The organism is Paenibacillus sp. GCM10023250, from assembly GCF_042653205.1.
Taxonomy (GTDB): domain Bacteria; phylum Bacillota; class Bacilli; order Paenibacillales; family Paenibacillaceae; genus Paenibacillus_Z.
In genome coordinates, this window is record NZ_JBHSHY010000026.1 from 1 (window position 1) to 57,671 (window position 57,671).

Here is a 57,671-nt window from a genome sequence, read left to right on the forward strand (position 1 = left end):
GCCGGGGCGCGCGCGGGCGCGCAGGCGCGGGACGCGCGGGGCGCACGGGCGCGCGGGGCGCGCGATGGCCCGCGGCGCGCTTCCCGTGCAGGCACAGCTCTTGCGCAGGCCTGGAGCGGCTGGTTCCGCCGTAGCGCGGGCACGGCCCTTGCTCGGGGCCAAGCAGACGGTTCCGCGCATGGGCGACAGCCTTAGTTCGACAAGCGGCGAGATTCGCGAGCTTTTGAGCGACGGCGGCGGCGAGGGCGAGTACTGTGGCCAAACCGCGAACTTTCGCGGCCACCAGAGCCGTTATTTGTGCGAAAATGGGCTTTCCGCCACTTGAGCGGCCACACGTTCCGCTATTGAACCCTAACGCGGCATAATTGCTCGCCAAACAAGCCAATAAGCGCTCCTGTGGCCGCGAAACGAGAATTTTACGTCAATTCGCCAAAATAGCGGCTCCCCTGTCCGCATGGCAGCGTATGCTCCCCCCCTCCCAACCGCCTGAACACCTACCCGCCCGCCCCCTCTCCCCTCATACCCACCAAAAACGCGATCGTCCTGCTCGGCCCCCACGCTAACTAACTTTTTTGAGCGCGACGGCGCTTGCGATTGCCGCAGTCTGAGGCAGGCCGCTTGCGAAGCGTTCGGTTCACCCCCATCGCTGCCACGGACGTTTGCTAGCTATATAGTGCCCGCCACTTCCCGCCGCCTCCCTCGACACGCAGAAAACGTGCGCAACCTCGACTTTTGGCGGACACACATACCGCTATTTGGCCCATTTGCCGTGTTTCTGCGATTTCGCGGCCAGGAGAACCGCTATTTGGCCAAATCCGGGTCAATTAGCGGCATAGCTAACCAAATAGCGGCGCCTGTGGCCGCCAAAGTTCAGAAATCGCTGGATTCGCGCGAATAACGGATCTCCTGTCCGCTCATACGGCGTCCCGTTTCTGTGTGCGGTCTGCCGCCACGTTGACCGCACCACGTACCGGCAACCACACCACCCCAGCCAGCCACCACAAAAAAAGGCGCCCCGAGAGCCGGTTTTAACCGGCTTCCGGGACACCTATTTCACGCAAATGCTTCATCCGCTGCCTCGGCTGCCGCCTTGACCGCGTCTCGTCAGCCACGGCAGCCTCATCCGGCGCCCACGGGCTTCAAGCCACGCCAGCCTCAATCGGCACGCGACCCACGCCCGATCACGACCTTCAATCCGCACCAGCCTCAATCGGCACGACACCGGCGCCCGATCACGACCTTCAATACGCGCCAGCCTCAATCGGCACGCCACCGGCGCCCGATCACGACCTTCAATCCGCACCAGCCACAATCCGCACGCCGCCGGCGCCCGATCACGAGCTTCAATCCGCGCCGGCCAAATCGGCGCGCGCTGGCGCGCAACCAGCGCCCAATCGCGCCCAACCGCGCCTTACACCCGCTCGAACAGCCCCTGCTTCTGATCCTCGATCGCCATCGCGCGGACTTCGAAATGCTTCTTCTTCCCCGTCGCCGTGTACGGCAGCTCGTCGATGAACCGGTAGAACCGCGGCCGCTTGTATGTGGCCAGCATGAGGTGCTCGCTGCAGTACTTGCCGAGCTCCTTCGCCGTCAGCGACGGATCCGACTTGATGATGTACGCGACGACGGATTCGCCGCGCAGCTCGTCCGGCACGCCGACGACGACCGCCTCCTGCACCTTCGGATGCTGGTTCAGGATTTCCTCAACCTGGACCGGGTGGATATTTTCGCCCGAGGAGAGGATCATGTCGTTCTTGCGGCCGACGACGGTGACGAATTCGTTCTCGTCCCACGTGCCCATGTCGCCGATGTAGATCCAGCCCTTATAGAACACTTTGCGGCTCTCGGCTTCCTTGTTGACGTACGTATAGGCCGTCTTGCCGACCGACCGCACGATGATCTCGCCGACCTCCTTGCCGTCCCGCGCGACGACGTCGTCCGGCTCCGCTTTGCGGTCGGGGTAAATCTTCACCACCGCCACGTCGTCGTCCGTGCAGGAGCGGCCCGCCGATCCGGCCATGTCCGGCAGGTCGAACGGGCGCAGGAACGTGTTCCAGAACGCCTCCGTCGTGCCGTAGCCATTGAAAATATTCGGCGTCAGCGTCTCCTGGTACTTGATGCAGTCTTCCTTCTCGAGCGGCGCGCCCATCGTCACGATGCCCTTCAGCCCGCTCAGGTCGGACGGATGCTTCAGCTGCTGCTGATACAGCATCTTCAGCATCGGCGGCGCGCCGATCACGAACGTCAGTCCGTATTCCGGGATGTACTCCAGCACGGTCTTCGGGTTGAAGTGGCGCAGAATCACGACCTCGCCGCCGACGAACAGCGTCGGGTTCGGACCGCCGGCATGCAGGCCGCCGCGGTGGAACCACGGGCTCATGTTCATCGTCCGGTCCATCGGCGTCAGCGGAAAATGCATCGCGACGTCGTGGGCCGACAGCACGTCGTTCACGTTGTTCAGCGGCACGCCCTTCGGCTGTCCCGTCGTGCCGGACGTGTACAGCCGCGTGTTTTCCTCATAGATGTGCTTCGGCGCGAGCGGCGGGTTGTCCTCGGAACGGTCCCGGACATAGTCCGCGTACGTCACGTGGCCCTCCGGCGCCTCGTTCTGCCCGGTAAAATCGACCATGATGATCCGCTTCGGCCGATGCTCCGCCATGGCGAGCGCCTGCAGCGCCGTCTCGCGAAACTCGCCGTCGTACACGAACGCCGCCGGCTTGCTGTCGTCGAGGATGAACGCCGTCTCCCCCGGCGAGAGGCGGAAATTGATCGGATTGTTGATCGCGCCGATCTTCTGCGGCGCCAGGAAGCTGAAGACGAACTCGGCCGAGTTCGGCAGCTGGTACGTGACGACCTCGCCGTGTCCGATTCCGTCCGCCGCGAGCGCGTGGGCGAACCGGTTCGCCTCGCGGTTCAGCTCCGCGTATGTCCACCGAAGCCCGCGCAGCGGGTCCGTCAGCGCGGGACGATTCGCAAACCGGTGGGTATTGCGCAGAAATCCGTTCAGATACGTGAACGAATGCTCGAACGTCTCCTTGAACATGCCAACGTCGTAAGTTAAATTGTGCTCCATTTCCATGCGGTCCATGTCTTCCTCCACCCTTTCGGTCATATGCGATCGTCCCTGCCTATCGTCCGTCGTACGCCCCGACGATCAAGGAGGCGTTTTGCCCGCCGAAGCCGAAGGAATTGGACATCGCGCGCCGTACGGTCGCCTGCCGTGCCACGTTCGGCACGCAGTCCAAATCGCATTCCGGATCGGGGGTCTCGTAGTTCAGCGTCGGCGGCAGCACGCCCTCGCGGATCGCCTGGATGCAGGTGATCAGCTCCGTCACGCCGCCGGCGCCCATCAGATGCCCGGTCGCACCCTTGATCGAGCTGACGGGCACGCCCCCGGCGCGCTCGCCGAACACGGTGTTGAGCGCCCGTGTCTCGATGCGGTCGCCGAGCGGCGTGGACGTGCCGTGCGCGTTCACGTAATCGATGTCCGCCGGCGTCAGCCCGGCGCGCTCGAGCGCGAGCCGCATGCAGTCGATCTCGCCGCGGCCGTTCGGCTCGGACGACGTGACGTGGTACGCGTCCGTCGTATTCGCGTAGCCGAGCAGCTCGGCATAGACGTGCGCGCCTCGGCGCTCCGCGGCATCCACCGTCTCCAGCACGACCGCGCCGCCGCCCTCGCCCATGACGAAGCCGTCGCGGTTCAGGTCGAACGGCCGGCTCGCCCGCGCGGGATCCGCGTTGCGCGTCGACAGCGCGCGGCTGGCCGCGAGGCCCGCGTCCATGAGCGCGCACAGGATCGACTCCGCGCCGACGGCCACGACGGCGTCGGCCTGGCCCGACTGCAGCAGCATGGCGCCGAGGCCGACGGCGTCCGCGCCCGAGGAGCAGGCCGTGTTCAGCGTGTAGCCCGGCCCGCGAAAATCATGCGCGATCCCGATATGCGCTGCCGCGATGTTGCCGAGCATCTTGGTCACGAGATGCGGGCTCACCCGGTAGCTGCCGCTCCGGGTAGCCGCCTCCTGCGCCTGCGTCGCCGTGAAGATGCCCGCGAGCGCGGTGCCTAGCACGACGGCGACCCGTTCCGGCCGCGCCTGGATGCGGCTCTGCGCCAGCGCCTCCTCGGCGGCGATCAACGCGAACTGCATGAAAATATCGGTTTGCTGCGCGAGCTTGCGCGGCATGTAGTCAGCCGGATCGAACGGCTTCACCTCGGCCGCGATCCGCACCGGCAGCTGTTCCGCGTCGAAGCGCTCGATGGCGCCGATGCCGCTGCGGCCTGCCTTCAGGCCGCTCCAATACGCCTCGACGCCGATGCCGAGCGGCGTGACGGCCCCCATGCCCGTCACGGCAATGCGTGCTTGATTGCTTGTCATCTTACTTCACTGTCCTTTCTCCGCCCGGGCGTCCGCTTCGCCCAAGGCCGGCCAATTGGCCGTCAGTCGATCCCACAGCCGCGGATGCCGCCGCTTCAGGTTGAACGGGGCGCCGTCGTCGCCGACGTACGCGTGCGCCGTAGCGCCTTCGGCCGCCAGCGTGCCGTCCTGCTTGAAGACCCGGTAGCCGAACGCGAGCCGGGAACGCGTCAACTCCGTCAAGGACGTATGCACCGCGATCCGCTCCTCGGGCTTCAGCATCTTTTTGTAGCTGCAGTCCGCCTTCAAGCAGACGAGCGAGATGCCCGCCCGATGAAAATCATCCATATATGGAAACCCCTGCTCCGCCATCAGACCCATGCGCGCATTCGTGAACCAGTCGAACGTCTTGGCGTAATAGGAGATTCCGGCTGCGTCGCAATCCCCCCACGTCACCGTCATGTCGTACACGTAATCGGGACGGAATTCGGTCATGCCATGCCCTCCGTTCTAAGATGTAATCTTTACCAGCTTTCCCGTCCGATCGGCCGTTCAAGCGCTTCGCGCCGGCCAATTCGTCCGGGAGGACGACAAAAAAGCGCAACAATGCGCTTTTTGCCCGTCCCTATTTATCTAATTCGCAGGCGGATCGCAGAATCCTGCCAGCATCCTAAATTTTTTATAGCTTCTTACTTTTTGTGCATCTTAAACTCTAGAAACAGCTCGTTGTAGTGCGACAGCATCTTCTTCCCTAGATTCCGGTATACCTCCAGCTTCGAGGTCAGCTCCGGATCCGGGTAAAACTGCTTGTCCCCCGAGATGTCCTCCGGCAAATACCGCATGGCGCCTTTGTTCGGCGTGGCGTAGCCGACGTATTCGGCATTCTGCGCGGCATGCTTCGGATCGAGCATGAAGTTGATGAACGCGTGCGCGCCCTCGACGTTCTTGGCCGTCTTGGGGATGACCATGTTGTCGAACCACAGGTTGGAGCCTTCCTCCGGTACGACGTAGTCGAGCTTGTCGTTGGCGTCCATGATCTCCGAGGCGTCGCCGGACCAGACGACCCCGACCGCCGCTTCCTCGTTCGCGAGCAGCATCTTGATCTCGTCGCCGACGATCGCCTTCACGTTCGGCGTCAGCTCGCCCAGCTTCGCCTTCACCTGCTGGAGATGGTCTTCGTTGGTGTCGTTCAGCGAGTAATGCAGGCTGTTCAGCCCGAAGCCAATGACCTCGCGCGCGCCGTCCACGAGCAGGATCTGATTGCGCAAGGCCGGGTCCCACAGGTCGTTCCAGCTCTTGAACGTCCGCCCGCCGAGCAGGTCCGCGTTGTAGACGATGCCGACCGTGCCCCAGAAGTACGGGATGGAATATTCGTTGTCCGGGTCGAACGACAGGTTCATGAACCGCGGGTCGACGTATTTCAGATTGGGCAGCTTCGCCTTGTCGATCGGCAGCAGCAGATGTTCTTGCTTCATCTTGTCGATCGCGTATTCGGAAGGGACGCTGATGTCGAAGGTCGTGCCGCCCTGCTCGATCTTGGTCATCATCGCCTCGTTGGAATCGAACGTCTGGTAGATGACCTTGAGGCCGGATTCCTTCTCGAATTCGGCGATCAGCTCGGGGTCGATGTAATCGCCCCAGTTGTAGATCGTCAGCGTGTTCGCGCCGGAGAGGCCCTGGGACGAATTGAGCGCCGAGGCGCCATACTGGAGGGCGAAGCCGAGCGCGATTACGGCGATCAGCATGCGCAGCAGCTGGTTCATTTGTTCGGCAGCCCCCATTCCGCGGCGCGGCCGCGACGGCCGGCCGGTCCCGCTTGCCCGCGGCGGCTGATGACGTAGTAGCCGGCGACGAGCGCCAGCGTGAACAGGAAGATGAGCGTCGACAGTGCGTTGATCGACAGCGACACGCCCTGTCTAGCGCGCGAGTAGATCTCGACCGACAGCGTCGTGAAGCCGTTGCCCGTGACGAAGAACGTCACCGCGAAATCGTCGAGCGAATAGGTCAGCGCCATGAAGAAGCCGGCGAAGATGCCGGACTTGATGAACGGCAGCACGACCTTGGTCAGCACGTCCCATTCCGTCGCGCCGAGGTCGCGCGCGGCGTCGAGCAGTGACGGGCTCATTTCCTTCAGCCGCGGCAGCACCATGATGACGACGATCGGCACGCTGAACGCGATGTGCGAGATGAGCACGGACGCGAAGCCGAGCTTGATGCCGAGCATCGTGAAGAAGATCAGGAACGACGCCCCGATGATGACGTCCGGGCTGACGATCAGCACGTTATTCAGCGACAGCAGCGCGTTCTGCCGCCGCATCCGGCGCGTCCGGTGAATCGCGATCGCGCCGATGACGCCGAGGATCGTCGAGATCGCCGACGAGAACAGCGCGATGACGACCGTGTTCAGCACGATGACGAGCAGCCGCGTGTCCGCGAACACTTCCCGGTACCAGTGCCAGGTGAAGCCTTCGAAGCCGTGCATCGTTTCCCCGCTGTTGAAGGAGTAATAGCCCAGGTACAGGATCGGCGCGTACAGAATCAGGAACACGAGCCACAGATACAGGTTGGACGGATTGAATCTGAATGAGGTTCGCTCTCGCATGACCCGTTACCTCCTCGCCCGGACGCGGTTGCCGGTCAATGCCATGATGATGACCATCGCCAGGATGAGAAAGACCGCGATGGTCGCCCCCATGCCCCAGTCCTGCGTCACGAGAAAATGCTGCTCGATCGCCGTGCCGAGCGTGATGACCCGGCTGCCCGCGATGAGGCGCGTGATCATGAAGAGCGACAGCGCCGGGATGAACACCGCCTGGCAGCCGGACTTCACGCCGCTTAGCGTGAGCGGGAACACGACGCGCCGGAACGTCGTCCACGTCGAAGCGCCGAGGTCGCGCGAGGCGTCGAGCAGCGACGGGTTCAGCTCCTCCAGCGCGTTGAACACGGGCAGAATCATGAACGGGATGAAGATGTAGACCGACACGAACACGAAGCTGAAGTCCGTGAACAAAATTTGCTGCCGCCCGATGCCGAGCGTCTCCAATATCGCATTCGCCGCGCCGTACGTGCCGAACAGGCCGATGAACGCATACGTCTTAAGCAGCAGGTTGATCCAGCTCGGCAGAATGAGCAGCAGCAGCCACAGCTGCTTATGCTTCGTCCGGGTAAGCAGGTACGCCGCCGGATAGCCGACGAGCAGCGAGAACGCCGTGATGAGGAAGGCGTACCAGAACGAGCTGAACGTCATCCGCATGTAGACGGGCGTGAAGAAATGGGCGTAGTTCGACAACGTGAAGGCGCCCTCCACGTCGAACAGCGAATCGTAGACGATCAGCGCGATCGGCGCGAAGACGAACAGCAGCATCCAGAGCAAGTACGGCACGAGGTAGACGTTGCGCGCGCGGGACGGCGCGGCGCCCTGCGCCCGCGTTTCCGCCGCCGCCCTCACGAGTACGCCTCCAGCCGCTTGTCGAATTCCTCTTCCGTCTCGTTATAGCGCATGACGTGGATCGCTTCGGGGTCGAACGTCAGGCCGATCGCCTCGCCGACCTCCGCCTTGCGGGTGGAATGCACGAGCCAGCGGTTGCCGGAATCGTCGGCGCATTGGATCTCGTAATGCACGCCGCGGAACAGCTGCGTCTCGACGCGCACCTCCAGCTTGCCTTCGCCGGAACGCGTAATCTCCAGATCCTCCGGGCGGATGACGATGTCGACCGGCTCGTTCGGCTGCAGCCCCCTGTCGACGCAGGCGAACGATTTGCCCGCGAACTCCACGAGGCAGTCCTTCGTCATCCGGCCGGCTACGATGTTGGATTCCCCGATGAAATCGGCCACGAACCGGTTGATCGGCTCGTCGTAGATGTCCGTCGGCGTGCCGCTCTGCTGGATGATGCCGTTGTTCAGGACGAAGATCTCGTCCGACATCGCGAGCGCTTCCTCCTGGTCATGCGTGACGAAGATGAACGTGATGCCGAGGCGGCGCTGCAGCTCGCGCAGCTCGACCTGCATTTCGGTCCGGAGCTTCAGGTCGAGCGCCGACAGCGGCTCGTCGAGCAGGATGATCTCCGGCCGGTTGACGATGGCCCGGGCGATGGCGACGCGCTGCCGCTGCCCGCCGGACATCTCGTGAATCTCGCGGTTCTCGTAGCCGGCCAGGTTGACGAAGCGCAGCGCCTCCAGCACCTTCTCCTTGATCTCGGCTTGCTTCAGCTTCTTGATGCGCAGGCCGAACGCTACATTCTCGAACACGTTCAGATGCGGGAACAGCGCGTAATCCTGAAACACCGTGTTCACCTGCCGCTTGTTGGCGGGCACGCGGTTGATCACCTTACCGTGAAAATAAATGTCGCCCCGCGTCGGCTCCGTAAAGCCGGCGATCAGCCGCAGGATCGTCGTCTTGCCGCAGCCCGACGGGCCCAGCAGCGTGTAAAACTTGCCGCGCTCCATGTCGAAGCTGACGTTCTTGAGGACGGCTTCGTCGCCCTCGTACTGCTTTGTGACGCCCCGGAACGATATGATCGTCCCCGGGCTGCCCGGTCCGTTCATCCTCGCGATCCCTCCTCTATGCTCATAATGATGCCAAATCATGCCGTTAACGCTTTCTTGGATAGTATAACCAACGCCCCGCGGGCATGAAGCGTTTTCTATGCTATGGCCTCAAGCCCCCGCCAAAATCTTCCCGTTCGCGTCCGCCGCCCGCACGACGAAGCTGCCGACGTCCTTCCCGCCCAGTTCCTTCGCCGCGATGGCGTACTTCCCGCCGACCTCCAGCTCGACATAGACCGTCGACGCGCCCTTCACGTCCGCGGCATTGGCGGGATGCTCGAGCGTATCGTTGCTGATGATGACGGTCTTGACCGCCGGGTCGAGCGACTCCGCGGCGAAGACGACGCCGATCTTGCCGTCCGCCTCGCCCGCGCCGGCCGAGAACCAGGCGTAGCGCACCGACTCCCGCCCCGGCAGCGCGGCCATCTCGACCGACGTGCCGTGCTCGTACAGCAGCCCCCACTTGCGGTGCACGATCTGCGCCTTGCTGCGGCTGCCGTTCGATAGAATGGCGACTCTGTCGCTGCCGAGCGCGCGCTCGTATACGACGCTCTTGCCAGCGTACGCGGAATGCGCGAAAGCGCTCTTCGCGCTGAGGTAGCCCCCGGACTGGTTGTAGACAAAATAAAGTACCGCAGCCGCGATCAGCGCGACCGCTAGCATCGTGTTGCGTCTTCTCATTCGACGATCATCCTCTCGTAGCGCAGCTGCACGAATTCCTCGCCCCGGGTGACGACGCGGCGCGCCCCGTCGGCCAGGAAGCCCTGCCGTTCGTAGAAACGTCTCGCGCCCTCGTTGCGCTCGAGGACCCACAGGCCGGCCAGCGCGCAGCCCTTCTCCCGCAGCCGCTCGAGCCCCCAAGCCATCAGCCGCTGACCGAGCCCGCGTCCCCAATATTCCCGCAGCAGATAGAGGGCCGTCACTTCCCCGTCCATCTGCCGCGCGTCCGCCGGATAGCGCAGGCTGATGTAGCCGACGGCCCGATGGCCGACCAGCAGCAGGCCGGTATGCTCGGGCTCCCGAAGCCGCTCGCGGCATTCGGACTGCCGGCTTTCCGCGGTCACGCGGTTCAGAAACTCGTGCGGCAGCAGCTTCCGGTAGGCATCGTGGTAGCTTCTCGCCTGCAGCTCGCCGAGCTTGTCCCAATCTTCCGGCACCGCCCACCGGATCACAGCGGCTTTCAACACGTTGTACGCAGCTCCTTCGGCGCAGAATGTTCGTATGCGCATGTGAAAATATTATACCAACGGACCGTCCCTTTGAGAATGAGTCAATTGCTTTCGCTGACATAGCGAAGATAAATTCGTCATTCACCTTTCGTTTCGTAGACCAATATGCTACGATGGTTTCAAAATGCCAGCAAGGAGTGGAAATGTGGCCGCCAAACCGCCGCAAGATTTCGCGCTGCCCGCCGTCGACCTCGACGAAACCGACCGCAAAATCCTGACTTCGCTGCATGAGAACGCGCGCATCTCCTATACGGAGCTCGGCAAGCTCGTCGGCCTGTCCCGCGTCGCGGTGCAGACGCGCATCGCCGCGCTCATGGACGAAGGCGTCATTGAACGGTTCACGGCCGTCATCAACCCGGCCCGGATCGGCATCGACATCTCGGCCTTCTTCAACGTCGAGGTCGAGCCGCAGTTTCTGGAGGACGTCTCCGTCAAGCTCGCGGAAGAACCGGAGGTAACCAGCCTCTACCATATGAGCGGGCCGAGCAAGCTGCACATGCACGGGATCTTCGAATCGATCCGGGAGATGGAGCGGTTTCTCGTCGAGAAGGTGTACGCCATGCCCGGCATCGTCAGCGTCGACAGCCAGCTGCTCCTGAAGCGCTACAAGAGCCGCATGGGCATGAAGCTGTAAGCCGGCCGGGAAGCCGGCACCAGCGCAGATAACTGAAGGATACGAGAGGACGGAGAGCCATGTGGACAGAATTATGGAAGCTGTTTATTTCATTCGGACGCGCGACGATGCTCGGCTACGGGGGCGGACCCTCGATCATCCCGCTGTACGAGAACGAGGTCGTGAACCGGATGTCGTGGATGACGACGGAGGACTTCGGGCATGCGCTCGCGTTCGGCAATTCGCTGCCCGGGCCGATCGCGACAAAGCTGGCCGCGTATATCGGCTTCAAGGTCGCCGGCTGGGCGGGCGCCTGCGTCGCGCTGGCCGCCGTCGTCCTGCCGACCGCCCTGCTTATGATCGTGCTCGTCGGCGTCATGTCGAAGTTGCAGAACAATACATACATTAAGGGCATGATCCGCGGCATTCAGCCCGTCATCTTCGTCATGATGGCGATGCTCGCCTACGACTTCGCCAAGTACGCGATGAAGACGTCGCCCGGCTTCATCACGTTCATCCCGTTCCTCCTCGCGGCGGCTTTTTTCGTCTCCGTGTATTACCTGAACCTGAGCGCGGTCTGGGGCATCGTCGGATCGCTCGTCATCGGCGCGCTGTTCCTGCGGGGATAGGGACGGATCGGATAGCCGGACTCGGCGGATTGGGGACCCGGTAGACGGCGCTTTGCCGTCCGGCGGGTTCTTTGTCATGCTTCGGCGTCCGCCTGCCGGCTCGATTCTCCGTCCCTTCGATCCTCGCCCCTCCGATCCGCGCCCTTCCGATCCTCGACCGTGCCCTCGCCTTCCTCTTCCCGCCGCATTCCCTTCCTGCCCGCTGCGTCTTCCGGCCATACACCAGACGCCCGGCGAGCGCATAATTTAAGGTAGCCTTGTTGACCCGGGCAGCGGCCGCATCGCCTCGCCGGCGGCAGCCGTTCCCGCATGATCGTCGCTCGCATGCTAGGCGGAGAGGAGGCCAGCCGATTGAAGAAGCGGAATTCAAGCACAGCCGGCAGCACGGCCGCAAGCGCCGCCGACAACAGCCCGAATACCGACCAGACAGAGAAGCTCTCCGCCAAGCTCGCGATCATCGGCGGCGCCTTCGCGACGCTCGGCGACTTCCTCGCGACCATCTCGGCCGCCCTCGCGCTAGAGGAGATCGTCGAGCAGGACCGGCAGGCCGAGCAGGAGAAGAACGAGCAGCAGGAGAAGATCGCCCACCTGCAGCGGCAAATCGACGCCCTGAAGCAGCAGCTCGAACGTTTGACCAAGCCCTGAACGTCCGGGAACGGACCGGCATCGGCATTAACAATCGTTCACGCGCGCCCTGGACCTCTCCCGGCATCCGCCATAAGAAAAAAGGAACCGCCGACGCATCGGCAGTTCCTTTTCTTATGATTCCGCTATGTCTCGCGGGCGAGTTATGCAAGCTCCAGGATGCGGCTGATGATGACCGCCGCTTGGGCGCGATTCGCGACGCCCTTCGGAGAGAACGCATCCGGCGACGTGCCGGTGATGATGCCAGCTCCCGTCAGCTGCGCGATTGCGTCCTTCGCGTAGGCAGCGATGCTGCCTTGGTCCTTGAACTTGGACAGCTGAGCCGGATCCGCGGCAGGAAGCTCCTTGACGAGCTTCAGCAGATTCGCGGCCATGACCGCCATTTCTTCGCGCGTGATCGGACGGTTCGGGTCGAACTTGCCGTTGCCGACGCCTTGGGCAATGCCCGCGCCGACGGCTGCCGCCACCGCGTCGTAATACCAGGAACCTGGCTTCACGTCTCCGAAGACGATCGTTGGTCCGTCCGCCTTCAGGTCGAAGGCCCGGACGAGCATGGTCAGGAATTCCGCCCGCGTCACTTGCTTGAGCGGCGCGAAGTTTCCTTTGTCGTCCACGCCCTTGACAATGCCTTTGGCTGCCAGGGACTCGATGGCCTCCTGTGCCCAGCCGGCAACAGGGCCAAGGTCAACGAACTGCGGAACGTTACCCGGTTCGGATGGATTGCTCGGTCCGTTCGGATCAGCCGGTCCGGTCGTACCACCGCCATTGCCGCCACCGTTGCCGCCGCCATTGCCGCCGCCGTTGCCGCCGTCACCCGGCGCCGTCGGCGGTACCTCGCCGTTGCCGTCGTCCGGCGTCGGATCGTCGGCCGTGCGCTCCGGCGAGGCCGCATAGATCGCGTTCGCCAGCAGGCGGAATTGGAACTGCGGATGTGCGCGGTTCGTCAATTCGTTGGCGAATACGGTCACGTTGACCGCGTCCGTCTTATACGTGAACGCGATCGTGCTGCCTTTCGCGCGGTCGTGGTTCGGCCACCAGCCGGCGAGATAGAAATCGTCGTCCGTGCTGGCCGTCGCGATGACGTTCGCGCCTTCCGGAACGGCCGTGATGTAGGAGCCGGATACCGTGTACAGATACTCGGTTTCCTTATACGGCGCCGTAATCAGGCTGTCCTGCGACAGATTCGTCTTGAACAGGCCTTCGTGCGCGTTGCCCGTCGTTGCAAAATTGAAGCCCGGCAGCAAATTCGAGCTCTTGAGCGAGTTCATCACGCTCCGGCCGAAGCCGATGTACGGTTTGCCCTCGCCGATGTAAGTATTGCTGTTGCCTGTGTTAACGAGCACGTCGCTCGTCGCCGGATCGGCCGCGACGTCGAAGCCGAGACCTTTCAGGACGAAGGCCGGCACGCCCGTTGCGGCGACCTTGATCGGTTTCAGCAGCTTGCCTTCCTTGCTGCCGCTCTCGTCGAACGGCACGATGTCCAGCAGGTAGTTGTCCATGACGGTCTTCAGGTTGGCGTACGAGACGAGGAAATCGCCCTTCTCGTAGCCATTGCCGCCCTCGTTCAGCAGGGTGACCGCTTTGCCCGCCTTCACCAGCTCGTTGACCGCCTTCAGCGCGTCGTTATTCGTGCTGCGAATGACGTAATGCACGGAGGATCCCGTAAGCGTGGTCGTAGGGATCTCTACCGATGTGACCGGCGTCGTCTTGCCCGTGAAAGCGCCGGCTTCACGCACGATGTACCGGTCGAAGCCCCTCATATAGGAGAAGCTTTGGACAATGTCGGCGTACATCTCGCTGAAATCGGAGACGTCGATGCCATCGTACAGCACCAGGTTCGCGTAGCCGCGCTTGGCTTGATGCATGTTGACAATGTAGCTGCCCGCCGGATAGACCGTCTCGCCGACGGTGACCGGAACGGTCGATTTCTCGATTTTCACGCTGTTGCGGAGCAGGTACTGCACCATGTTGTACGCTTCGAGCTCGTTCTCCTGCACGGACGGATCGACCGGCAGCACGTAGTACTCAGGGAAGAAGTTATCTGCGCCGTGGCGCGGTCTGCCGATGACTTCGTTGTTCGCGTTGATCAGATACTTGTCGACCGTGCGGCTGTCCACGTTCTCGACCCCGCGCTTGTACACTTCGAGTTGATTCAGGAATAATTGATCTTTATGGTCCATGACGTATTTGGTCGATGCCATGGCGGTATAGAAGAGCGCATTTACCGAATCCTCGTTCAGTTCCGGAATCTCGACGGTATGGCCGAGCGCGCCCTGATGCATGGCGAAGACGGCCGTGTATGCCGGGGAGGCGTCGTCCCAGCCCGTCGCGTTGGCGATCGGTTTATAGTTCGGGTCCTCCGCCTTCTTGCGGGCTTCTTCGTACGGAATATGGTAGACGTCGTACTTCGTGTTCGCGACGCCCGCGCGGCCCATCGCATTCGCTTGATCGACCATGTTGTCGATGAGCAGGTCGTATTCGAAGTTCGGATCGTGCGGGGGCGTGCACGGCTCGATCAGGAACTGCTTAACGAAGCCGTGGAAATCCAGGAACGACAGCGGCGACCACTTCGTAATTTCGCTCGCGACGATTTGCGTTTCCGGCTGCGTTTGGTACGAGTTGTCGCGATTCAGGTCGAAGCTGTTGGCATTGGCGCGCGTGTTCAGATAGCGGCCGTCCGGGTTCTCCGTGTAGTTCATGAGGAAGATGACATTGTCGAGCGCCTTGTCGACGTCGATGGTCACCTTCTGCGGATTGCCTGCGGCGTCGGTCGTATCGTACGTGACCGCGTCTTGGCTCGACATCTCGTCGAACACGTTCAGAATCGCGTCGATGCCCGGTGCCTCGTCCGGATGGATGTTGTTCAGCCAGATCGGCACCTTGTAGTCCGTCAGCTCGCCGTTCTTGATCTTCGCCTGCAAGCCTGCCGGGTCGTTGATCATCGCAGGGAGCGTCTCGTTCACGTATTGATCGACGGACGCCTTGTCCTTCGCCAAAATCGTGAAGTAGATGTTGCGCCCTTGCACCGATTGGCCGAGGACGCGCGTCTCGATGTAACGGCCTTCCTTCGCTTTCGCCGTGATGGCGTCGATCGCCGGCTTAAGCTCGTCGTACGTGTGATAGGAATCGTACGGGTTCAGCTTGACGGCGGCGAAAGCGATGACGTTGCCCGATTTGCCGCTAACGGCCAGGTCGCTCGTGCCGATCATCTCCGGATACCGCGAACGGAAGGAGCCGGACAGATCGCTCGTGCCGTAAATCAAATCGAACGTGACTTTCGCCTTGACCTTCGTGCCGTCGAGCACCGGCGGCTCCGCCAGGTAAATGAACGGCTCGCCGTTGTAGCCGGCCGGGCTCTCCGTGCTCCATTTCTTCCATTCGGTCAGCGGCTTGCCGCCGTACGTCCACTGCAGATCGTCCAGCGTCGAAGTCGACGGCAGCTCGAACTCGACGTCGATCGTACGCTTCTCCGTCATGGACGCCTTGTCGTCGCTTAAGGTCAGCGCCTGCGGCTCCGGCGCCTTCAGCTCCAGCAGCAGCGTCGACAGCACCTTCGTGAATGCCGTCAGATGCTCTTCGATCCGGCCTGGGTAATTCTCCGTGATATACTCGAGCTTGTCCTTGCCCGTATGCCAGATTTCCCCGTCCTTGACCGTCTGCGTATAGCCGTCCAGGTCGCCGAGCGCCCAGTTCGTCGCTTCCAGATAGCCGTACGGGATGCCGGCCTTCCGGAATGCCGCGTGGTCGCTCCAGTCGCCCGTCGTGCCGGCCGGGTAGTCCGGATTTAAGCCCGGGTTCGTCTTCAGGTCGATGCCGAGACGCTGCGCGATCGCCAAGCCCTGGTCGCGCACGAAGCCTTGACTGCCTGCGTTGCCGTAAATATTAATGTCGTCGCCGACGGCGAGGCTGTCCAGGTTGATCATGGCGACCGTGTTCTTGATATCTTCAGGCGTCATTTGGGAGACGTAGTACTGCGAACCGCGCGTACCCGCTTCCTCCGCGCCGAACGCGATGAACTTGATCGTGTACGGCGTCGTCTGCTTGGATACCGTCAATGCGGCTTCCATCATGACCGCGACGCCGGAGGCGTTGTCGTCCGCGCCCATGCTGCCGCCGCTGCTGACGGAGTCGTAGTGCGCGCCGACGATGATAGTCTTGTCGGACGTGCCTGGTTTGGTCGTCGCAATGATGTTATTTGTCGAGACCGTTTTGCCGGACCGTGTATAGGTGAACGGCTGTTTCTCGACGGTCAGGCCCATTTTCTTGAATTCGTCCATGATGTAGTCGCCGGCAGCGGCATCTTGATCGCTTCCCGCGGTCCGCGTGCCGATGTTCGACGCCAGGTAGGTCAGATACTGCGAAGCGGCGTAGCCGACATCGCCTTCCTTCAGGCTCAGCAGCGGCGCGTCGAGCGCGGACGCCGCAGTTCCTTGGTCAGCCGGCGTGACGGCTTCCGGTTCCGCTGCAGGCGGTTCTACTGCTGGCGGTTCCGCTGCCTGCGAATCAACGACCGGCGGCACTGCTCCGGCGGACGCGTCTTCCGCGTATGCGGCCGGCACGACGGCCGCGATGGCCATCATGAAGACGAGCAGAAGCGAAAGCAACCTTCGGGCTATCTTTGTTTTCAATAGATTCTCCTCCTCGTGAACACAATGAATGAATAATAGATTCATAGCTTCCAAACAGGCACAGCGAATAACAGCTTCCCGATAGCGGCGATAGGCGTGATCCGTTCCCTCGTCCGCTCGGGAGAGCCCCCCCGAACAACGGCTTCCTTCCTCAATCCGCTAAGCATCACTCCGTTCCGTGCTGTCTTGCTCTTCGCTATCGACCGGCAGGAAATCCGGCTTGGCCGGACATTCGCGCCGGTTCGTAATTGCGGCCGCGCGCCGGTGGGCGCGGGACGCAAGATGCGATACCGTTTGAAGTTTCGGCGGCGGCTTGCTGCTCGGACGCTAACGCACCCCCGCCTATAAGATGCGCTAGCATGGTCAACAAGTCTCCTAGTAATGACCATTTGTTGATTTGTATACAAAATACAATATACGTCTCCGATGTGATGGATTATAACATCGGGATATTCTTCCTTCAATACAAAACTTTAAAAATATCAGTGCCAACCGTCGAAAATATCATTTTTTAGCGAAATATGTAACTTTCAATGTAAATAATATGTCGGATTCCTGCCCTTTCTCGCATATGACAGCTTGTCTCTTTTACTTGCTCAATGTTAAAATTAACTATTATACCTAGCGCCGCAGCACTCGCGATAACGGAAGTCTTCCATCCTCGGCCGAAAGGAGAACGATTCTTGCAAATGCCCAAATATCGGTCTCTGAAGGACCATGTCTATGACTACATCGCGCAGAAGATTCAAGACGGCACGCTGCTTCCGAACGATAAAATCAACGAAGCGGAAATTTGCAAGCAATTGGAGATCAGCCGGACGCCCACGCGGGAAGCGCTGTTTCAGCTCACGTCGGACAACCTGCTGGACTATTTGCCGCGGAGGGGCTTCACCGTCAAGGTCTTCGACGCCAAGGAGAAGAACGACTACTCCCGCATTATCGGCACGCTGGACGCGCTCGCTGCCGTATTGGCGGTCGACTACCTCGACGCGCACGATCTCGCGGCGCTAGACGCGCTCGTCGATCGCATGGACCGCGACATCGACACGATGAATTTCAAAGGCTATCATGCCAATCAATACGAATTCCACGCCCTGTATATCCGCAAGTCGGACAATCCGGTCCTGATCGACATGATCGCCTCGCTCAAAAACAGCTTCGTCCGCCAATCGTATTCCAGCGAGGACAAACAAAAGCTGACGGCGGTTCTTCGCGAGGTCAACGCCGAGCACCGCAACATCGTGGAGCTGCTGCGGCTGAAAGACAAGCCGAAGCTTGAATGCGCCTTGAGGCATCACTGGCGCATCATCGATACCGAGATGCTGTGACCGGTACGGCGCCCCGCCCTGAACGGAGGGCTTGGCCGCCCCGGACTCGTAGCGAAGGCCCCTGAAGTGCACATCACTTTCACCCCTCAGGGGGTTTTTTATTTTCCGGGCACGCGCGAACAGCCGTCCCCCGGACGGAGCGACGGCGAACCGGGGATGAACGCCCCGATGATCCCGATTTCGGGCGCTTGTACCAGAACGGCCTTCCTCGCAGCCTCATAATCTATTAAGAGAGAGAATACGAGGCGAAGGAGCCGTGAAGGCATGCAAGCAAGAAGCGCAAGCAACGTGAACGTCATCGATGTCTCGCATCATCAAGGCATCGTGGACTGGGACAAGGTACGAGCTGCCGGCGTGGCCGGCGCATTCATAAAAGCAACGGAAGGCACGAGCTTCAAAGATTCGGCGATGGCGACCAACGCGGCGAACGCGGCCGCGGCGGGGCTGAAGATCGGATTCTATCATTACGCCCATCCGGAGAAGAACGACGCCGAGGCGGAAGCGCAGTTTTTCGTCTCGCGGATCTCCGGCTTCAAGGCCGACTTCCCGCACGTCCTCGACGTCGAGGGCGAAGCGTCCAAGGTGCCGTCCGCCCAGCTGACGGACTGGTGCGCCGCATGGCTGCTGGAAGTCCAGCGGCTGACGGGGCACGATGCGATGATCTACACCGGCGCGAACTTCGCCAAGTCGTACCTGGGCAAAAAGCTCGGTGCCTGGCCGCTCTGGATCGCCCATTACGGCGTGAACAAGCCGATGGATAACGCGACGTGGGACGAATGGGCGGTCTTCCAGTACACGTCGAAGGGCTCCGTCAACGGCATCTCCGGCAACGTCGACCTGGACGTCATGGAAGAAGCGTTCTACCTGAAGTATTCCGGCGCGGTCACGGTAAAGCCGTACAGCGGCGAAGATACGATCAAGGTGGTCGTGAACGACAAGCTGGCCGCCTACGGCCGCAACCGGAACGGCACGGTGTACGCGCCGCTGCGGCAGATCGGGGAGTCGCTCGGCGCCGTCGTCACATGGAACGCGGCGACCCGGATGCCGTACATCAACGGCGTGCCGATCGCCCAGTTCACGCTGATCGACGGTTCGGCCTACGTCAGCGTCCGCGCCGTGGGCAGCTTCCTCGGCGGCACGGTGTCGTGGGACGGCAAGAACCAGAAGGTCTATATCTATTATTGACGGCGGCGGCGGCCGGTCCACGTCCGCGGCCCGGCCGCGCGCCCGCGCCGCATGAGCAAAGCCTCCGTACCGCACCCTTCGGGGTGCCGGTGCGGAGGCTTTGTTTGGCGTGTATCTTCGGCGCGCCTGTCGCCGAAAGCGTCACTCCGGCTGCGGCTCAACGGCCTCGGCCAGCAGCCGGTCCATGTCTGCGGCGTACGCCTCCCGCTGCCCGGCGGTCCAGCCGAGCCGGTCCGCCATCGCGGCGACGACGGCCGCCTTCCGCGCCCGCACCTCCGCGATGCGGAAGAACAGGCTGCCGCTCCGGCGGACGAGGAAGTCCGCGGGCGTCGCCGCCATCTCGTCGTCCATCGCGTAGCGGAGCTGCACGGCCAGGACGAGCGGCAGGCCGTGCTTCGCCGCCCACGGCTTCGCCGCCTCCGCGAGCTCGAACAGCCGCGGCGCGTTGGCGCCGTAGCGCCGGGCGAGGAACGCGGCTTCGTCCGCGGAGAAGCCGCGGCGCATCCCCTCGCCCGTCTTCGTGCGGACGTACGCCTCGAAGTTCGCGGAGCCGCCGAGATCGCCGCCCGAGATCGGAATCGTCTTGGTGCCGCTCGCCGGCAGCTTCCGCCCGCCTTCCGCCAGCATCAGCTCCGCGACCTTATCGACGACCGTCTCCGCCATCTTGCGGTAGCCCGTCAGCTTGCCGCCGGCGATGGAGACGAGCCCGGACGGCGAGACGAAGATTTCGTCCCGGCGCGAGATCTCCGACGGCGACTTGCCCTCCTGCTGGATGAGCGGACGCAGGCCCGCCCAGCTCGACTCCACGTCGGCCGCCGTCAGCGCGAGCTCCGGGAACATGAAATTCGCCGCTTCGAGCAAATACGTCCGGTCCGCTTCCGTCATCGCAGGATGCGCGGCATCGCCGGCGTAGTTCGTGTCCGTCGTGCCGAAATACGTCTTGCCCTCGCGCGGAATCGCGAACACCATCCGCCCGTCCGGCGTATCGAAGTACACGGCCTGCCGCAGCGGGAAGCGGACGCCGTCGAACACGAGATGCACGCCCTTCGTCAGCCGCAGCGTCTTGCCCTGCTTCGAGCCGTCCAGCTCGCGCACCCGGTCGACCCACGGACCGGCCGCGTTCACGATGCGCCCGGCCGCGACCGTATACGTCCCGCCGCCGATCCCGTCGCGGACGACCGCGCCGGTCAGCTTGCCGCCGGCGTCGTACGTCAGCTCCTCGACCTTGGCGTAATTGACGGCCCGGGCGCCGCGCTCGACCGCCTTCTTCATCACTTCGATCGTGAGGCGCGCGTCGTCGGTCCGGTATTCGACATAGTAGCCGCCGCCCTTCAGCCCGTCGCGCTTCAGCAGCGGCTCCTTGGCCAGCGTCTGCCGCGCGCTCAGCATGACGCGCCGCTCGCCCCGCTTGACGCCGGCCAGGAAATCGTAGACGCGCAGGCCGATGCTCGTCGAGAGCTTCCCGAACGTGCCGCCGGCATACAGCGGCAGCAGCATCCATTCCGGCGTCGTCACATGCGGCCCGTTCTCGTAGACGACGGCCCGCTCCTTGCCGACCTCGGCCACGACGCCGATCTCCAGCTGCTTCAAATACCGCAGGCCGCCGTGGACGAGCTTGGTCGAGCGGCTCGACGTGCCCGCCGCAAAATCCTGCATCTCCACGACCGCCGTCCGCAGCCCACGCGACGCCGCGTCCAGGGCGATCCCCGCTCCCGTGATGCCGCCGCCGATGACGAGCAGCTCCGGCGGCTTCTCCTGCAGCTCGCGCAATACGGCCGCGCGGTCCTCCGCCGCGAACCGGCCGGTCTTCGTAGTCCTAGTCATGATGAGTACGCCTGCCTTTCCCCTGTTCAGTGTACGCCGAAAACCCGCTGCCCGCGCGCAGCCGGTCGAACCCGCCCTATGGCAGGATTCCCCCAAAAGCCGCCGGCCGCATGCAAAAAACCACGAAAAATCGCCGCCCGCGCGCTGCAAAAAGCGCCGGCCGCAATCTTCGTGGTTTCTCCGTGTCTCCAACCGTGATTAACTTACCGCTACTATACCATGCCTACTCGCAAAATGCCATGGCCGCTTTCACCGCGCGCAGCCAGCCGGCGTACAATGCCGCCCGCTGCTCCTCGCCCATGGACGGCACGAACGTCCGCTCGATCCGCCGCAGGGCGCGAATCTCGCCGCGGCCGCTCCAATAGCCGACGGCCAGGCCGGCCAGGAACGCCGCGCCGAGCGCCGTCGATTCATTCGCCGCCGGCCGTTCGATCGGCACGCCGAGCAGATCGCTCTGGAACTGCATGAGCGGATCGTTCGCGACCGCGCCGCCGTCGACGGCGAGCGCGCGGAGGGCGATGCCCGACTCCGCCTCCATGACCCGCAGCACGTCCTTCGTCTGGTAGGCGAGCGATTCCAGCACCGCCCGGACGAGATGCGCCTTGGTCGTGCCGCGCGTCAGGCCGAACATCGCCCCGCGCACGTCGCTGTTCCAATACGGCGTGCCCAGCCCGACGAACGCGGGCACCACGTAGACGCCTTCCGCCGACAGCGCGGCAACCTCGGCGGTCTCCGCGGCCGAGGCGATGAGGCCGAGCCCGTCGCGCAGCCATTGCACCGCGGCGCCGGCGACAAAGACGCTGCCTTCGAGCGCGTATTCGACGCGCCCGTCCGCCTGCCAGGCGATCGTCGTCAGCAGCCCGCTGCCGCTCTTGACCGGCCGCTCGCCGGTGTTCATCAGCATGAAGCAGCCGGTGCCGTACGTGTTCTTCACGCTGCCCGTATCGTAGCAGGCCTGCCCGAACAAAGCCGCCTGCTGGTCGCCGGCCGCGCCTGCGATCGGAATCGCATGCCCGCCGAACAGCGACGGCTCCGTATGGCCGTACACCTCCGACGAGGAACGCACCTCCGGCAGCATCGCCTTCGGCACCCCCAGCAGCGCCAGCAGCTCGCCATCCCAAGCGAGCTCATAGATGTTGTACATCAGCGTCCGCGAGGCGTTCGTCGCGTCCGTCACGTGCGCCGCCCCGCCGGTCAGCTTCCAGATGAGCCAGGCGTCGACGGTGCCGAACAGCAGCTCGCCCGCCTCCGCCCGCTCGCGCGCGCCGTCGACGTGCGCCAGGATCCACGCGACCTTCGTGCCGGAGAAATACGGGTCGATCAGCAGTCCCGTCCGCTCCCTGACCGCGTCCCCATGGCCGTCCGCCGCGAGCCGCGCGCATAGCTCCGCGGACTGGCGGGACTGCCAGACGATCGCCGGATAGACCGGCTCTCCCGTCGCGCGGTCCCAGACGATCGTCGTTTCCCGCTGGTTCGTGATGCCGAGTCCGGCGATCCGCTCCGCCGGCACGCCGCTCTCCGCGAGCACTCGCCGCATGACGCGGTGCGCGGAAGCCCAGATGAATCCGGCGTCCGCCTCGACCCAGCCCGGGTGCGGATAGCGAAGCGGCAGCTCCTCCCTCGCCATGCCTGCGATCGCGCCAGACCGGTCCACGAGCAGCGCGCGCGTGCTCGTCGTGCCCTGGTCGAGCGCCAGCATGTAAGCGTCCTCGAATTTCGTTGCGCCGTTGATGTCGGCCATTCGTTACTCCTCTCCCTTCAATCCGTCCTTGGCCGCCGCGGCCCCATGCCCCGCCGGCCCGTTACGCTTCCCACAGCTCGCGGCGCGACGTCGTCACCGCGGCGGCGCCGGCCTCCAGCGCCTGCCGGACATGCGCCTCCGTGCGGATCAGTCCGCCCGCGATGACGGGCACGCCGGTGCGCGCCTTCACCTCCGCGATGATCTCCGGCATGATGCCCGGCAGCACTTCCACGTAATCCGGCCGCGTCTTCTCCACGAGCGCGTAGCTGCGCTCCAGCGCGTCGGAATCCAGCAGGAACAGCCGCTGGATGGCGATCAGCCCGTTTTGCTTCGTCCGCTGGATGACGCCCGCGCGCGTCGAGATCAGTCCCGCCGGCCGCACGTTCTGGCAGAGAAACTCCGCCGCGTATTCGTCGTTCCGCAGGCCGTCGATCAGATCGGCGTGGAGCAGCACGCCCTTCCCGTGTGCCCGAGCCAGATCCGCGATCGGCTTCATTTGGCCAACGTGGCCGCCGAGCAGCACGAAGCCCGGGTACGGCGCGGATAGAAGCGCTTCCACTTCCTTCAGCTTGCGCACGGCCGGCAGGACGCGCACGCCCGGCCCGAACAGCTTCATGTCGCCAACGCCTCCTTCTCTTCTCCGCCGCCCGGCCAAGCTTTAAAGCGCAGCCTGCCGCGGCGGCGTCGTTCGTCATGATGTTCGATGCCCGATTTCAATATGCCAGATTTCCCGCGCGTTGACAATCGATGCCGGACGGCGCTTGCGGGCGGTGCGCGTCTTTTTCCCGGTCCCATGCATAAACACGGCCGCGAAAGCGGCATATTGAGGAAGGAAGTCCATCACGCGAACAAGGAGGCCGCCGCATGAACAAGCAGCGCGCGCAAGAAATCGTCGAATCGCCGGTCATGGCCGACGTCGTCTGCGACGGGGTTGCCGTCTACATCCAGCACGTCGACGAAGAGAACGATACGGCCCGCGTCTACCCGCTGGGCAAGCCCGAGGAGGAGCGCACCGTACCGCTGAGCAGCCTGGCCGAACCGTCGCCGTTCCAATCGGACGGCATCCACATGATGTGCCCGCCTTCGGGGCTGACCTGATCCCAAGGCAAAAAAGAGACCCGCGGCAACGGGCAGCGGGTCTGAAGACTTGCTATATAATAGGGGGTTGACTCTTATTATAGGGACCGAAGATTAAAGGAAGATGAAAATGGCGTTGCAGTTCCGTTACAAATGCGCGTCCCTCCGGCGAGCCATCGGCCATCGGCGGGACGCGCTGCCGTACGCCGGAGCTTCAACGCCGTTTTGTTGTCCGCGCCGGGCGGCGCGTCCCCGTTACATGACCGGTACGTAAAGCGATTTCAAATGATCGAGCATGTAGTACGCGGACTCTCCGCCCGCGTCCCCGATCTCGACCATGCCCCGGCCGGCCTGCCGGACCATGCCGGCGATCTCGGCCGGCCCGCCGACGTTGATGAGCGCGAGACGCCCCTCCGCCAGCTTGACCTGCTCCCGGAACGATTCCGCCGGCTGCTGCCGTCCGGCGACGGCCTTCGCGGACGCGCCGATCGCAGCGCCGGGATACGGGTCGTACGCCGCCGGGTGCGGGACGAGCCACTTCACATGCTTCAGCGCGATGCTGAGCCCGGGATAGAGCGGCGTATAGATCTGCAGGTAGTCCGGCCTGACGGCCGTCACGAATCCTTCGAGCACGGAGCCGCCGACCTGCAATTCGACATAACGTCCTTCCGCCGCCTTCAACATCCGTTCCATGCTCGCAACCTCGCCCCGGTACGCCGGCGCCGGCGCCTGCGCTTCCGCTTCTTCGCCGACGGGAGCCTCCCGCACCCGCTGCACGTGCGCGAGCGGCATATAGACGAAGCGCTCCCCGTCATGCATGACGAGCAGGTCGGCGCCCGCCTCGATGACGATTCCCTCGACGCTGCGCTTGCCCGTCATGTCCGCCGACACTCGCATTCCGATCCACTTTTTCCATGGTGTCTCCATGCTTATCCTCTCCTTTCGTTTTAGAATAGCCACTTCACCCAATACGCGAGTACGACCAGGGTAAACACGGCTGTCACCGGGATCGCGACGATCGTGACCCGCAAGTACTGCATCCAGCTGATCTTCACCCCGCCCTTATTGACAATGTGCATCCACATGAGCGTGGCCAGCGTGCCGATCGGCAGCATTAGCGAACCGATGTCGCTGCCGATGACGCTGGCGAGGTACGAAATCTTGAGCGTCAGCGGATCCAGGTCCATATGAGTCAAGGTCAGCGTGCCGACCATGAGCGCCGGATGGTTGTTGAACAGGTTGGACAGCACGCTGAGCAGCGCGCCCATCAGGACGCTGGCGTTCAGCAGGCTGCTCGTGACGATCGGCTGCAGCAGACGGATCAGGTAGTCAGTCAGCCCGATGTTGTTCAGGCCGTAGATGATGACGTACATGCCGAACGCGAAGACGAGGATGTTCCACGGCGTTTTTTTGACCATGTCCATCGGGGTGACCTTGAGGTACAGCCAGCGCCAGACCAGCAGCGCGGCCGATCCGATGACCGCCATGAGCGATACGGGAATGCCGGCGTAGGACGCGGCGAACAGGCTGACCCGCACGCATAAGACGAAGATCAGCACGTTGCGCATGAATCTGGTCCGGTTGCGGTTGTTGCCGCTATTGCCGTTGTTGCCGTTGTCGCCGTCCGCCTCCTTGAGCGGATGGCTGCCCGGCATGAAGCCGTGCTTCGGAATCTGCTTCGGCAGCGACTTGTAGAAGATCGCGTACAGCATGCCCGCGAGCACGCATAACCCGAGCGAGGCCGGCACGAACATCATCGCGGTATGCATATAAAGGCTCATATGGACGATTTTGAGCGCGATCAGGTTGACGATGTTGCTCACGCCGATCGGCGCGCTGGACGCCGTGGCGATGATGGCGCCGGAGATGAGGTACGGTATTTTTTGATGCGGCTTCAGCCCCATGTTCTTCAGCAGCATCAGCAAAATCGGCGTCGTGATCAGAATGCTTCCGTCGTTGTTGACGAACAGCGTCATCAGGAAGCAGAAGAGGTTCGTCAGCCAGAACAGCCGGACGCCGGAGCCGTTCGCCTTCTTCGCCAGCAGGTCCGCCGCCCAATAAAAGAACCCAAAGCTCTCAAGCACGATCGCCATGACGATGGTCGCGATGATCGTGATCGCCGCGCCGCTGATCGTTTCGAGAATGCTTCCGAGGTCGGCCAGCGAGACGCTGCCGCTCAGCAGCACGAACGCCGCCCCGATCGAGGCCGGAATCGCTTCGTTCACGCTGGGCCGCCAGAAGATGAACCCGATGGTCAGCAAGAAGGCGCATACCGTCGTGAGGACCATTAAATCATGCATGTCTCCACCTCTCTTTCCATGGGGGAATGTAAGGATCCTGTGCTGCGCGTTTGCCGCTCCTGCCGGAAATCGGGAGCCGCGGGAGACGATGCGGTTTTCATAGATTCGTGCCGCCGGAAGGCGATCTACAGCAAGGATGTACTGTATTTATACGTGCGAGACAGATAGCTCGTACTGGTTGATACACCCGAATCTATGAAAACCATCGTCTATCAATTGGTGATGTTTGCCCGCGGGTGACGTCTGCTGGCCATGGACGGACGCCCGCTCCGCGGGCGGCGCGCCGGCCGCGCATCCGGCAGCCTTGGGCGAGCCGGGGCTTGGGCGAGAAGCTGGACCGGCGGCCTAGGATTCGCCCGGAAATTGCGCCGGGCGGGGGCACGCGCCCGCCGTGCCGGGCGTATAGTAAACCATCCACACGACGGAAAGGAACATCGAATGCCATGACGTTTTATTTGTCCAGCCCGAACGGTCCGGTCCACTACGCCAGCTACGGCCCTTACGGGAGAAACGGCTCGTACGGCTCCTACGGCAACGTCCAGCCGCCGGCGACGTTCTACTATGTCACGCCCGCCACGCAGTGGGGGGCCCATAACGATCCCGGGATGCGCAAAAAAGAACAGCCGCTCACCTTCGTGCTCGTTCACGGCTCCTGGGCGGATGCCGGCTTCTGGGACGGCGTCGCCGCCGAGCTGCGCAAGGAAGGCCACACCGTCTACGCCCCCGAATACCCCGGCCACGGGGCCGATTACCAAAACACGACCGCGACCCACGCCATGATGTCGAAGGCCGTCGCGGATTATATGCACACCCATGACCTGCGCGACGTCGTGCTCGCCGGCCACAGCTTCGGCGGCTCCATCGTGCAGAAGGCGGCGGAGCTCGTGCCGGACCGGCTGAAGCGGATCGTGTTCATCGACGGCTTCGTCGTGAAGGACGGCGGCAGCCTCGCGGACGAACTCCCGCCGCAAAGCAAAGCGTTCTTCAGCGGGCTTGCGGAGCAGTCGGGCAATAATACGATCATGCTGCCCTTCGCCACGTTCCGCGACGGCTTCGTCAACCTGGCGCCGCTCGACGTCGCGCAGAAGCTCTATGCCGGCATCAAGCCGGAGCCGGCCGGCCCGCTGTTCGAGAAGCTGGACCTGAAGAAGTTCTACGCGCTCCGGACGCCGAAGAGCTACGTCTACTTGTTCCAAGACAACGTGCTGCCCCAAGGCGAAGGCTACGGCTGGCATCCGCACATGTCGAGCCGGATCGCCCCCTTCCGGCTCATCGTCGGCGACTCCGACCATATGACACATTTCAAGACGGAGCCGAAGAAGATCGCCGGACTGCTGTACATGGCGGGACGCGATTGACGCGACTTTGGAGGACAAAGGTGCCGCTATTGGCCTCGAACGCCTCGATTTGCTTGGGGTTTGGCGGACAGGAGATCCGCTATTTGCCCCAATTTGCCGTTTTGGCGACTTTGGAGGACACAGATGCCGCTATTGGCCTCGAACGCCTCGATTGGGGCTCCGTTTCGCTCTAATAAGCGCTCCTCTGGCCGCACAATTCGTTTATCGCGCCAAACAGGCGCAATAGCGGATCTATTGGCCGCTTAAGCCAACTTTGGGCACGAAGCGAACACGGGACACCTTGTCCGCCTGTGCTTCGCTCCCGACTAGCCGACTCTTGCCTGGGGTTAGGCGGACAGGAGATCCGCTATTTGCCCCAATCTGTCGTTTTGGCGACTTTGGAGGACACACGTGCCTCTATTTGCCTCGAACGCCTCGATTTTGGCTCCGTTTTGCTCCAATAAGCGCTCCTGTGGCCGTACGATTCGATTATCGCGCCAAACAGGCGCAATAGCGGATCTATTGGCCGCGTAAGCCAACTTTGGGCACGAAGCGAACACGGGACACTTTGTCCACCTGTGCTTCGCTCCCGACTAGCCGACTCTTGCCTGGGGTTAGGCGGACAGGAGATCCGCTATTTGCCCCAATTTGCCGTATTGGCGACTTTGGAGGACACACGTGCCTCTATTTGCCTCGAACGCCTCGATTTTGGCTCCGTTTTGCTCCAATAAGCGCTCCTGTGGCCGTACGAATCGATTATCGCGCCAAACGGACGCAATAGCGGATCTATTGGCCGCTTAAGCCAGCTTTGGGCACGAAGCGAACACGGAAAGTTAGCGCCAAAACACGCGGCGCACGAAATAGGCGGAGCCGCCGTCATGGCTGCTCCGCCCTCTTTTGTCGTCTTGCCGCTCGTGACCGCATCCTTTCGCCTACGATTTGCTCCCGCCATTCAGCGGGTTTTCGTCTTAATCGACGTTCCGGATTGGGTGGATGGGTGCGCCGGATGGAACCGTCTCTGATCAGCCATAATAGCAGTAAATTATGGAAATGGAGGACATGAGATGAACACGCGAATCGCGACGGCCGACGATGCGCCTCAGGTCATCCCGCTGCTGCTGGAGGCGATCGGGACGATTGCTTATCAGCTGACGGGCGCTTCGGATGAAGCGGACGCGGCGGAACGGCTGGTCGACTTCTTCAAGCAGCCGGGCAACCGGATCAGCTTCGGGCATGTGCTCGTGGCGGAGCGGGACGGGCAGGTGGCCGGCATGCTCGCCGCGTATCCCGGCGATGACGCCGGACGGCTGGACGAGCCGTACCTGGCGCGGATGCGGCGTGACTTCGGGGACGCCGAGCGCGTCATCGTCCGGGAAGCGCGGGACGGCGACTATTATTTGGACGCGCTGGCGGTGGCGGAGGCCTTCCGCGGCCAAGGCGTCGCGAAAACGCTAATGGCGGCCGCCGAACAGCGGGCGACGGAGCTCGGCTTCGGCCGTACGGCGCTTATCGTGGAGGCGGACAACGAGCGGGCGTACGGCCTCTATGCGCGCGGCGGCTACGTCGACGACGGCATGCTGCGCATCGGCGAAAGCGACTACCGGCGGATGGTGAAGCAGCTGTAATCGGTTCTCGATCTCGGGCACGCCCCCAGGCTCGCCATTCTAGTCCGCACAGAGGGACAAGCGGGCCGCACCGTCTGCCTCGGTTGGCCATCTATCGGCCGCATCAGCCTAATCGAGCATGTGACACCTCCTCCGCAAGCGCTTCGCTCCCGACCAGTCGACTCTTGCCTGGGGTTTGGCGGACAGGAGATCCGCTATTTGCCCCAATTTGCCGTTTTGGCGCCTTTGGAGGACACACGTGCCACTATTTGCCTCGAACGCCTCGATTTTGGCAGCATTTTGCTCCAATAAGCGCTCCTGTGGCCGCACGATTCGTTTATCGCGCCAAACGGGCGCAATAGCGGATCTATTGGCCGCTTAAGCCAACTTTGGGCACGAAGCGAGCATGGGACATCTCGTCCGCAAGCGCTTCGCTCCCGACTAGCCGACTCTTACCTGGGGTTTGGCGGACAGGAGATACGCTATTCGCCCCAATTTGCCGTTTTGGCGCCTTTGGAGGACACAGGTGCCGCTATTTGCCTCAAACGCCTCGATTTGGGCTCCGTTCTGCTCCAATAAGCGCTCCTGTGGCCGCACGATTCGTTTATCGCGCCAAACGGGCGCAATAGCGGATCTATTGGCCGCTTAAGCCAACTTTGGGCACGAAGCGAGCACGGGACATCTCGTCCGCAAGCGCTTCGCTCCCGACTAGCCGACTCTTACCTGGGGTTTGGCGGACAGGAGATCCGCTATTTGCCCCAATTTGCCGTTTTAGCGACTTTGGAGGACACAGGTGCCGCTATTGGCCTCGAACGCCTCGATTTCGGGTGCATTTTGCTCCAATAAGCGCTCCTGTGGCTGCACGATTCGTTTATCGCGCCAAATGGGCGCAATAACGGATCTATTGGCCGCTTAAGCCAACTTTGGACACGAAGCGATGGCGACATGCGGAGCGATACAGGACCGGGACGCGGGGTGGCGGTGAGGCGTACGGAGGGAGCCGCGGAGCGAGATGCATGGCCGAGCCACGGGGTGGCGGTGAGGCGCACGGGACGCGAGGAGCCGCGAAGCAAACTCCCCAGGCCCACTCGGGACGCGGGGGCGCGGTATGGCCCGTTTTTGCCCGCGCCTCGCGACGCCTCGCCGACGCCTCCGCCAACGCAAAAGAACGGACCCAGAAGACCGGTCCGTTCTCACCCCCGTGGAGGCGTCTCACCCTCGCCCCCGCTCCGCCTCCGCCCCTGCGCCGCCGGCTACGCCAGCTTCGGCATCAGGCCGCCCTGCAGCTTCGCGCCGGCCTCGAGCCCGAGGCCGTCCGTGATGACGTGGCCCGCGCCGCTGTAGGTCGTGCCGTCTTCCATGAAGACGATCGCAAGCGCCCGGCGGGGACGATCCGTCGTGTTGGCATGCGCGTAGTGGAACGTCATGCCGTCGTGGAACGTGCAGCTGCCCGCCTTCATCCGGCAGATGACCGCGGTATTGCGGTCGACGTCCTTCGCGCCCTCCTGCTCGAAAATATCCTCCGGCGTCACCAGGCTGACGCCCTTCAGGTTGCGGATGCGCTGCGATTTCGGCACGAACATCATGCAGCCGTTATGCTCGTCGACGTCATCGAGCGCGACCCAGATCGAGAACGCGTTTTGCGGCTTCATTTCGTTCATGGGCCAGTACGGCCGGTCTTGATGCCACGGCGTCGGCTTGGAGTCGCCCGGCATCTTGAGCAGCGCGTGGTCGTGAAAGAGCCGTACGCCCGCGAAGCCCGTCAACTGCTTGCCGAGATCGGCGAACCGCTCGCCGAGCACGAACCGCGCCATGCCGCCGTGATCGCGCCACGTGTTGACGCGCTGGTTCAGCACCTTGTAATACGCGCCGCCGGCCTTGTCGGTCTGCACCCCGCGCCCGCCTTCGCCGTACATCGTCTCGTCCATGTATGCCCGCAGCTCCGCCAGCTCCTCCGGCGACAGCACGCCGTCGATCTGCACGAAGCCGTTTTCCCGGTAAAACGCCACCTGCTCGGCGGTCAGTCGCCGATTCGCTCTCAACATGTCCCTCAATCCCCTTTGCGTGTCGGATACCTTTACTGTAACCCGAAGCGCGGGGGCGTTCTTGGACGATACGCGGAAAAACACAGACGATCTGCCAAAGTTGAAAACGTTATCCGCCGGGCAGCACCGCGAACGGCTCGTCCCCGATAAACTGCTGCTCAACCTGATCCACAACGCTATGCAGCACGCGGAGCCGGACGCCGGCGCCATCGACGTCTCGCTCCCGGCGGATCGTCCGCCGGGGCAAGCGGGCTGATGCCTATCTTTCTAGCTTATCTTTCTAGCTTATCTTTCTATCTTCTATTCCAAGCTTCCGTTCAAGCTTCTTTTGTTTCCAGCATGCGTTTCCAGCATCCCGTTACTAGCTTTAAGCTCGCGCTTGCCTTCCATTCGGTATCCCATCCGGCATTCAGGCGTTCGTCCGCGCGAGCGGCTCCGTCCAATACCGGTTGTCCGCGGCCAGCACGGTTCTCAGAAACCTCCCCGTATGCGACGCGTCCGACGCGGCCACCTGCTCCGGCGTTCCCTGCGCGACCACCGTCCCGCCGTCCTTGCCCCCGTCCGGTCCCATATCGATGACGTAATCGGCGACTTTGACGACGTCTAGATGATGCTCGATGACCAGCACCGAATGTCCGTGGTCCACCAGCTGGTTCAGGCAGTCGATCAGCTTCTGGATATCGTGCAGATGCAGACCCGTCGTCGGTTCGTCGAGGATATACAGGTTGTGCGAGCCGCGCTTCAGCTTGCCGATCTCGGTCGCCAGCTTGATCCGCTGCGCCTCGCCGCCCGAGAGCGTCGCGGACGATTGGCCGAGCTTCAGGTACCCCAACCCCAGCTGGAGCAGCACGTTCAACTTGTGCACGATGAGCGGCTGGTCAGCGAAGAAGGATACCGCCTCCTCGATGCTCATGTCGAGCACCTGCGCGATGTTCTTCCCGCGCAGCGCGACTTCCAGCACCTCGCCGTTGAAGCGCGCGCCCTTGCAGGATGGGCATACCGTCTCGACGTCCGGCATGAATTGCAGCGACGTCGTGACGACGCCTTCGCCTTGGCAGTGCTCGCACCGGCCGCTCTTCTGGTTAAAGCTGAATTCGGACTTGCCGATGCCGCGCGCGGCGGCCTCCCCCGTCTCCGCGAACAGCTCGCGAATGCGGTCGAAGAAGCCGACGTACGTCGCCGGGTTGGAGCGCGCGCTCCGGCCGATCGGCGATTGGTCGATGTTGATGACGCCGGTCAAGAGCTCAGTGCCTTCGATCGCGTCGTGCTCGCCCGGCACGATGCGGTGGTCGTAAAACCGGGCGGACAGCTGCTTGAACAGCACTTCGTTAATGAGCGTGCTCTTGCCGGAGCCGGATACGCCGGTGACGCAGGTCATGACGCCGAGCGGGATGTCCACGTTCACATGGCGCAGGTTGTTCGCGCGCGCCCCCAGAATGCGGAGGGACAAGCCCGAGAGCGCGCGTCGTCCCGCGGGCACGTCGATTCGCCTGGCGCCGGACAGGAAAGCGCCGGTCAGCGAATCGTCCGCCTGCCGCAGCTGCGCCGCCGTGCCCTGCGCGACGACGCATCCGCCTCGCTCGCCTGGCCCCGGCCCGATCTCGATGATATGATCCGCGCTGAGAATGGTCTCGATATCGTGCTCCACGACAATGATCGTATTGCCGATATCGCGCAGCTTCTGAAGCGTCTGCACGATCCGGCGGCTGTCCCGGGCGTGCAGCCCAATGCTCGGCTCGTCCAGTACGTACAGCATCCCCATGAGGCCGGAGCTGATCTGCGTCGACAGGCGGATGCGCTGCGCCTCGCCGCCCGAGATCGTGTCGGAGCGGCGGCCCAAGTTCAAATAGTCGAGTCCGATGTCGATGAGCAGGTCCAGCCTTGAGCGAATCTCGGCGACGATCTGCCCGGCCGCCTGCCGCTTCGCTTCCGGAAATGCCGCGCTGGCCAGAAATGCCTGCAGCTGTCTCAGCGGCAAGCTGCACAGCTCGTCAATATCACTTCCGCCGATGCGGATGCAGAACCGCTGGGGCTTCAGCTTCTTCCCGTCGCAGTCCGGGCAAGTGTGCTCCGCCATCACCCGCTTGAAGAAGTCGTTGTCGCCGAGTCCGCTTCCGCCTCGCCGCGTCACGTGCTGCTTGTACCACCGGTTCACCTCGTGCACGAGCCCGCCGTATTTGCGAAGCTTGCCGGCTTGGCTATGGGCATGGCGGGGATGGTCATCCGTCACGACGATCGGAAACGATTCGCCCCGGGTTCCGTGGAACAGCCGGTCGACGAAGTCCTCCGGCAGCTCGCGAAACGGCGTGTCCAAGCTTTGCCCGTAGTGCAGGAACAAGCTGTGGAACAGCATGCCGCGGTACGATTTCTTCGTGCTCGGACCGTAGATGTTGTGATCGAGCGCGCCTTTGGCGACGCCTTTCTCCGGGCTCTTGACCAGGAACCGCTTCTCGGTCCGCATGTACGTTCCGATCCCGCCGCAGGTCCGGCACGCGCTGCCCGGGTCGTTGAAGGAGAAGTACGACGGGTGCAGCTCGCCGATCGCGAGATGATGGGCCGGGCAGCCGAAGTCCCGGTAAAACGCATCCGTGTCGATCGGCTTGCCGTCGCCCGGATTCGCGATTTCGAACCGGATAAAGCCTTCGCCGACCAGCTCCAGGCTGTTCTCGATCGTTTTGGCCAGCGTCTTGTAGAGCGACGGCGCGACGACGACCCGATCGACGACGACCTCCATCCGGTACTCCGTCTCCTCGTCCAGCTCGATCGGATCGCTCAGGTTGCGGTTCGCGCCGTCGATACGCACGTAGCGGAAGCCCTTCTCCCGGATCTCGTCGAACAGCGTCGCGTAATCTTCGTCGTACAGCTTGAAGACGGGCGCGAGCACCTCGAGCTCCGTCCCCGCGGGCAAGGTCAGCACGTGGTCGATCATTTGCTGCACCGTCTTCGCCGCGATCGGATGCCCACAGAAGGGGCAGTGCGCTTCGCCCGACGACGCGAACACCAGACGGAGAAAATCGTACACGTCCGTCATCGTCCCGACCGTGGAGCGCGGATTCGCGCTGCCCTTCTTCTGCTCGATCGCGATGACCGGCGACAAGCCGAACACGAAGTCGACGTCCGGCTTCTTCAGCTGGCTCATCCGGCTTTTGGCGAACGTGGACAGCGATTCGAGGAAGCGGCGCTGCCCTTCGCCGTAAATCACCTCGAACGCGAGCGACGATTTGCCGGAGCCGCTTACGCCTGTAATCACCGTCAATTGATCGCGGGGAATGTCGACGTCAATGTTCTTCAAATTGTTTTGCCGGGCGCCTCTCACTTCGATCTTCGTTTTCATGGGCTGGCATCCGCTCCTTTACTGGGCGATATCGTCCGCATCCTCGAGCATGTAAGCCGGTTCCTCCAAACGCACCCTGCTCTTCGGCGTCGCCTTCGCTTCGGCGGGGAACGGCGCCAGATAACCGCGGCCGGCGAGCCAGCCGCAGGCCAGCTCCAGCGTTCCCGCATCCAGCCGGACGACCGTCCCCAGCTTATCCGCCATCTCGGAGAGCGTCCGGACATCCCGCTCCTGCTTCAAATAATCGAGAACCGGGCGGAACAGCTCGCCTTCCCGCTCCTCCACGAACGCCGCGATCCGATCGAGCGCCGCCCGCGCTTTCGCCTTGTCCACGGATCCGCCGACAAGCCCGGCGTAGATCTCCCGGAAGAAGGCCGGATTGAGCGCGGACGCCTGCTGCACGGCCTCGCGCATCGGCACCTCGCCGTGCCGGACGACTTCGATTTGCGCGAGCGTGTCGATCATCTTGATCATCCAGAAGGCGCTGTAGAGCTCGTCCTCCTTGACGTACAGCCACTTCTCCGCTTTCGCGAGCCCGCCGAGCGCGAAGCAGCCCAGCTGCAGCAGCCGATGCTGCCGGTCCCGCTCGCCGACGTGGCGGATATTCGCGAAGACGGCCTCGAGCGACCGATCCTTCGCGAACAGGAGCTTCCCCCGGAGCAGATAGGAATGCTCGAATGAGGCGGATACCGATTTCTCCACCCAACGCTTGAATTCGTCGCGCGTCTGGATACTCGTGTTAATAGCAATGCCGTTCTCGGTGAAGCACATGAAGGACCGGTTCAGCTTCTGCTCGTGCACGATCAGCTTCATGTCGATGTCGGACTTCTCCCACACTTGGTCGTAGGAGAGGCTTCCGAGCAGAATCGCCGCGATGACCTGATCGTCCTGACGGACCTTCCGTACGAACGCGTCCAGCGCCTCCGCGTACCGAGCCTCGATTCCCGATCGGTTCACGCGCATGCTCCTCCTCTCGCCGTCTTGCGCCGTCTTCGGCGCAGGGCGGCGCGATTTCGTTCTCCGTGACGTATTCGCCGCCTCGGCAGCCGTTCCTGCCGTACCTGGGCCGCAGCGCAAAGACCGCCGCGGAACGCGGCGGTCTCTCGGTCTTGCGTATGGCTTCCCTTCCTATTCCACCAAGCCGGAGCGCTCCACGCCCTGAATGAAGTACCGCTGCAGGAACAAATACACGAGCAGCATCGGCACGAGCGAGACGAACGTGGCGGCCATGACCACCGGCAGGCTGAACACTTCGAACTTGCTGCCCGTCAGCTGGTCCAGCGACTGGTAGAGCCGCGGCAGCATCATCGGCAGCGTGAATTTCTCCTCGCTCGTCAGGTAGATCGACGGCTCGAAGAAGTCGTTCCAGTGCCACACGAGCGACAGCAGCGTCGTGACGACGATCGCCGGCGGCGTCAGCGGCAGGATGATCTTCCAGTAGACGCGGAAGCTGCCGCAGCCGTCCACCCGCGCGGCGTCCTCCAGCTCCCACGGCAAGCCCCGGAACAGCTGGCGGAAGATGAAGATGAAGAGCGCCCCGCGCAGCCCGTTGCCGAAGAAGGACGGAATGATGAGCGGCAGCACGCTGTCGATCCAGCCGATCGTCTTGTACTGCATGAACAGCGGCACGATAATCGTCTGCGGCGGGACGATCATCGTGAACATGCAGAGCACGAACAACACCTCGCGTCCCGGAAACTTGATCCGGGCGAAGCCGTAGGCGATGAACGAGCAGGACAGCACCTGCCCGATCACGCTCAGGACGGCGATCAGCGCCGAGCTCTTGAAGTGCGGCCAGAACTGGAGCCCTTGCATGCCGTAATAGAAATTTTCCCAGGCGAGGCTCGTCGGAATCCATTTGATCGTGAAATCCATCAAGTCCGCGGGCTGCTTGAGCGAGGTCGTGACCATGTAAAGGAACGGATACAGAAAGACGAACGCCAGGTCGATCAGAATCAGGTAGACGAACAGGCGGTAGATGAATCCGATCCAGCGGCTCTTGCTGCCGAACCGGCTGACGAGCACGTTGTTTCGGATCGCCGCGGCCCTGCCGCGGCTCTTCTCCGGCACGGCCACGCGCGCGGTCGAGGCCGTCTTCGTCTTCGCTACGGGGATCGACTTCATGCTGGGGCACCTCCTTGCGGCTTATTTTTCACCCGTGTAGACGATCAAGCGCCGGGTCGACACGAAGACGAGCACGAGCAGCAGGAAGATGAACAGGAAGTAGATCCACCCCATGCTCGAGGCATAGCCCATCTGGATGTTGGTGAAGGCGGTGTCCTTGATGTACACCATCATCCGGTTATTGATGTCCGTGAAGGAATCCACGAACGTATAGACGGTATTGAGCAGGATGATCGGCGTCATGAGCGGGAGCGTGATCTTCCAGAACATCTCCCATTCCGTCGCCCCGTCGCATCTCGCCGACTCGTACAGCGAGACCGAGATGCCCTGCAGGCCGGCCAGGAAGAGCAGAATCTGCACGCCGGTCTTCCAGAAGATAATCGTCAACCGGCTCAGCATGTCGAAGACGATCTGCGAGAACGTCGGGCCCATGTAGAGGAAGACTTCGTCCGGGACGCCGATGCCGTTGACCAGCGTATCCTTCCCGACCCCGGCGTACAGCAGCTGCTGCATCGCGAGGCCCGAGCCGATCAGCACCGGCAGGAAGAACGCCGCGCGGAAGAACGCCCGCCCGCGGATGTTATGATTCAGCAGGATCGAGATGATCAGCGAGAACACGAGAATGAGCGGCGTGTTGATCAGCGCGTCCTGAATGACCGAGATGAACAGCGGGATGAACTTCGTGTCCAGCACGAACGCGTTGTTGAAGTTGCCCCAGCCCACGGCCTTCAGCTGAAAATCGCCGACGCCCTCCACCTCGTGGAAGCTGAGCCACAGGGAATACACGAGCGGGTACAGCATGAACAGCGCGAAGCCGAGCGCCCAGGGCGCGATATAGACGTAACCCGCGAGCATTTTCTTGCGCTCGAGACCGATTCCTTTGCCTCTCACGGCTTAGCCTCCCTTCGGCACGACGATGAAGTTTTTGCCCGGCACGACGCGGCCGTCCTCCGTGCGGGCTTCGCCGGACGCGTAGTTGACGATGACGCGGGTGCCGTCCTCGTAGCCGGTCTCGTACAGGTCCTTCGCGAGCTTCCGGTGCGACGTCATCGCTTGCGACCAGACCGGCCGCAGCTTCTCGTTCATTTCCTTGTACTGTTCGATCGCCTGCGGCGCCCAGCTCTTATAATCGGAGCTGAACAGATCGCTATAGTACGTGTCCTTCAAATCGTCGGCGTAATTCATCGTGAACTGGTAGTACGGCATGTACCCGTATTCCACCATCTTGAGGTACTGCAGCTGCGGATCGTAGAACAGGTTCTGCGCGTCGCCGGAATACGGGATGAGCCCGTGCACGACCATCTGGTAGAGCGGAATCGTCTCGTCCGTGAAGAAGTAGCCGCTGTCCTCCATCGGGATGCCGAACAGGCGCGACGAGTGCTTCAGCGTATAGCCGTTGCCGCCGATCGAAGCCGCGGCGCCGAACTGCTTCGCGGCCTTCTGCATCATCTCCGTCCAATGCGCCGCCGTCCCTTCCCGCGTCGACGGATAATCCTTGTTGTAATCGTAATAATCCTGGTAGCCGATGGCGTCGAAGTTGATGCCGGAGATCGGCAGCTTGCCGAGCGGATCGAGCACCTTGGACTGGAACTGCTGGTTTTGCTTGCCGGCGCTCAGCAGGAACGTCTCGCTGTAGCGGTCGGTCGCGGCGAAGCGGTTCGCCCCGACGACGACGTCGCCCCGCGTGGAGAATCCGTCGACGCCCTTCCACGCATCCACGTAATCGTCCTGCAGGAACAGCTGGATGCCGTTCGCCTTCGCGTACTCGCTAAGCCCCTTCAGCCCGCTCATGCCGCCGAGCTTCGTGGACGGCTCGTTCCCGGACGGATAGGTCAGGTAGCCTTTGTCCGTCCAGCCGAGCAGGTTCGCGGAGATCGCCTTGACGCCCTGCTTGCCGAGTTCGTCCATGATCCCCTTCGCTTCGTCGTAGGTCGTCGTCGCGATGAACCGGTCGAACAGGATCCGATTCTCCTTGATGCCCATCAGCAGATCGAGCCCGAATGGAATCGGGTCGCCCTCCTTGATCCGCGGCTGGACGCCCGCCTCGTTTACGAGGTAGTCGCGGTACGCGGCGGCCATGTGGCCGTAGTCCGCGTCTCCCCCGCTCAGGAAGACGTACCGGATCGTATGGTCTTCTCGGAGCAGGTCCTTCTCGGGCTTCTTCGCCAGATTGCCGTCCTTCTTGACCGCTTCGTACTCCCGGCGGTACACGAGCTCCGAGGCAACGCGGTTCAGATTGATGAGATAGCCGCTCGGCGAGAACAGGATCCGCGCGTCGTACTCGCCCTTCGTGATCATGCCGATGAAGGCGTTGTCGTCCACCTTCTGTCCGAAGATCGGCAGCATGGCGTTCAAATCCCGGCCAAAGCTGTCGAAGTTGATCATGTCCGGCCCGTACACGCTCGCCCGGTACGGGTTCAAGTATTCGGGGTGAATCGGCTTGAACGTCGACAGCGCCCCGGAGCCGTCGGGATAGACGGAATAGCCTTGGTCGTGATCCGTCGCGGCGCCGAAGAACGGCAGCGGCGAGATCGCCATCAGCCAGTTGTTCTCGGATTCCGTCACCGATTGCCCCGGCACCGTCACCTCGAGGGCGTCGTCCTTCAGCCGGAATTGCATATCGAAGCCGATGCCGAGCCGCTCGAGCTCGTAGTGCACGGATATGCCGTCCTCCAGGGACGTCGCCTTCATCTTGGGCCGCTCCAGGGCGGAGTTCGTCTCCTGCGTCTCGATCGCCGGCAGGCGGGGATCCGTGAAGGTCAAGTGGAAGATCGACTGACTGCTCGCCGTCCACAGCTCGTTCCCTTCGGCGTTCACCTCGTCCAGCGGAACCGCCGATTTCCACAGATGGCCGTTGCGCTTATCCTTGACCGCGATGGCAGAGTCGGAGGCGCGGAACATCAGCTCGAGGCGGTCCGTCTCCGCGACCTTCTCGTACGGGCTGGCGTTCGCGGCTTGGTCTTCGCCGGCCGGCGCGTCCTCCGGCGGCGTCGTCTCCGCGGCATCGCCGCCCGCCTCCGCCGCGTCCGTCTCGTCGGCCGGGTCCGCGGCCGCCGACGCGGGCTTCAGCTCCTGCTGCGCGCGGTCGATGGCCCGCTGGATGGAAGGCAGCGCCAGGAGAACGAGCCCGGCGAGAACGACGGCGACGACCCCGTAGTAGAGCCAGCGTTTGGCTTTCGTCGACATAGGTTCTCCTCCTCAATTCTCCATGAGATAGCGGGCCTCTACGATGACCTCGCGCACGAATTGCAGCACATGGTTCGTCAGGGCGAACGTCAGCCCCACCGTGCCCCAAAAGATCAGGAAGGCAACGATGGTGAGCAGCATGACCCCGACCGATTTCTTGAAGGTATAGTCGTTCAGCACCTTCAGCTGAATGAAGATCAAGAGGGCGACCCACGCCCAGATGATCGTATTGATGCTGTTGTACAGCCCGAGCTCGCCCCGCGACATGATCGTCGAGAGCGCGGCGAGCGGAATCGCGAACACGACGTAGGGAATGAGGCTGTACGACATCGCCGTGAAGATCTGGCTGAAGTGCGCCTCGCCGTCCATGATCGCCGTGATCAGGTAGCACGCAATGACGCCGGATACGAGCGGGATCACGAAACGAACGATTTCCAGGTTCAGGTCTGCGTTCTCCGGCTGCAGGGACGTCATGTGGAAGCTCGTCATGTAGATCGTCACGATCCGAACGGCCAGCGTCAGCAGAATGATGATGAACGCCGCGATCAGGTTGCGCGTCTTTTGGAGCTCCTCGAAGCCGTCCGCGGGATGGAAGAGAATGGCGATGCCGAGCCGCACCGCGTGCAGCCCGGGCGCTTTCGCCGCCGCCGTCTTGTTCAATAGCCGTACCTCCTTATGACGGTGTTCGTGACGCGGATCAGCCCTTTCACCAGGAGGTAGACCGCGTACACGATCAGCGCCGCGGCGACGACCAGCCATCCCAGGTACTTACGCATCATCTCATGCCGGTACTCGGCGAACGCCTTGGAATAGCCGTCCTGATCCTCGCCCAGCTTGAATTCCTTCATCGCGTCCTTCCACTTCTCTTCCTTCATCAGCGCCTTCGCCACGCCGCGGTGCGCGAGCGGGTAGTTCTCGTCGATCGCGAGCACCTGCTTCCACGGCGTCAGCGCCTCCTCGTACCGGCCGTTGTAATGCAGCTGGCTGGCCTGATGAATGAGATCCGCGAAGCGCGTCGGCTTGAAGATCTGGATGTTGCCCCGGTCCCGGTCCAGCACGTACACCTTGCCCGCCTTGTCCGTAACGATGCTGATCGGGTATTCGAACCGGCTCTTCACGTCGCCCTGTCCGCCGAACACGGCCAGCAGGTTGCCCTCCTGGTCGTACTGGTAGATCTTGCGGGACATCGCGTCGAGCGCGTTGATGACGCCGAACTGATCGACCGCCAGGTCGACGAAGTACGGCTGCTCCAGCGTCCCGCTCTCGATGGACGGCTGGCCGAAGGCCGCCTTCTTGTAAATGTTCTCGCCCATGGCGTTGAACTTCTTGATCTGATCCGCGTCGATCAGCACGGTCGGCGTGTAGATGAAGCCTTTCTCGTCGAGCGTCAGATTCGCGTTTTGCGGCGGTACCGCGTTGTTCAGCTGCTCCCGCTGCTCCGGCGTCGCCAGGACCCGGATCAGCAGGTTCTTCCAGTCGAACGGGACGCGGTTCGCGCCGATGTAGCCGCGGAACCGGTTCATCGCGTCGATCATCATGAAGCCGCTGAAGTCGTTCTTGTTCAGCACGTAGATGTAGCCGCGGCGGTCCAGAATAACCTTGTCCGGGGCAAACTCCAGATCCGGGCTCAGCAAGCTCGACTCCGGCTTGACGAACTCTTCGATCAGCTTCCCGTCCGGCGCGAGATGGATGACCTTCCCGCTGCCCGTATCCGCCACGAACATATCGCCGAGGTCGTCGACGAAGATGCCGCTCGGCTTGCTCAGCTTGATGCCCTGGTCCTTGCCGAAGATGCCGAGCACCTTCCCGTCGCCGCTCAGCTTGACGATCCGGTTGTTGTCCGTGTCCGCGACGTAGAGGATGCCTTTGCCGTCGATGAACAGATCGTTGGGCTTATTCAAGCCCGGCTGGCCGACGTCCAGCACGACGGTGTCGACCGTGTACGTCAGCGGAATCGGAATGCGGTACCCGTACATGGGATCGATCGTGTACGACATTTGCGGGAGGGCGTAGGCGGGCAGCCCGCCGGTCAGCAGCAGCAGACAGCCGAGGACGGCCGTCGCGATTCGTTTGTACATCCTGTCCGCCCCCCTTAGGATTTGATCCCGGAATGGACCATTGTATTCATGACGAACCGCTGGAACAGCATGAAGATCAGGATCGGCGGCAGCGTGACGAGGAACGTACCGGCTGCGAGCGCCCCCGACCGCGCCACGACGCCCGGTCCGCCGGCCAGCGTCTGGATGGCGAGCGGCAGCGTCTTCATCGTCTCGCTCGTCGTGAACACGAGCGCCGAGAAGTAATCGTTCCAGTTCCCGATGAAGGAGAAGATGATCAGCGTCGCCCACGCCGGCTTGCTCACCGCCATGATGACGCGCCAGAAGATCTTCCATTCCGAGGCGCCGTCGATGTAGGCCGCTTCGATCAGCGCGTCGGGAATCTGGTCGAAGAACTGCTTCATCAGGAAGATGTTGAACGCCACGGCGACCTTCGGCAGAATGAGCGCCCAGTACGTGTTCACGAGGCCGAGGCTGGACACAATCATGTAGGTCGGGATCTGCGTGACCTGCGGCGCGAACATGAGCGCGGACAGAATCACGGCGAAGATCAGCCCGGCGCCCGGCGGCTTGAACTTGGACAGCACGTACGCGCCGAGGCTGCAGACGAACAGGCTGGCCGCCACGATCGAGCCGGAGACGAACAGGCTGTTGAAGATGTACCGCGTGAACGGCACGACCGAGCTGTCCGTCGCCGTCAACAGGTCGAAGAAGCTGCGCAGCGTCGGCTTCTGAACGAAGAACGTCGGCGGATACAAGAACAGCTCGTCGAGCGGCTTGAACGCCGTCGATATCATGTAGACGATCGGCAGGGCCGTGAAGCAGACCAGCGCGATCATGAACACGTACAGCAACCCCCGGTTGAAGCGGGCGACAAATTTGGCATAATTGATGGTCACGTCCGTTTGCCCCCCTTATAGATCCTTGGACGACAGCAGCCTCATCACGATGCGTCCCAGGCCGAACGTCAGGAAGAACAGAAATACCGCGATCGCCGACGCATAGCCGAGCTCGAACCGAATGAACGCATAGTCGAACAAGTGAGAAATGATCGTATGCCCCGCGTAGTTGGGGCTTGGCATGCCGGAGATCGCCACGGCGATGTCGAACACCCCGAACGCCGCAACGATGGAGTTGACCGCTCCGAACAGCAGCTGCGGCTTCATGAGGGGCAGCGTGACGTACCAGAGCTCCTGGAACTTGCTCGAGATGCCGTCGATCGCGCCGGCCTCGTACAGCTCGGGCGACACGTTCTGCAGACCCGCGAGGAAGACCAGGAAGCCCGTGCCCATGCTCATCCAGAGCGATACGATGATGATGACCGGCATGATCGTGTCGGGGTCGGTCGTCCACAGAATCGGCTCGCTGATCATGCCCCAGCTCAGCAGCCAGTTATTCAGCAGGCCGTACCGGTCGCCGGAGAAAATGTACAGCCAGACGATCGACAGCGCGATGCCGCTCGTGATCGACGGGACGTAGAAGGCGAGCGAGAACAGCATCTTCGCCCGCAGCGTATTGATGACCCACGCGAGCAGGAACGACAGACAGTAGCTGAGCGGGCCGCCGATCACGGCGAACACGAACGTGTTCTTGATCGACTTGAGGAAGATGTCATCCTCCAGGAACAGCACGCTGTAGTTGGACAGGCCGATCCACTTGGCCGGCTGCAGCATGTTGTAGTACGTGAAACTCAGGTAGACGGACTGAATGACCGGTACGACGGTAAAAACGATGAAGAGAATGAGGAAGGGACTGAGAAACAAGTACCCGAGCGCCGCCTTCCTCCCCGCCTGCGACAATTTGAACCGCCTTGCCTTCTCGGCTGACAGCTGAAGCGGGTTGTTCGCGACTTCCATGCTGCTATTCATGTGCCGCTCCTCCTTCCGGGAAATCTAATCCGGGGCGAACCCGAATTCCTTTTGCTTCGCCGCCAGCTCTTTGTTGATATCCTTGATGCCCTGCTCCAGCGATTCGCGCACGTTCGTCCCGCCCAGCACGACGCGGTTCCAGGCGTTATCGATGTTCCGCGACGTGAAGTACCCGCCGAGCACGTACGGCTGCTCCTTGTAGTACTTCCATTGGTCGGTGAGCGCCTTCAGGTCGTCCTCCGGCCACGGCAGCTGCGTGAACGCCTCGACGTTGGCCGTGTTCCACCGCGCTTCCACGCCGAGCAGCGCTTCCAGCTCCTGGCCGAACTGCGTCTGGCGCTCCGTGCTGGTCCACCATTTCAGGAATTCCCAGGCTTCCTTCTGATGCTGCGACTGCTTGAAGATCGCGACGGACTGCACGTTGCCCCCGGCGGTCCGGTCGATCGAGCCGTCCGGTTTCTGATGGCCCGGCGACGGCGCCACGCCCCACCGGCCCACGAGCTCCGGCGCCGCGGTCGACAGCTGCACGTACGTCAGGTAATCCGCGATCCCGACCGGCATCTCCCCGGTGCGGAACCGGTTGAAGAAGTTCGCGTTGACCGGGAATTTATAGTTCGTGTACAGCTCCGTCCACTCCGTGAACGCCTGGAACGCTTCCGGCGAGTCCAGGCCGGACTTCCGTCCGCCGTCCTTGTAGAATTCGCCGCCGTTCTGGTAGAGGAACGGCATGAAGCCGAGGGAGGTCGGCGGGTAGTACATCTGCATGCCGTTCTGCTGCAGCACCGGCAGCAGCGCGTACGCATCGTCCCACGTCTGCGGGACGCTGACGCCGAGCTCGCCCAGGACGTCCTTGCGGTAGACCAGGACGTTGAAGTCCTGCGTCTCCGGCAGGGCGTAACTGCCGCCGTTGTATTGGAACGGGATGAGCGCCCCGGGCAGGAACCGCTTGCTGACCTCCGGGTAGTCCGGGAATTGCGACAGGTCGACGGTGGCGTCCCGGATCGCGAATTCCACCGGCAGATGCGCGTCGACGCCGGTGGCCACGTCCGGCGCCTTGCCGGAGCTGGCCGCGAGCAGCAGCGTGTTGACGGAGCCCGAGTTCAGCTGGCCGGCCGGGAGCGTGTTGACGTTAATGCGAATGCCCGTCTCCGGCGTGAACTCCTCCTCCGCCATCTCCTTCATGATCTCCGCCCATTCCTTGCCGCGGGAGACCCAGACTTCCAGTACCGGCCCTTCGCCCTCCCCGGCCACGGACGCGGTCTTGCCGTCCTTGCCGTAGACACTGCCGACGCCCGTGTAATCCTTCGTAAAGGAGGCCACGAAGTTCTTCACGGTGCTGACGGACTTCTGCCAAATGTTCGACTTGACCTTCGGATCGCGCGTATCCGGCGCCCCGATCAGCAGGTAGTCGAGCACGAGCGGCACGTTCTGCAGCCCCGTCAGCAGCGTGCTGAGCGACGTCTGGCTGTTGCTCAGCTCGGAGAGCTGGCGAGGAATGCTGTCGGGATTCGCGACCATCCGCTCGAAGGTATGGTTCATCATCCGCAGGCTGCTGACCGTGCTGGGCTCCTTCTCCGACAGCTCCCGCAGGACGTTCATCTGCACCGCCAGATCGTCGGCGATTGCCTTCAGGTCCGTGACGAGCTCCGGCACCTTCTTCCCGAGCTCGTATTCGAAGTTCGGGTCCGGCGTCGGCCCTGTCACCATGATGATGCGCCGGTACAGGTCGGACAGCTTCTGCGTGTCCGCCGTCAGCGCCTCGGCGACCGCCTGGTACGGCCCGACCTCGGCGACGAGCGTGATCGTATGCGCGCCCGCCTTGAGCGGCACGAGCATCGGCTCCTCCTTGCCCGTCCCGGGATCGGCCGTATGCAGCGTCTCCAGCTGCCAGCTGCGGGAATATTCGAACGGATACAGCTCCATTTCCTTGTACGGCACTTGGCCGTCGATCAGGATCTGACGGTAGGACGGCAGTCCGTCGCCCCACCATTGCCCGACCTTGAGGCCGATCTTGTACAGGCCGTCCTTCGGCACCTCGAACGTCCACGCGGCCTTCTGGCCGCCCTTCCGCCAGCGCCAGTCGCCGAAGGCGTTCAGCCGGATCCGTCCGTCGCTCGCCGGCTCCATCAACGGGTCGCCGTTCGCTTCCCGGCGGATCGTCGGGTCGGACTTGTTCGGATTGTTCTCGGCCTGCACTTTCACGCTGACGTCTTCGGCCGGCGCGAAGCCCTGCCCTTCGAAGGCCTGCTTAGCCTCCGCGTAGCTGGGCACGGTCGCCGGCGACGTCAGCGCCAGCCGGTCGATCGCCATCGTCTCCGCCAGGAAGTTCATGCGGAAGACGTGCTTGCCCGCCGTCAGATGGAATTGAAACGGCTCCGGATACAGCCCGTTGCCATCGGCGATCGGCTGCTCCATCCAGAGCGGCTGCTCCACCTGCTTCGGCCGGACGTCGTCGCCCTGGTTGTTCTTCTCGGGATCTCCCCGGTCGACCCAGTTGCGGAAGAAGTACAGGCGCTGCGCCTCGCGGAACGGGCTCTTGCCGTCGATCAGCAGGTCGCGCTGCATCGGCAGCCGCTTGCCCGCCATGGGATAATAGCGCGCGCTCAGGTTATACAGCCCGTCCTCCGGGACCTCGACCGTCCACTCGATCCAGTTCGTCGCCTTGTCCCACACCAGCGCGGTTTGGCCGTCGACCGTGTCCGAGGCCGGCTTCGCGCCGCCGAACGCCGTGTAGCGGGCCGCGTCGATGACGATGTCCGGCTGCGCGGCCGGCTGCAGCCCCTGCTCGCGGTACCCCGCCAGCGCGCTGGCGTAGTTCGGCTCCAGAATCGCGTCGATGGACAGGTCGCCCGCGTCTCCGAGCGGCACGCCCTGGTTCGTGTTGCGGTCACGCAGCCGCTCGCTGGCGTACGAGCGGGAGTGATCGCCGCATACGGTCGTGACGACGAGGCAGGCGAGCGTGAACAGTACGACTCTCTTTCCCTTCAATGCCTGTTTCCATAGCCGGTTCAAGCGCTTCACCTCGTTTGAAGTTCGTTTCGGGCAGGACGCGCAGGACAAGGAAGGGAGCGCCTTCCCGCCCCCTTCCTTCGCAGCGCTATTTGGCCTGCAGCTTCTTCAGCTCCGCGTCTACGTTCTTCTTGACCTCGTCCAGCAGCCTCTTCGGCTCGCCCTTGCCGTTCAGCGCGAGATCCTGTACGCGGAACGTTTCGTCCCACATCTTCTGACCCGCCGGCGTCACGGGGCGGAAGTGCGCCGACGGCATCAAGTCGACGAATACTTTCAGCTGCGGATTCTCCGTGATCTTGATCTCCTCGTTCACCTTCGGCATGGCCGTAATGTCGTTGCCCGCGTTCGGGCGCTTCGCCCAGAGCAGCGTGCCCTTATAGCCCGCGATGAACTTCAGCAGCTCCCACGATTCCTGCGGGTGCTTGCCGCCCTTCGGCATCGTGAAGGAGAAGCCGCCGGCCCACGTCGTCTGCGGGTAGCCTTCCGCGGACGGCATCGGCGTGACGCCCCATTCGAAGGTCGGCTTGACCTTCGCGTTGCTCTTCAGGTCGTTCAGGATCCAGTTGCCGTCGACCATGAAGCCGACCTTGCCGGTCCAGAACGGGTTGATGCCGGTCTTGCCCATGACGTCGTTGAACTTATTGATTTGGGCCATGTCGTACTTCTTGGCGTAGCCCGCCATCCATTCGAGCGCCTTCACGATTTGCGGGTCGTTCGGCGTCAATTCCGCGTCCTTCGTCCATTCGCCGCCGAAGTTCCAGCTCTGCGTGTACAGGTAGCTCTGGCCCATCCACGGAATGAAGCCTACCTGCTCGTAGCCGCCGCTCGTCGATTTCTTGAACATCTTCTCCGCCATCGCGTCCAGCTCGTCGATCGTCTTCGGCGGCGTGTTGGCGTCGAGGCCCGCTTCCTTCATCAGCGTCTTGTTGTAATACAGGCCGCGGTTGTCCGTGCCCCACGGCAGAGCGTAGACTTGGTCGTTATACGTCGTCTCCGCCCATACGCCGGGGTAATAATCGTTCGAGCTGACTTCGCTGTCCATCTCCAGGAACGGCGAGAGGCTCTCCAGCGAGCCCTTGGCCGCCCAGGAGCCGGTCAGGAAGCGGTCCAGGATGGCGACGTCCGGCGGCGTGCCGCCGGCGATGAGCGTGGTCAGCTTATCCGTGCCGCCTTGGTCGGGAACGTACTTGATCTTGATGTTCGGGTGCTGCTTCTCGAACTCGCTCAGGACGAGCTTCGTGAAGTCGGTCTGGAACGTGCCGCTCCAGCCCCACAGGGTGAGCGTGACCTGCTCGCCCGTACTTTTGCCGGCGCCGTTGTCGGCCGCCTCGTTGGCGGCTTTCCCGTCGTTCGCGCCTCCGGCGTTACCCGCCTTCGCCCCGTTGCCGCCGCCGTTGCCGCCGCCGTTGTCGGACGCGTCCGAACCGCCGCCCGCTCCTCCGCAGCCCGTCAACGCCAGGCTGACCGCCAGCACCGCCGCGAAAATCTTGATCCTTGCCGGCTTTCCATGCAAGATGCCGTTATTCCCGACTGCCATCCGCAAGCCCCCTCGACCTGTAAAATTGAAATCGCTTACCTGTAACCAGTGTAGCGGCAATTTGTTCGCGCGGTAACGGGAGCGGCTTTAGGTTTGGTGTAGTATTTTGACCAAGTATGACGACTGAGGCAAAAAAAATGCCCCCGGGCTATGTGCTTGACCCGGGAGCGGCCTCTTCGCGCGCGCCTTTCGTTAATCGTACCTAGGGTCGCCCAGCGGCCCGCCGGAGACGGATCGGCTCCTCTCCATGGCGGAGAGCCTCGCGTCCAGATGCCGCTTCACGCCGTCGAGCAGCGCCTGCGGATCCCCCTGCCCCTTCACGGCCAGGTTCTGCGCGCGGACGAGCTCGTCCCACATGTAGCCGCCCACGGGGGTCACCGGCCGGATGCGGGCATGCTGCAGCAGCTTGACGAACACGTCCAGCGGTTCCTGCGCGTCGAGGCCGAGCTGCGCGTTCACTTCCGGGACGCACGTCAGGTCGTTCTTGCCCGCCACCCGTCCGGCCCACAGCAGCGAGCCTTCCTTGCCCGCGACGAAGCGCATGAAGCGCCATGCCTGCTCCCGGTGCTTCGCGCCCTTCGGCATGGCGAACGACCAGCCGCCGGCCCAGGTTACTTGGGATCCGCCGTCGATCGTCGGCATCGGCGCCACGCCCCACTCGAAATTCGCGCGCGGGAGGTCGTTCAGCAGCCAATTGCCCTCGATCACGAAGCCGACCCTGCCGGACAGGAACGGATGGAGATTGGCCTGCCGCAGCTCGTCCGCGAAGGCGGCGAGCTGCCCGGCGCCGTATTGCTTGCCGTAGCCCTGCATCCACGCCAGCGCCGTCACGTTGCGGGGGTCATTCGGCGTCAGCTTCCCGCCGCGCTCCCATTCGCCGCCGAACGCCCAGCCGTACGTGTACAGAAACCCTTGCGCCTGCCACGGAATGAAGCCGACCTGATCGAACTTCCCCGCGGCGCCCGTCTTGAACATGCGCGCCGCCATCGCATCCAGCTCGGCGATGGTCTGCGGCGGCTTCTCGGGATCGAGCCCCGCCTGCTTCATCAGCGTCTTGTTGTAGAACATCGCCCGGGTGTCGACGTTCCACGGAAGCGCGTACGTCCTTCCGGCGTATTGCGTCTCCGACCAGACGGCGGGATAGTAGATCCCGGCGATGCCTTCGGCGCGAGCCTCCTCCGTCACGTCCTCCAGCGCGCCCTTGGCCGCCCATTCGCTGACAATGAACCGGTCGACCATCGCGACGTCCGGCCCCGTGCCGCCCGCAACGGCGGTCAGCAGCTTCTCAGAGGACTGCGAATTATTCGAATTCTCCACGAAGGTCAGCTCGACTTTGATATCGGGGTTCGCGTCCTCGAACGGCCTCACGACCGTGTCGTAGAACTCTTGCTTGAACCCGCCGCCCCACGGAAACCAAAAGCTGATCGTCACCGGGCCGCCGCTTCCGCTAGCGCCTTCCTCCGATGGCGGCGCGTCCGACGGAAGGCCCGACACCCGGCCGCCGTGCAGTCCCCTGTCGCACGCCTCCAGCAGCGGCCCGGCCGCAAAGAGAATCAGCAGCAGCAGCAGCATCGCCGCCTTGCTGCGCGTCAACAGCTTCTTCACCATCGTATCCCTCCTTCGTAGCGCCCCCCGTTTCCGCCCGCATCTCTCCGTCCGTCCCGCTTCGGCGCGTCAGCCCGTCCGCTTGGCCGGACTGTCCGCCAAGAGCGGAATCGTCAAGACGACGCTGGTGCCCTGCCCGTAGCTGCTCTCGATTTCGATGCCGTATTGCGCCCCGTAGGCAATCCGGATCTGGGCGTTGATGTTGCGCAGCGCGAAATGGCTGCCCTGGATGTCCGCGTCGCCGCGCAGCAGGCGCCGCAGCTCGGCGAGCTTCTCCGGCGTCATGCCCTGCCCGTCGTCGACGACCGTGAACTTCAGGCACTCGCCCTCGCGGAGAAACGAGACGTTGAGCCGGCCCTTCCCCGGCTTCTTCTCCAGCCCATGGTAGATGGCATTCTCGACGAGCGGCTGGAAGATCGACTTCAGCACCCGGTAATCGGCCAGCGACTCGTCCACGTGCAGATGGAGCGCGAACTTGTCCCGGTAGCGGATCTTCTGGATCAGAATATAGCTGTCGATCAGCTGCACGATCCGGCCGATCTGGACCTCGTCCATCCCCTCGCTCAGGCTGAGCCGCAAATATTTGGACAGGCCGAACACCATCGTGCTGATGTCGTCCACCTTATGGATGCGGGCGATCCAGTGCACGGAGTCGAGCGTGTTATACAGGAAGTGGGCGTTGATCTGGGAGCCGAGCATCTTCAGCTGCAGCTCCTGCTCGAGCAGCTTCTGGACGTACAGCTCGTTGATCAGCGCTTTGATGCGGGCGACCATGTCGTTGAAGTGCAGGAACAAGTAACCGAATTCGTCTTCGCGCTTGTCCGCGATGCGCGCGTCGAAGTCGCCGTTCTTGGCTTTGCGCATGGCGCGGATCATCCGGTGCAGCGGCCGGTGCACCGAGGAGGCGATCAGCACGGCGAGCAGTATCCCGATCGACAGGCAGAACACGCCGAGCGTGACCATGTACCAGCGGATGTTGCGCGCTTCCTTGTCCAGGTCCGTGCCCCGCATCATGCCGACGAGCGTCCAGTCCGCGGCATCCATCCGGTTGTAGACGAAGAGCTTCTGTTCCCCGTTCACGGTGCGGCTGAACATGCCCTGCTGCGACCGGTTCGCGGGCATATCGAACTGGATCGCGTTCAGGATGCCGTCCTTGTCGCCGACGATGCCGCCGTCCTTGTCGATCAGGATGTTGATGCCCGAGCCGTCGTAGTCGATCTCCGACAGCAGGCTCGTAATCTCCTCGGCATCCATCTCGTACAGCAGCACGCCGACGAGCTCGCCGGTATCGACATCCCGTTCGGCCCGGCCGAAGGAAAAGACGGGCGTGGCGTCCTCTTCGCGGATCATGGACTGCCCGATGCCGAAATACACCAGGCCGCCGTCCGCCTCGCGGATGCGCTGGTACCAGGAGGTATTGGAGAAATCGGACGCGTACGGGTTGTAGACCGGGGAGGAATCCCGCGGCGAATACCGGAAGGAAGCGCCCCGCTCGCCGAGCAGGTAAATGTTCACGATGTCGTTGCGGGCGTTGATCAGATTGGCGAGAAACGCGGCGTTGGCATTGTTCGTCTCGATGCGCTCGAGCTCGTTGGCGTACCGGCGGGCCAGCTGCTTCTGGATGTCCCGGCTGCCGACCACGAGCATCGAGCGCTCGGCGTAGCCCTGCAGAATCGCGTCGATCCGCTTGCTCATCTGCTGGACGTTCTGCAGCGCCATCCCGCCGACCTTCGATTCGATGATGTCCGCCGATTTGTCGTAGGACAAGTAGCCCATGACGGTGATGATGACCAGCATGCTGACCACATAGAAGCCGAACACCTTGACGCCGACCAAGGCGAAATTGGACCTCCGGAAGATCTTCAGCATGATGCGTTCCCCCGATTCTTAAGCGCCGTAATTGCGAAATTGGGCGGGGGTCATCCCTTCCCATTCCTTGAAGGTCTTCACGAAGTGCCGGAAATCCTTGTAGCCGACGAGATCCGCGATTTCATAAACTTTCAGCGGCGTCTGCTCGAGCAGCTCCTTGGCCTTCGCCATTCGCATCCGAATGAGATACTTGCTGAGCGGCTCTCCGACTTCCGCGTGGAACATCCGGCTGAAGTACGAGGGGTTCAAATAGATGGCTTCGGCGACGTCGCCGAGACTGATGCCGCGGTGGAAATTGTCGTGGATGTAGCGCAGCGCCTTGTCGATGGCGCGCTTCGTTGACGGACTGGCGGCCGCTTCCCCGGCGCGATGCGGCAGGAACGCCGCCAGCACCGTCGCCTTCCAGTCCTGCAGCGGGCAGCGGTACAGCTGCAGCTTGAGCAGGCGCAAGGCCTCGTCGGACATGCCGTGCTCCCGCCATTTCGACAGCAGCAGGTCGATGAACAGGTTCAGCTCGCTGCGGACATTCATAGCGGGATGATGCTTCGCCGACTCGCGGAGCCGCTCCAGCTGTTCGTCGAGCAGAGCCGCGAGCCGGCAGCCGTCCGAGAGCTGCAGGGCGTGAATCATCCGGTTGGACAAGGACGTATCGAACAGCTCCGCCCGGTTCGCGGCTTGGACGGGCTCGTCGCGCGGCGATTCCGGCTCCTTGGGCGCGGCCGGCTGCGCGTCAGCTTTGCGGCAATCGGCACCGCCGCCGTTCGCGCCGCATCGGCCGGCGGGCGCAGGTCCGCCGCCGGCCCCCGCAAAGACGCGGTCTCCGCCATGCACGAAATAGTCCATGTTGTTCGCGAGCGCTTCTTTGAAAGCGTTGGACAGCCGCCTGCGGTCGGCTGTCCCGCTGGCGCCGATGCTGATGCGAAGCCCCAGCAGCTGCTGCGCCCGCTGCGCGGCACGCTCCGCGGCCTGGCGCAAGGCGGGGCCCTCGCCGGGCGGCGCCGCTGCGCCGGGCTCGGCCACGACCGCAACGTCCGCGTAAGCATGCTCCTGCAGCGGGCAAGCGAGGGCGCGCCCTCCTTCTTCGGCGAGCGTCTCCTCCATGAGCTTGCCCAGGGCATAGCGCATGAGCGCGCAGCCCTGCTCGCTCAGCCCGCGCTCGCCCCAATCGTGGACAACCGCGGTCAGAACGACGAGCCGTTCGGGGTTCAGATCGATGTCGAGCGCCCGCCAGATCGGCTGCAGCTCATGCTCGGCCATCGGCCGGGACAAGCACAGCTCCAGATGCTTCTGCCTCGCCAGCGGGACGCTCTCCCGGGCCAGCTCCGTCAGCTTATCGAGCCGCGAGGACAGCTTTCGCTTTTGCAGGATTTCGGCGGTGCAGCGGTCGATGATGCGCAGCAGCACGTCTTCTTCGATCGGCTTCAGCATATAATCGAACGCGCCGAGCTGGACGGCCCTCTGCGCATAGGCGAAGTCGCTGAAGCCGCTGATGAGGATCACTTTCGCATCGAGGCCCCGCCGCTTCGCTTCCTCCATGAGCGCCATCCCGTCCATGCCGGGCATCCGGATATCCGAGAGGATGATATCGGGCGCTTCCGAAGCGGCCAGCTCCAGCGCCTGCTTCCCGTTCTCGGCTTCGCCGATCAGACGGATGCCGTGCGCCGGCCAATCCACGGTCTGCTTCAACCCTTCCCGGATCCAGAGCTCGTCGTCGACAATCATTAGTTTCAGCATCATCATCGCTCCTTCGCGTTCCGCTTATACTTATCGTCCGCCCGATACCCCCGTCCCCGCATGAACCGCAGCGGCCGGTTACGCCGTGATCTCCACGGGCTTGCCGCTTCCCTGCTCCTGCTTCTTCATCATGTTGCGCTGCGCGTGGATGAGGGTGTGATAGATGCCCTGCTTCTCGAGCAGCTCCGCGTGCGTGCCAACTTCGGCCACCTCGCCCTTCTCCAGCACGAGCAGGCGGTCGGCGTGGCGAAGGGTGGACAGCCGGTGCGCGATCGCGATCGTCGTCCGGTTCTGCGTCACCCGCCGCAGCGCTTCCTGAATGGCCGTCTCCGTATCGATATCGAGGGAGGCGGTCGCTTCGTCCAGGATCAGAATCCGCGGATTGTGGAGCACCGCCCGCGCGATGGCCAGCCGCTGCCGCTCGCCGCCGGAGAGGTTGTTGCCGTTCTCATCGAGCATCGTATCGTACCCGTCCGGGAAATTGATAATGAAGCTGTGCGCATTGGCGATCTTCGCCGCCTGGATGATCTCCTCGTACGTCGCGTCCGGCTTGGAATACCGGATATTATCCATGATCGTGCCCGTGAAGAGGAACGTCTCCTGCAGCACGACGCCGATCTGCGACCGGAGCTCCTCCTGCTTGATCGACCGGATGTCGACGCCGTCGATCAGAATCGCGCCGTCCGTGACGTCGTAGAACCGGGAGACGAGATTGATCAGCGTCGACTTGCCGGAGCCCGAATGGCCGACGAGGCCGATCATCTCGCCCTGCTTCACCTCGAAGCTGATCCCTTTCAGCACGGGCTCGTAAGTCTTGTAGCCAAAGACGACGTCGCGGAATTCGATATGCCCGCCGATCGCATGCTTGCCGCTATGCTCCGTATCCTGCACCTCCGGCTGCTCGTCGATGACCGAGAAGACGCGGTCGACGGCGATGGCCGCGTTCGCGACCCACCGCGGCAGGAACATCATCCAGGAGATCGGACCGAAGATCATCGAGGCGTATGCGCTGAATTGAATGAGCTCGCCGATGTCCATCTGCTTATTGAGAATCATGCCGCAGCCGATCAGCAGCACGAAGTATTGCCCCAGCTCGATGAGATAGTTCGTGATCGGCGACAGGATGCTGAACAGCTTCTCGGCCTTCACCGACGCCGCCGCGAACTCGCCGTTATAATCGCGGAACCGCTTGATCTCGCGCTCTTCCTTCCCGAACGCCTTCACGACGCGAATGCCGCTCAGAACGTCGTGCAGGAACGAATTCGCCTTGTCGTACACCCGCCACTGCTTCGAGAAGAGCCGCCACAGCACCGTCTTCCAGATGTACCGGTGCAGGATCGCGACGAGCGGCGCGGGAATCAGCACGACGACCGCCAGCCGCCAATCGGCGTGGAACAGCAGATAGCTGGCGCAGACCAGCATGATGAGCTGGAAGATGGCCGTCGTGAACAGCTCCTGGATGAGATGCCGGATCCGGTCGGTATCGGACGTGATCCGGTTCATGACGTCGCCGGCCCGCTGCGAGGACAGGAAGCCGAGCGAGAGCTGCTGCGTCTTGTCGAACACCATCTTGCGCAAATCCGCCGCGATGCCCGAGCTGACGCCGGCCATGATCCGGCTCTTCGAGATCGCGAGCAGCTCGCCGAACACGAGCACGGCCAGCATGCCCGCGATTCCGAGGAAGAACATCCCCTTGTCCGGGCTCTCGCCCGCCGGCGGCTGCAGGGCGGCGTTGATGAGCAGCTTCTGGAAATGCGGACCGGCCAGCGCGATGCCCGACGACGCGAACAGCACGGCGACGCCGAGCGTCAGCATCTTCCAATGTCCGCCCGACACCGCGAGCAGCCGCTTGAGCGCGGCCGCTTTGTTCGTGCAGGTCGGGCAGACGCGTGTGCCGGTAATGAGCGGGCCGCCGCACTTGGCGCAGACCGCCTCCTCTTCGTTATTGAAGATCCGGATCGGCCGTTTGGCCGCCAGGTCGTTCAGAATTTGAGCGATGAAGCCGTACCGCGCCGCATGCTGCATCGTGACGCGGACGAGAATCCGTTTGGTTCCGTCGATCTCGGCCTCGAGCACCGCGCTGCCGATGAGCGGCACGATCTTGTAGGCGGTTCCGGCCGCGATCGGACGGCATTCCAGCGCGCGCCCGTCCTCGACGTACGCCCAGCTCTCGTCCCCGATGACCAGGAAGCCCGGCATCCGTCGGCCGGTCAGCGATAAGTCGGCGGGCACGCAGTACCGGATCGGCCCGACGGCTTCTTGCGCCGCGGCCCGATCCGCTTCGGCCAGCTTGAAATTGAGATTCATGCGGAAGCTACTCCCCTTTGTCCAGCCGCTTTGGCTTACATGCTCGTTTCGACCATCCGGTATTCCCTGTCGCTCAGGCGGGCGAGATCCGGGATGACGAACCGGTTGCCGTCCACGTCGGTGACGAGCAGGCGTCCCGCGCCGATCAGCTTCGTATGGCCGCCCCCGCCGCGCACGGTGAAGCGGCACAAGCCCGCCGTCGTCTCCGCCTCCCAGTAGGCGTAGCCGAATTCTTCCTTCACGGCGACCACCCGCGTGATCTCGGGCGCGAAATACCGGATTTGAATCTGCTCCTCCAGCAGCCGCGCGGTCTCCGGCGGAAATTCGTCCAGATCGCGGATCATGCCGATCTCCTTGTTCTCGATGGTCCGGATCGACAGATAGATCCGCCGGTTCGTATGCGGAAAGGAACAATGGACGTACACCGCCGGATGCATCTCGCCGTCCGCGAGAACGGAGAGCATCCCGCCCTCGGTCTTCTCGAACGACGCGTTGTCGTCGGTCAGGTAATGGATACTCGCGGCGTCCGACAGCTCGGAAGCCGCCTCCGTCTTCGCCGCTTCCGCTCGGGAAGCGCCCGCATCGGTCGTCATGCAGAGATCACCTCGTTCATTTTGAGCGCCTCGTCATGCTTCTTCACGAGGTCGCAATACGCGCCTTCGCGCTTCATAAGCTCTTCGTGCGTTCCGCTCTCCACCACTTTCCCGTTGTCCATGACGAGCAGATAATCGGCGTTGCGGAGCGTCGACAGCCGGTGCGCGATGGCGATCGTCGTCCGGCCCTTGACGAGCGCGTCCAGCGCCGCCTGAATGTGCAGCTCCGTCTCGGTATCCAGCGAAGCGGTCGCCTCGTCGAGGATGAGGATGCGCGGATTGTGCAGCACCGCGCGCGCGATGGACAGCCGCTGCTTCTCGCCGCCGGACAGGTTGTGCCCGCCGGTGCCGACGATCGTATCGTATCCGTCCGGCAGCTTCATGATGAAGTCGTGGGCGTGCGCGACATTGGCCGCGTAGAGGATATCCTCCAGGCTGCAGTCCGGATTGGCGTAGGCGATGTTCTCCGCGATGCTGCCGGAGAATACGTACACGTCCTGCGAGACGATGCCGATGTTGCCGCGCAGCGACGCCGAGGACAGCTCCTTGACGTTGATGCCGTCGATGCGCACTTCGCCTTCGGACACGTCGTACAGGCGCGAGATGAGATTGACGAGCGTCGACTTGCCGGCGCCCGAGTGCCCGACGACGCCGATCATCTGCCCCGGCTTCGCGCGCATCGAGACCTGCTTCAGGATAGGCTTGTTCGGCTCGTACCCGAAGACGACGTTCGCGACTTCGATCTCCCCGCGCATCCGCTCGAGGTGCACGGCATCCGGCTTCTCGGACACCTCGGGCACCGCGTCCTGGATCTCGAAGATGCGCTGCGCGGCGGACATGCAGTACGACCACCAGCTGACGATGTTGTTCATGAACTGGATCGGTCCGTACAGCATGTGCATGTAGCTGACGAAGGTCAGCACTTTGCCGAACGAGATCGTCCCGCCCATGACCATCCAGCCGCCGAACGACCAGATCAGGATGCCGCCGGCCTGCGTCAGGATGTTCAGCACCGGGAACACCGTGCCGCCGAACTTGTTGAACGATTGATCCGCGTGGGAATACGCCTGGTTGGCCGTATGGAACCGTTCGATTTCCTTCTGCTCCTTGCCGAACGCCTTGACCACCCGCGTGCCGCGGATGGTGTCGCTGATGATGGCGTTCATCCGGCTGATCGACCGGTGCCGGCGCCACGACAGCCGCCACAGCCGCGGAAACGACTTGCGGACGAGGACGACGACGACCGGCAGCAGGATGTAGCAGAGCAGCGTCAGCTTCCAATCCAGCGCGAGCAGGACGACGGTGATGCCGACGATGTTCATCGCGTTGACGATGAAGTAGGACATGCCGTCGACGAAGAAGTACT

At 63.0% G+C, this 57,671-nt stretch carries 42 protein-coding genes (1 of these 42 running past the window's edge); 9 read left to right on the top strand and 33 right to left on the bottom strand.

Annotated features, from left to right (window positions below; genetic code table 11):
* Positions 1-1,411: 1,411 nt before the first annotated feature.
* The 9 genes from ACFPB1_RS18755 to ACFPB1_RS18795 form a co-directional block, all read right to left on the bottom strand.
* A complete protein-coding gene (locus tag ACFPB1_RS18755) occupies positions 1,412-3,112 on the bottom strand; it encodes a class I adenylate-forming enzyme family protein (protein ID WP_379227640.1) in 1,701 nt (566 codons plus the stop codon).
* 16 nt (positions 3,113-3,128) lie between these two features.
* Positions 3,129-4,373, bottom strand: a complete 1,245-nt coding sequence (fabF, locus tag ACFPB1_RS18760; protein ID WP_379227641.1) for a beta-ketoacyl-ACP synthase II — start codon at positions 4,371-4,373, stop codon at positions 3,129-3,131.
* Positions 4,374-4,379: 6 nt separating this feature from the next.
* On the bottom strand, positions 4,380-4,847 hold the full coding sequence (locus tag ACFPB1_RS18765) for an acyl-CoA thioesterase (RefSeq protein ID WP_379227642.1): 468 nt from the start codon (positions 4,845-4,847) through the stop codon (positions 4,380-4,382).
* Between the two features lie 194 nt (positions 4,848-5,041).
* Positions 5,042-6,115, bottom strand: coding sequence for an ABC transporter substrate-binding protein (locus tag ACFPB1_RS18770; protein WP_379227643.1), 1,074 nt, complete (start codon positions 6,113-6,115; stop codon positions 5,042-5,044).
* Entirely contained in the window at positions 6,112-6,954 is an 843-nt protein-coding gene (locus ACFPB1_RS18775) for an ABC transporter permease (RefSeq protein ID WP_379227644.1), read from the bottom strand. The genes ACFPB1_RS18770 and ACFPB1_RS18775 overlap by 4 nt, the downstream gene beginning before the upstream one ends.
* Positions 6,955-6,960: 6 nt before the next feature.
* The gene (locus tag ACFPB1_RS18780) at positions 6,961-7,716 is read right to left on the bottom strand and encodes an ABC transporter permease (protein ID WP_379227685.1); all 756 of its coding nucleotides are present in this window, start codon (positions 7,714-7,716) and stop codon (positions 6,961-6,963) included.
* Positions 7,717-7,796: 80 nt separating this feature from the next.
* Entirely contained in the window at positions 7,797-8,897 is a 1,101-nt protein-coding gene (locus ACFPB1_RS18785; protein WP_379227645.1) for an ABC transporter ATP-binding protein, read from the bottom strand.
* Between the two features lie 111 nt (positions 8,898-9,008).
* Positions 9,009-9,578 (bottom strand): hypothetical protein, encoded by a 570-nt coding sequence (locus ACFPB1_RS18790; protein ID WP_379227646.1) that lies wholly within the window; start codon positions 9,576-9,578, stop codon positions 9,009-9,011.
* Positions 9,575-10,084, bottom strand: a complete 510-nt coding sequence (locus ACFPB1_RS18795; protein WP_379227647.1) for a GNAT family N-acetyltransferase — start codon at positions 10,082-10,084, stop codon at positions 9,575-9,577. The genes ACFPB1_RS18790 and ACFPB1_RS18795 overlap by 4 nt, the downstream gene beginning before the upstream one ends.
* A 187-nt stretch (positions 10,085-10,271) precedes the next feature.
* Between ACFPB1_RS18795 and ACFPB1_RS18800 the strand changes: the two genes are divergently transcribed.
* The 3 genes from ACFPB1_RS18800 to ACFPB1_RS18810 all read left to right on the top strand — a co-directional run bounded on the left by ACFPB1_RS18800 (position 10,272) and on the right by ACFPB1_RS18810 (position 12,013).
* A complete protein-coding gene (locus tag ACFPB1_RS18800; protein WP_379227648.1) occupies positions 10,272-10,760 on the top strand; it encodes an Lrp/AsnC family transcriptional regulator in 489 nt (162 codons plus the stop codon).
* Positions 10,761-10,819: 59 nt separating this feature from the next.
* The gene (locus ACFPB1_RS18805; RefSeq protein ID WP_379227649.1) at positions 10,820-11,368 is read left to right on the top strand and encodes a chromate transporter; all 549 of its coding nucleotides are present in this window, start codon (positions 10,820-10,822) and stop codon (positions 11,366-11,368) included.
* Positions 11,369-11,719: 351 nt separating this feature from the next.
* Positions 11,720-12,013, top strand: a complete 294-nt coding sequence (locus tag ACFPB1_RS18810) for a translation initiation factor 2 (protein WP_379227650.1) — start codon at positions 11,720-11,722, stop codon at positions 12,011-12,013.
* 143 nt (positions 12,014-12,156) lie between these two features.
* Here ACFPB1_RS18810 and ACFPB1_RS18815 read toward each other — a convergent pair whose 3' ends face one another.
* Entirely contained in the window at positions 12,157-16,641 is a 4,485-nt protein-coding gene (locus tag ACFPB1_RS18815; protein ID WP_379227651.1) for a M20/M25/M40 family metallo-hydrolase, read from the bottom strand.
* 689 nt (positions 16,642-17,330) lie between these two features.
* Here ACFPB1_RS18815 and ACFPB1_RS18820 point away from each other — a divergent pair.
* Positions 17,331-17,969: a GntR family transcriptional regulator gene (locus ACFPB1_RS18820; RefSeq protein WP_379227686.1), complete on the top strand. Its 639-nt coding sequence runs from the start codon at positions 17,331-17,333 to the stop codon at positions 17,967-17,969.
* Between the two features lie 264 nt (positions 17,970-18,233).
* Positions 18,234-19,154, top strand: a complete 921-nt coding sequence (locus tag ACFPB1_RS18825) for a GH25 family lysozyme (protein WP_379227652.1) — start codon at positions 18,234-18,236, stop codon at positions 19,152-19,154.
* A gap of 141 nt (positions 19,155-19,295) precedes the next feature.
* Here the strand turns inward: ACFPB1_RS18825 and ACFPB1_RS18830 are convergent, their stop codons facing one another.
* From ACFPB1_RS18830 to ACFPB1_RS18840, 3 genes are all read right to left on the bottom strand, one after another.
* Positions 19,296-20,978, bottom strand: a complete 1,683-nt coding sequence (locus ACFPB1_RS18830; protein ID WP_379227653.1) for a glycerol-3-phosphate dehydrogenase/oxidase — start codon at positions 20,976-20,978, stop codon at positions 19,296-19,298.
* A gap of 223 nt (positions 20,979-21,201) precedes the next feature.
* Complete coding sequence (gene glpK, locus ACFPB1_RS18835) at positions 21,202-22,719, bottom strand: glycerol kinase GlpK (protein WP_379227654.1); 1,518 nt, start codon at positions 22,717-22,719, stop codon at positions 21,202-21,204.
* Positions 22,720-22,780: 61 nt separating this feature from the next.
* Positions 22,781-23,335, bottom strand: coding sequence for a glycerol-3-phosphate responsive antiterminator (locus tag ACFPB1_RS18840; protein ID WP_379227655.1), 555 nt, complete (start codon positions 23,333-23,335; stop codon positions 22,781-22,783).
* Between the two features lie 248 nt (positions 23,336-23,583).
* On the opposite strand from ACFPB1_RS18840, the gene ACFPB1_RS18845 reads away from it, so the two are divergent.
* Positions 23,584-23,817, top strand: a complete 234-nt coding sequence (locus tag ACFPB1_RS18845; protein WP_379227656.1) for an H-type small acid-soluble spore protein — start codon at positions 23,584-23,586, stop codon at positions 23,815-23,817.
* Between the two features lie 234 nt (positions 23,818-24,051).
* Here ACFPB1_RS18845 and ACFPB1_RS18850 read toward each other — a convergent pair whose 3' ends face one another.
* Both ACFPB1_RS18850 and ACFPB1_RS18855 read right to left on the bottom strand, forming a co-directional pair.
* Positions 24,052-24,723 carry a hypothetical protein gene (locus ACFPB1_RS18850; protein ID WP_379227657.1) on the bottom strand — a complete coding sequence of 224 codons (672 nt, stop codon included), beginning with the start codon at positions 24,721-24,723 and terminating at the stop codon, positions 24,052-24,054.
* A 20-nt stretch (positions 24,724-24,743) separates the two neighbouring features.
* The gene (locus ACFPB1_RS18855) at positions 24,744-26,096 is read right to left on the bottom strand and encodes an arsenic transporter (protein WP_379227658.1); all 1,353 of its coding nucleotides are present in this window, start codon (positions 26,094-26,096) and stop codon (positions 24,744-24,746) included.
* Between the two features lie 443 nt (positions 26,097-26,539).
* Between ACFPB1_RS18855 and ACFPB1_RS18860 the strand changes: the two genes are divergently transcribed.
* Both ACFPB1_RS18860 and ACFPB1_RS18865 read left to right on the top strand, forming a co-directional pair.
* Positions 26,540-27,454 (top strand): alpha/beta hydrolase, encoded by a 915-nt coding sequence (locus ACFPB1_RS18860; protein WP_379227659.1) that lies wholly within the window; start codon positions 26,540-26,542, stop codon positions 27,452-27,454.
* 1,043 nt (positions 27,455-28,497) lie between these two features.
* Positions 28,498-29,058: a GNAT family N-acetyltransferase gene (locus ACFPB1_RS18865; RefSeq protein WP_379227660.1), complete on the top strand. Its 561-nt coding sequence runs from the start codon at positions 28,498-28,500 to the stop codon at positions 29,056-29,058.
* Positions 29,059-30,290: 1,232 nt separating this feature from the next.
* Here the strand turns inward: ACFPB1_RS18865 and ACFPB1_RS18870 are convergent.
* The gene (locus ACFPB1_RS18870; RefSeq protein WP_379227661.1) at positions 30,291-31,082 is read right to left on the bottom strand and encodes a phytanoyl-CoA dioxygenase family protein; all 792 of its coding nucleotides are present in this window, start codon (positions 31,080-31,082) and stop codon (positions 30,291-30,293) included.
* Between the two features lie 100 nt (positions 31,083-31,182).
* Between ACFPB1_RS18870 and ACFPB1_RS18875 the strand changes: the two genes are divergently transcribed.
* Positions 31,183-31,338, top strand: coding sequence for a hypothetical protein (locus ACFPB1_RS18875; RefSeq protein WP_379227662.1), 156 nt, complete (start codon positions 31,183-31,185; stop codon positions 31,336-31,338).
* Positions 31,339-31,491: 153 nt separating this feature from the next.
* Here the strand turns inward: ACFPB1_RS18875 and uvrA are convergent, their stop codons facing one another.
* From uvrA to ACFPB1_RS18960, 17 genes are all read right to left on the bottom strand, one after another.
* The gene (uvrA, locus tag ACFPB1_RS18880; protein ID WP_379227663.1) at positions 31,492-34,416 is read right to left on the bottom strand and encodes an excinuclease ABC subunit UvrA; all 2,925 of its coding nucleotides are present in this window, start codon (positions 34,414-34,416) and stop codon (positions 31,492-31,494) included.
* 18 nt (positions 34,417-34,434) lie between these two features.
* The gene (locus ACFPB1_RS18885) at positions 34,435-35,373 is read right to left on the bottom strand and encodes a hypothetical protein (protein WP_379227664.1); all 939 of its coding nucleotides are present in this window, start codon (positions 35,371-35,373) and stop codon (positions 34,435-34,437) included.
* 171 nt (positions 35,374-35,544) lie between these two features.
* A complete protein-coding gene (locus tag ACFPB1_RS18890) occupies positions 35,545-36,540 on the bottom strand; it encodes a carbohydrate ABC transporter permease (RefSeq protein ID WP_379227665.1) in 996 nt (331 codons plus the stop codon).
* A gap of 21 nt (positions 36,541-36,561) precedes the next feature.
* Positions 36,562-37,431 (bottom strand): carbohydrate ABC transporter permease, encoded by an 870-nt coding sequence (locus tag ACFPB1_RS18895; protein WP_090643954.1) that lies wholly within the window; start codon positions 37,429-37,431, stop codon positions 36,562-36,564.
* A gap of 3 nt (positions 37,432-37,434) precedes the next feature.
* A complete protein-coding gene (locus ACFPB1_RS18900) occupies positions 37,435-39,726 on the bottom strand; it encodes a DUF5696 domain-containing protein (protein ID WP_379227666.1) in 2,292 nt (763 codons plus the stop codon).
* Between the two features lie 12 nt (positions 39,727-39,738).
* The gene (locus tag ACFPB1_RS18905) at positions 39,739-40,386 is read right to left on the bottom strand and encodes a Yip1 family protein (RefSeq protein ID WP_379227667.1); all 648 of its coding nucleotides are present in this window, start codon (positions 40,384-40,386) and stop codon (positions 39,739-39,741) included.
* Positions 40,383-41,804, bottom strand: a complete 1,422-nt coding sequence (locus ACFPB1_RS18910; protein WP_379227668.1) for an SMP-30/gluconolactonase/LRE family protein — start codon at positions 41,802-41,804, stop codon at positions 40,383-40,385. Before ACFPB1_RS18910 ends, ACFPB1_RS18905 begins: the two co-directional genes overlap by 4 nt.
* A 14-nt stretch (positions 41,805-41,818) precedes the next feature.
* Positions 41,819-42,682, bottom strand: coding sequence for a carbohydrate ABC transporter permease (locus ACFPB1_RS18915; protein ID WP_379227669.1), 864 nt, complete (start codon positions 42,680-42,682; stop codon positions 41,819-41,821).
* Between the two features lie 15 nt (positions 42,683-42,697).
* Entirely contained in the window at positions 42,698-43,651 is a 954-nt protein-coding gene (locus ACFPB1_RS18920) for a carbohydrate ABC transporter permease (protein ID WP_379227670.1), read from the bottom strand.
* Between the two features lie 24 nt (positions 43,652-43,675).
* Positions 43,676-46,639, bottom strand: a complete 2,964-nt coding sequence (locus ACFPB1_RS18925; protein ID WP_379227671.1) for an extracellular solute-binding protein — start codon at positions 46,637-46,639, stop codon at positions 43,676-43,678.
* 109 nt (positions 46,640-46,748) lie between these two features.
* A complete protein-coding gene (locus tag ACFPB1_RS18930) occupies positions 46,749-48,197 on the bottom strand; it encodes an ABC transporter substrate-binding protein (RefSeq protein ID WP_379227672.1) in 1,449 nt (482 codons plus the stop codon).
* 192 nt (positions 48,198-48,389) lie between these two features.
* Positions 48,390-49,805 (bottom strand): ABC transporter substrate-binding protein, encoded by a 1,416-nt coding sequence (locus ACFPB1_RS18935; RefSeq protein WP_379227673.1) that lies wholly within the window; start codon positions 49,803-49,805, stop codon positions 48,390-48,392.
* A 66-nt stretch (positions 49,806-49,871) separates the two neighbouring features.
* Positions 49,872-51,671 (bottom strand): histidine kinase, encoded by a 1,800-nt coding sequence (locus ACFPB1_RS18940; RefSeq protein ID WP_379227674.1) that lies wholly within the window; start codon positions 51,669-51,671, stop codon positions 49,872-49,874.
* A gap of 18 nt (positions 51,672-51,689) precedes the next feature.
* A complete protein-coding gene (locus ACFPB1_RS18945) occupies positions 51,690-53,405 on the bottom strand; it encodes a response regulator (protein WP_379227675.1) in 1,716 nt (571 codons plus the stop codon).
* 78 nt (positions 53,406-53,483) lie between these two features.
* A complete protein-coding gene (locus tag ACFPB1_RS18950) occupies positions 53,484-55,712 on the bottom strand; it encodes an ABC transporter ATP-binding protein (protein ID WP_379227676.1) in 2,229 nt (742 codons plus the stop codon).
* A 35-nt stretch (positions 55,713-55,747) separates the two neighbouring features.
* Positions 55,748-56,305: a DUF1854 domain-containing protein gene (locus ACFPB1_RS18955; RefSeq protein ID WP_379227677.1), complete on the bottom strand. Its 558-nt coding sequence runs from the start codon at positions 56,303-56,305 to the stop codon at positions 55,748-55,750.
* On the bottom strand, positions 56,302-57,671 hold the 3' portion of the coding sequence (locus tag ACFPB1_RS18960) for an ABC transporter ATP-binding protein (RefSeq protein WP_379227678.1). Its footprint extends 856 nt past the window's final position; 1,370 of the gene's 2,226 nt are visible here — the last part of the coding sequence; its start codon lies beyond the right edge, outside the window; its stop codon occupies positions 56,302-56,304. The genes ACFPB1_RS18955 and ACFPB1_RS18960 overlap by 4 nt, the downstream gene beginning before the upstream one ends.

Excerpts from the sequence above, each read along its gene's own strand:
- ACFPB1_RS18755 (WP_379227640.1), bottom strand. The coding sequence starts at position 3,112 with ATGACCGAAAGGGTGGAGGAAGACATGGACCGCATGGAAATGGAGCAC.
- fabF (WP_379227641.1), bottom strand. The coding sequence starts at position 4,373 with ATGACAAGCAATCAAGCACGCATTGCCGTGACGGGCATGGGGGCCGTC.
- ACFPB1_RS18765 (WP_379227642.1), bottom strand. The coding sequence starts at position 4,847 with ATGACCGAATTCCGTCCCGATTACGTGTACGACATGACGGTGACGTGG.
- ACFPB1_RS18770 (WP_379227643.1), bottom strand. The coding sequence starts at position 6,115 with ATGAACCAGCTGCTGCGCATGCTGATCGCCGTAATCGCGCTCGGCTTC.
- ACFPB1_RS18775 (WP_379227644.1), bottom strand. The coding sequence starts at position 6,954 with ATGCGAGAGCGAACCTCATTCAGATTCAATCCGTCCAACCTGTATCTG.
- ACFPB1_RS18780 (WP_379227685.1), bottom strand. The coding sequence starts at position 7,716 with ATGCTGCTGTTCGTCTTCGCGCCGATCGCGCTGATCGTCTACGATTCG.
- ACFPB1_RS18785 (WP_379227645.1), bottom strand. The coding sequence starts at position 8,897 with ATGAACGGACCGGGCAGCCCGGGGACGATCATATCGTTCCGGGGCGTC.
- ACFPB1_RS18790 (WP_379227646.1), bottom strand. The coding sequence starts at position 9,578 with ATGAGAAGACGCAACACGATGCTAGCGGTCGCGCTGATCGCGGCTGCG.
- ACFPB1_RS18805 (WP_379227649.1), top strand. The coding sequence starts at position 10,820 with ATGTGGACAGAATTATGGAAGCTGTTTATTTCATTCGGACGCGCGACG.
- ACFPB1_RS18820 (WP_379227686.1), top strand. The coding sequence starts at position 17,331 with ATGCCCAAATATCGGTCTCTGAAGGACCATGTCTATGACTACATCGCG.
- ACFPB1_RS18825 (WP_379227652.1), top strand. The coding sequence starts at position 18,234 with ATGCAAGCAAGAAGCGCAAGCAACGTGAACGTCATCGATGTCTCGCAT.
- ACFPB1_RS18830 (WP_379227653.1), bottom strand. The coding sequence starts at position 20,978 with ATGACTAGGACTACGAAGACCGGCCGGTTCGCGGCGGAGGACCGCGCG.
- glpK (WP_379227654.1), bottom strand. The coding sequence starts at position 22,719 with ATGGCCGACATCAACGGCGCAACGAAATTCGAGGACGCTTACATGCTG.
- ACFPB1_RS18840 (WP_379227655.1), bottom strand. The coding sequence starts at position 23,335 with ATGAAGCTGTTCGGGCCGGGCGTGCGCGTCCTGCCGGCCGTGCGCAAG.
- ACFPB1_RS18845 (WP_379227656.1), top strand. The coding sequence starts at position 23,584 with ATGAACAAGCAGCGCGCGCAAGAAATCGTCGAATCGCCGGTCATGGCC.
- ACFPB1_RS18850 (WP_379227657.1), bottom strand. The coding sequence starts at position 24,723 with ATGGAGACACCATGGAAAAAGTGGATCGGAATGCGAGTGTCGGCGGAC.
- ACFPB1_RS18855 (WP_379227658.1), bottom strand. The coding sequence starts at position 26,096 with ATGCATGATTTAATGGTCCTCACGACGGTATGCGCCTTCTTGCTGACC.
- ACFPB1_RS18860 (WP_379227659.1), top strand. The coding sequence starts at position 26,540 with ATGACGTTTTATTTGTCCAGCCCGAACGGTCCGGTCCACTACGCCAGC.
- ACFPB1_RS18865 (WP_379227660.1), top strand. The coding sequence starts at position 28,498 with ATGAACACGCGAATCGCGACGGCCGACGATGCGCCTCAGGTCATCCCG.
- ACFPB1_RS18870 (WP_379227661.1), bottom strand. The coding sequence starts at position 31,082 with ATGTTGAGAGCGAATCGGCGACTGACCGCCGAGCAGGTGGCGTTTTAC.
- uvrA (WP_379227663.1), bottom strand. The coding sequence starts at position 34,416 with ATGAAAACGAAGATCGAAGTGAGAGGCGCCCGGCAAAACAATTTGAAG.
- ACFPB1_RS18890 (WP_379227665.1), bottom strand. The coding sequence starts at position 36,540 with ATGAAGTCGATCCCCGTAGCGAAGACGAAGACGGCCTCGACCGCGCGC.
- ACFPB1_RS18900 (WP_379227666.1), bottom strand. The coding sequence starts at position 39,726 with ATGTCGACGAAAGCCAAACGCTGGCTCTACTACGGGGTCGTCGCCGTC.
- ACFPB1_RS18910 (WP_379227668.1), bottom strand. The coding sequence starts at position 41,804 with ATGTACAAACGAATCGCGACGGCCGTCCTCGGCTGTCTGCTGCTGCTG.
- ACFPB1_RS18920 (WP_379227670.1), bottom strand. The coding sequence starts at position 43,651 with ATGAATAGCAGCATGGAAGTCGCGAACAACCCGCTTCAGCTGTCAGCC.
- ACFPB1_RS18930 (WP_379227672.1), bottom strand. The coding sequence starts at position 48,197 with ATGGCAGTCGGGAATAACGGCATCTTGCATGGAAAGCCGGCAAGGATC.
- ACFPB1_RS18935 (WP_379227673.1), bottom strand. The coding sequence starts at position 49,805 with ATGGTGAAGAAGCTGTTGACGCGCAGCAAGGCGGCGATGCTGCTGCTG.
- ACFPB1_RS18940 (WP_379227674.1), bottom strand. The coding sequence starts at position 51,671 with ATGCTGAAGATCTTCCGGAGGTCCAATTTCGCCTTGGTCGGCGTCAAG.
- ACFPB1_RS18945 (WP_379227675.1), bottom strand. The coding sequence starts at position 53,405 with ATGCTGAAACTAATGATTGTCGACGACGAGCTCTGGATCCGGGAAGGG.
- ACFPB1_RS18950 (WP_379227676.1), bottom strand. The coding sequence starts at position 55,712 with ATGAATCTCAATTTCAAGCTGGCCGAAGCGGATCGGGCCGCGGCGCAA.
- ACFPB1_RS18955 (WP_379227677.1), bottom strand. The coding sequence starts at position 56,305 with ATGACGACCGATGCGGGCGCTTCCCGAGCGGAAGCGGCGAAGACGGAG.